This is a genomic window from Pseudomonas sp. BGI-2, from assembly GCF_004310295.1.
Lineage (GTDB): Bacteria > Pseudomonadota > Gammaproteobacteria > Pseudomonadales > Pseudomonadaceae > Aquipseudomonas.
This window is the reverse complement of the sequence record NZ_SISB01000015.1, coordinates 1-56947: the sequence shown is the minus strand read 5'-3', so window position 1 is coordinate 56947 and position 56947 is coordinate 1. Positions and strand designations below refer to the sequence as shown.

The window sequence follows — 56947 nt, the reverse complement described above, 5'->3', positions numbered from 1 at the left end:
CAAACAAGGTTTCCCAGGCTTTGCGCTGGCCGGCGCCGCGATGGTAAATCCAGCTGCCCAGACGACTGATCAGCCGCGCCTCTTCCAGCAATGGCAAAAACAGCCCCGGCGGTACATCACCGACGCTCGGGTGCTGCCAGCGCAACAGCGCTTCAAAACCACGAATCTGCCCGCTGCTGATCGCCACCTGCGGCTGATACACGAGGGTGAAATCACGGTTTTCAATGGCCGTGCGCACGCTCTCTTCGAGCATCAGCCGCGAACGCGCCCGGCCATTCATATCGTGATCGTAGAAACGGTATTGCTGCCGGCCGGCACGTTTGGCTTCGTACATCGCAATGTCCGATGCACGTAGCAACCCGTCGAGATTCGCACCGCAATCCGGGTAAGCAGCGATGCCGATGCTGGCGCCCAACGCGATGTCCAGGCCATCAATCTGCTGACAGATCGACACCCGCTCAATGAGCTTCTCGGCAATCTTCGCCGCTTGCTCGGGGAACTCCAGGTCCAGCAGCGCCGTGAATTCGTCGCCGCCCATGCGCGCCAGAATGTCGAAGGGCCGCAGACAGGCTTTCAATTGCTCGGACACCCAGCGCAGCACCCGGTCGCCGGCATCGTGACCGAGGGAGTCGTTGACGCGTTTGAAGCCGTCGAGGTCCAGGTACAGCAACACCCAGGCGCCATCGGAGCGTTCGCCGCGCAGCAGCAGATTTTCAACCGTCTGGTAAAAGCCGCGGCGGTTGAGCAGCCCGGTCAGCGGATCCGTCACTGCCTGGAACTCCAGTTGCTGATGCAGATGACGCACCACCGACATGTCCAGCACCGTCACCACCATCGCATGCTGTTCGCTGGGCAATGGCGCGCACGACAGCGCCACCGGCACTTGTTGGCCGGGCGCCGTTCGCAGCAGCGCGTCGTGCAGGCGCAGAGTTTCGCCGCGTTTGTAGCCGGTATAAAAATCGGAGTCCGCCCAGACCGGGATATGCGGCTTTTGCAGGAAATCCAGAAACTCCCTGCCTTGCAGGTCTTGAACCGTGGCATTGAGCAACCGCGACATCGCCGGGTTGGCGAAGCGGATCAGACCGTCCTCACCCACCACCAGGATGCCTTCGGCGGTATTGTCCAGCACCGAGGCATTAAACGCGCGAGCGACCTCCAGATCGTGGCTCAGGCGCTGCAACGCACGGCGATTGCGCTGATGCTCGAGCAACGCCTGAACCTTGGGCTTGAGAATTTGCGGGTCGAACGGCTTGAACAGGTAATCCACGGCACCACTGGCGTAGCCCTTGATCACAGCGTCCTGGGACTGTTCGTTGGCGGTGAGGAAAATAATCGGCGTGAGGCGGGTTCGCTGACTGCCGCGCATCAAGCGCGCGACTTCAAAACCGTCCATGCCCGGCATCTGTACATCCAGCAGCACCAGGTCGACATCGTGTTCGAGTAAAAGACTGAGCGCTTCAAAACCGGAAGCCGCGGTAATCACCTGCCAATCCTGGCGCTGGAGCAACGCGCGCATGCTGATCAGGTTTTCAGGGTAATCATCGACGATTAAAAGGATCGAGCTGCCTTCAGCTGGCGTGGGTTGCGCGCATTCCATGCTGCTTCTCTTATTCGGGGCGTCAGGCCGGTTTCTCGTAAAAACCGGACAAATACTGAGACTTCACTCTAGACCGGGATCCGCAAAAGCAGAAGCTATCAGCGCGCCATCATTTAACCATCACGTACATTTGCCGACTAACGGTCGCTTCTACAGCCCCCTGAAACCGGGAAAGATGGCCTTTTAACAGGATTTTGACGCCATCCGTTTGTCATTTACACATTAACAAATTGAACTTCTGCGCTTATAAAGATTGCCCCCAAGGCGCGTGCCAGAGCTTCTGGCACGCGCGTGCAGTAAAAAATTCGTGGAAGCTTTTGTCTATGATCGATCTCGCAACCTGGAACCTGAGCGTTCCTGTCGGCAATCCGCCGTACACCGTTGACACGCCAAAACTGGTGAACGGCTTCAAGGATCAATACTTCCACTCCAACACCGGCACACTGTTTTTCTGGGCACCGGTCACCGGCTCCAAAACTGAAAACGCAAAATACCCCCGCACCGAACTGCGCGAAACCTACAGCAACGGCACCCTGAAAAACTGGCTCTACCCGGACGCTGACAACTCCCTGCGCGCCACCCTCGCGGTCAACCAGGTACCGAGCTCAGGCAAAATCGTCATCGGCCAGATCCACGCCTATGAAAGCCAGAAACCCATGGTGAAACTCGAGTATCAATACAAAACCAGCACGCAGTCGGGCAATATCGTCGCCAAGGTTCGTATGCGCCCTGATGACGACGAAGGTCGGATCATCACCATCGCCACCGGGGTGAAACTCGACCGGGAGTTTTCCTACCTCATCCACCTGAGCCCGGGCGGAGCGCTGGGCATCAGTGCGGCGGGCTACCAGTGGGACACCGACATCAGCGCGACCTGGCGCGACAAGCCGCTGTACTTCAAGGCCGGGGTGTACGTGCAAGACCACACCGGGTACACCAGCGAAGGCGGGAAAGTGACGTTCAGCACGCTGGATATTGATCACGATAAGTAGCGAGAGCACGCCCGATCGTTCCCACGCTCCCGCGTGGTAACGCATCCCGGGACGCTCCGCGTCCCAACCCTCCCAAGAACACAACATCCCCTGTAGCAGCTGTCGAGCCTGCGAGGCTGCGTCCGAGGACAAAGTCCTCGCAAGCCCGATGAACCTGGTCTACCTGAATAAATGCGTTGTCTGATTTACGACTGCTGCGCAGCCGAACGCAGCCTCGCAAGCTCGACAGCTGCTACAAACCAGTCATCTAAGCGTCTGAAAAACTCGTAGGACGCCTCTGACCGTGGCGAAGGAGCTTGCTCCCGCTGGACGGCGAAGCATCTCAAAATCCTGCCATCAATTTCTGATGACTCCCCACAGCGCCCTGTTTTACTGCGGTCGCGCCGTAAACCACAACCACCCCACCTACCTAAAAAGCAAGGCGGCGTCCTACAGGTCGGTTGCGGGAGCATGAATTGCTGCCTAAAGTTGGCCTGTCGCTGACACCGTTGGCGATAGGGTTTCGCAGCCCTAACGATACGTGTAGTAACCTAGCGCCTCGAAAAGACGGGCGCCTCAGCACTCGTCCTCCTTTTTTATGGTGGCTGTGTGTGGGAGACCTTCGGGTCTGCCGGGTTCCTCGTATCCTCGGTCTGCGAACCCGCACACAGCTACCACCCAATTCGTTTCGCAGCGAACGGCAGTAGCTCTTCTTTTAGATTCGAGGAGCTTTACTTATGTCAATGAACAACCCGCCCCGCCGCTTCACCCCCATGTCCCAACTCGCCACCGACCACCCCGTCCTGCTCATCGACAGCGACGCCCCGCTACGCGAACTTCACAACTGCGTCAGCGAACGCCTCAACGCCGTCCTCAAATACCTGAACCTCATGGCCTGCACCAGCCTGCCGGACTATGCGGAACACGACATCAACACCGTCACCAACATCGCCCGAATCATGGTTCAGGACATTGCCGATGTATTCGGGGTGATTGAACAGCGTGGGTTTGATACACCTAAAACCAAGTAGCCGATTTTCAAGCAATAAAAACCCGCATTTATGCGGGTTTTTATGGAACGAAGGTGGAACAAAGGGGCGGATTATTGGGACTTGAGACCGGTTAATGGGCAATCCCTTTTATTTCCTTTTTTTCACAATCGAAGCACCAACTGGAGTGTCGAGTTCGGCTGAATATTGTAATCCGACAATGTACGTCCGTCTTCAAGTTGCTTACCGGAAAAAATTCAAACGCTGCTGGCCCGGCGGAATGCCTTCTTTATCTTGATAATGGGCCTTTATATTTTCGATAGAATCGGACCGCTCAACCTCCAACGTTACCGTCTTGACTACATTTGTTGCGGAGCCTTGGACTTGCTGAACTATAATTTGCATACACCCTCTCTTAAAAATAATCAGGAAACAAATCGAACAAATAAAATTTGGAACGACTTGATTAATTCGTCTCTTTTTTTTGGATTGCGAAGCTAAACAATAGCCAGCAGCCCGCATTAAATCACCTGTAATAAATGACAGTTATTCATACAGTTTCGAAATAACAGATATCGCCAAACATACCATTGCACAGACCAAGAGAACGCATCTACTTTGAGACCAAACGACCAAATAAACCTACTCCACTTTCACCAACTTTAATCGTGCTCGCTTATAGCAAAACCATATTAAAAACTGTCAACTCTTACAGGTGACCCCACCTACTCATCAAGCTAATCTGGCCTACGCAACACATGAAATAGAATCGGACACACAAACAACTTCAGCCACCCTATAACTTCTGAAGGTATCTGCCATGCGCAAGCATACAAAAATCATCATTTTCTTTATTAGTATATTTATCTCAATAGCCGGTGCAGGCGTCACCTTAGCCGGGCAGTGCGACGATGATTGGTATCAGAGTTCGGCAAGCAAATACTGCTCCTTGAAGACGCAACCAATACCGACCGCACCTCCTAGCGACCGTTACAGTGATTTTAACTGCGACATTCATGTCTCCTGCCTCTCTGGCGGAACACATCCAGAACAAGAAAATAGTTGGAACACCAGGGAAGTAAATAACAGAACAGAAATAACCAGATCGTCCCCTTTCAACTTCGTCAATTGCAATGGAGTTTTGAGAACCGGCGCCTGTCCTTAATACGCAATACAACCAGGAGAAAAATCGAAAAATAAAGCCACTCGTGTCAAAATCGCAACAAAGCGCCTTTCAACAATATCTGGAGAATAAAAATATGGCCGGCCCCAACGGAGAGTTTTGCGACAATGCTAAAGGTGTCTGTATAGAAATCACATACGCCAATGAAAGCACTGGAAAAATGAAGGGAATACTAAAGGAAAACGGGTATCACTACACAGTGAATGGTTGGTACCAGCACGTCAACCCTAGTCTTACCCGTATAGAGTTCACAACTGAGAACTCGGGAGTAAAGGACACTTGGCTCGGAAACGCAGGTAGACCATGCACTGAAATTTGGGCCATAAGATCATATAAAATCGAAGACGGCTCTTCAGCAGCCGAGGAATACACGCTCACAAAAAAATAAACGTTTTTAGCGAAGGAAAATTTCTTGCCATGCTTCTTTCAGCCAATAAAAAAACCCGCATCACTGCGGGTTTTTTATAAACGAGAAAGGCTTAGTTAACCTTAGCGTTCAACTCACCCTTCAAATACCGCTGATACATCGCTTCCAACGAGATCGGCTTAATCTTCGAAGCATTACCCGCAGTACCGAAAGCTTCGTAGCGAGCAATACAAACATCCCGCATCGCCGTCACTGTCGCACCAAAGAACTTACGCGGATCAAACTCGCTAGGATTGGTCGCCATCAACCGACGCATCGCACCCGTCGAAGCCAAACGCAAGTCAGTATCAATGTTGACCTTACGCACACCGTACTTGATGCCTTCCACAATCTCTTCAACCGGCACGCCGTAGGTTTCTTTGATGTCGCCGCCGTACTGGTTGATGATCGCCAGCCACTCTTGCGGAACCGAAGACGAACCGTGCATTACCAGGTGGGTGTTCGGAATGCGTTTGTGGATTTCTTTGATGCGGTCGATGGCCAGCACGTCGCCGGTAGGTGGCTTGGTGAACTTGTAGGCGCCGTGGCTGGTGCCGATGGCGATGGCCAGGGCGTCGACCTGGGTGCGTTTGACGAAGTCAGCGGCTTCTTCCGGGTCGGTCAGCATTTGGCTGTGGTCCAGAACGCCTTCAGCGCCGATGCCGTCTTCTTCACCGGCCATGCCGGTTTCCAGCGAACCCAGGCAGCCCAGCTCGCCTTCTACCGAGACGCCACAGGCGTGAGCCAGGGCCACGGTTTGTTGGGTGACACGGACGTTGTAGTCGTAGTCGGTCGGGGTCTTGCCGTCTTCGCCCAGGGAGCCGTCCATCATGACCGAGCTGAAGCCCAGTTGGATGGAGCGCTGGCAGACGTCAGGGCTGGTGCCGTGGTCCTGGTGCATGCACACCGGGATGTGCGGGAATTCTTCGATGGCGGCCAGGATCAGGTGACGCAGGAACGGTGCGCCGGCGTATTTGCGAGCACCGGCCGAGGCCTGGACGATCACCGGGGAGTCAGTCTTGTCAGCGGCTTCCATGATGGCGCGCATCTGCTCAAGGTTGTTGACGTTGAAGGCTGGAACGCCGTAGCCGAACTCGGCTGCGTGGTCCAGCATCTGGCGCATGCTGATAAGTGCCATTGTGTGTGTCTCTCCCGGTTTGGGTCGTTAATCGTGCCAGCCTGCCGTAGCGGCGGCGGCTATTCAAGTTATTGCAGATCGGGGGTTGGCCCGGGCTGCGAATTCGGGTGTTGCATCGATCTCTGTAGGAGCGAAGCTTGCTCGCGAAAGCGGTTTAACGGGCAACACATGTGTTGAATGTGATGACGTCTTCGCGAGCAAGCTTCGCTCCTACAGGTTTCGCTAAAACCTTCAATTACTGCGCTTTACAACCGCGGCCAATCAAATCATTGGTGGCGACCCAGTAAACCAGGCCTTCCTCACCTTTTACGTGAAACGCCAGCATGTCGTTGCTGTACAGCGAACCTTCGGCGCCCGGTTCAAGCTTCAGGCGATAGACCTGATCGGCCCCGCCGAGGCGCACGTCGACTTCCTTGCGGCTGTCGTCGGTGTAGCGCCAGAGCACTTTGGCCTGGCTGTCGCAGGTCCAGGTGGTCCAGTTGTCCGTGGATTCGGCAGGCTTGAACAGGTTGAAATTCGAGCAACCGGCCAGCAATGCCAACGCCATAACGGCGATAAAACCTTTCATCCATGTTCCTCGACTGACGGCGTACGCCGCCAACCCTGAGTAATGTGTCAGACCCGTCAAGGGCAACCATGTTCCTTGGCCGGGGTCTGCGTCTCGTATTTCTCCAGGCCATCAGGCCCGGAACGCTTGTTGATCACCGGGTTGGTTTCCGCTTGCCAGTCGGCCTGGTAACAGCCTTTTTCCACTGACTGCGGCGCAGGTTCCGGCTTGGCTTTCGGGTTACTCCCGCAAGCCACCAGCATACCCGCAGCGATCAACAGCGCTAACGGCTTGACCATAAGAACACTCCTTTGCGTGGTCAAATGGACGACCTCAGGCCTTGGCCCGGCTTTCCAGGACTTCAACGGCTGGCAAAACCTTGCCTTCCACGAACTCAAGGAACGCGCCGCCGCCGGTAGAAATGTAGGAGATCTGATCGGCAACGCCATATTTATCGATGGCCGCCAGGGTGTCGCCGCCGCCAGCGATCGAAAACGCCGAGCTGTCCGCGATGGCCTGGGCCAGGACTTTGGTGCCGTTACCGAACTGGTCGAATTCAAACACGCCCACCGGGCCGTTCCACAGGATGGTCTTGGACGACTTCAGCAGCTCGGCGAAATTCGCCGCGGTCTGTGGGCCGATGTCCAGAATCATGTCGTCTGCGGCCACATCAGCGATCAGCTTGACGGTAGCGGTGGCGCTTTCAGCGAATTCCTTGGCAACGACGACGTCGACCGGCAGCGGTACGCTGACCTTGGCGGCGATGGCGCGAGCGGTGTCCAGCAGATCCGGCTCGTACAGGGACTTGCCGACCGGGTGACCGGCAGCGGCCAGGAAGGTGTTGGCAATGCCGCCGCCGACGATCAGCTGGTTGCAGATCTGGCTCAGGCTGTTGAGCACGTCGAGTTTGGTCGACACCTTGGAGCCGGCAACGATGGCAGCCATCGGCTGGGCCGGGGCGCCGAGGGCTTTGCCCAGTGCGTCCAGCTCAGCAGCCAGCAGCGGACCAGCGGCAGCGACTTTGGCGAACTTGGCCACGCCGTGGGTCGAACCCTCGGCGCGGTGAGCGGTGCCGAAGGCGTCCATCACGAACACGTCGCACAGGGCGGCGTATTGCTGGGCCAGTTCGTCAGCGTTCTTTTTCTCGCCTTTGTTGAAGCGTACGTTTTCAAACAGAACGATGTCGCCGGCTTTCACGTCGACGCCGCCCAGGTAATCGGCAACCAGCGGCACTTCGCGGCCCAGGGCCTTGCTCAGGTAGTCAGCGACTGGCTTGAGGCTGTTCTCGGCCGAGAATTCGCCTTCGGTCGGACGGCCAAGGTGCGAGCAGACCATCACGGCCGCGCCTTTTTCCAGGGCCAGCTTGATGGTCGGCAGCGAAGCCAGGATTCGCGCATCGCTGGTGACTACACCGTCCTTGACTGGGACGTTGAGGTCTTCGCGGATCAGTACGCGCTTACCTTGCAGATCGAGGTCGGTCATCTTCAACACGGTCATGGGTCGCATTTCCTACTGTTTTGGAGAGCAGTGTTTTGGAGAGCCAGCTGATTGCAGATAGTGTTCCGCAACATCCAGCATTCGGTTGGCAAAACCCCATTCGTTGTCGAACCAGGCCAGGATGTTCACCAGCCGTGGGCCGGAAACTCGGGTCTGACTGGCATCGACGATGGCCGAATGTGGGTCATGATTGAAATCACAACTGGCGTGAGGCAACTCGGTGTAGGCCAGAAGGCCTTTGAGCGGGCCAGTGGTGGCGGCCTCGCGCAAAATCCGATTGACCTCGGTGGCGTCGGTGTCGCTGACGGTCTGCATCGTAATGTCGAGGCAAGACACGTTAACCGTCGGCACCCGCACGGCTTTGGCCTGAATTCGCCCGGCAAGTTCCGGCAACAGGCGTTCGATACCACGCGCCAGACCAGTGGACACCGGAATCACTGACTGGAACGCCGAACGCGTGCGGCGCAGGTCTTCGTGATGATAGGCATCGATGACCGGCTGATCGTTCATTGCCGAGTGGATGGTGGTGATCGACACGTATTCCAGACCAATGGCCTGATCCAGCAGGCGCAACAGCGGCACGCCGCAGTTGGTGGTGCAGGACGCATTGGACACCAGCAGCTCGTCGCCGGTCAGGCAATCCTGGTTCACGCCGTAGACGATGGTGGCGTCGACATCCGCCTCGCTGGCCATCGGCTGGGAAAACAACACACGCGGCGCACCGGCATCAAGGAACCGCTGGCCATCGGCACGCGAGTGGTAAGCGCCGGAGCACTCCAGCACCAGATCGACGCCCAGGGACGCCCAATCGATGCCTTCGGGGGTGGCACTGCGCAGGACCTTCACGCAGTCACCATTAATATGCAGACAATCGCCGTCGACCTTCACTTCACCGGGAAAACGCCCGTGCGTGGAGTCGAAGCGTGTCAGGTATTCGATGCTGGCCATGTCAGCCAGATCGTTGATCGCGACAATTTCAAACCCTGCCTTGTCGCCTCGCTCAAACAACGCACGCAAGACGCAACGACCAATCCGGCCGTAGCCGTTGAGTGCAACTTTGTAAGGACGCGGTTGAGGCATTGGGTTCTCGATTACCGTGGTGAATCCGTTATTGCAGCGTTGCCTGGACCAACGCCTTCGCGAGCAAGCCCGCTCCCACATGAGAATGCGATCTCATGTGGGAGCGGGCTTGCTCGCGAAAGCGGCAGTCCAGACGACACATTTTCTGGATCAGTCTTCCAGCAGCTCTTCAGCCTGACCCAGGATGTTTTCCAGGGTGAAACCGAACTCTTCGAACAAGGCTGGCGCAGGCGCCGACTCGCCGAAGGTGGTCATGCCGATCACGCGACCTTCCAGGCCCACGTACTTGTACCAGTAGTCCGCGTGAGCGGCTTCGATAGCGATACGGGCGCTGACCTGCAACGGCAGAACTGCCTGCTTGTAGCCGGCGTCTTGCGCATCGAACACGCTGGTGCACGGCATCGAAACAACGCGCACTTTGCGACCTTGCTCGGTCAGCTTGTCGTAAGCCTGAACCGCCAGGCCAACTTCGGAACCGGTGGAGATCAGGATCAGCTCAGGCTCGCCTGCGCAGTCCTTCAACACGTAACCGCCACGGGCGATGTCGGCGATCTGCAGCGCGCTGCGTTCCTGATGTTGCAGGTTCTGACGCGAGAAGATCAGCGCCGAAGGGCCGTCCTTGCGCTCGATGGCCTCTTTCCAGCAAACGGCCGATTCAACGGCATCGGCTGGACGCCAGGTGTCGAGGTTCGGCGTGCTGCGCAGGCTGGTCAGTTGCTCGATCGGCTGGTGAGTCGGGCCGTCTTCGCCCAGACCGATGGAGTCGTGGGTGTAGACGAACACCACGCGCTTCTTCATCAGCGAAGCCATGCGCACGGCGTTGCGCGCGTATTCCATGAACATCAGGAAGGTCGCGCCGTAAGGCACCAGACCGCCGTGCAGAGCCACGCCGTTCATGATCGCGCTCATGCCGAATTCGCGAACGCCGTAGTACATGTAGTTGCCGCTGGCGTCTTCAGCCGAAACACCTTTGCAACCTTTCCACAGGGTCAGGTTGGAACCGGCCAGGTCAGCGGAGCCGCCCAGCAGTTCAGGCAACAGCGGGCCGTAGGCATTCAGTGCGTTCTGGCTGGCTTTACGGCTGGCGATGGTTTCGCCTTTGGCGGCGACTTCAGCAATATAAGCAGAGGCTTTTTCAGCGAAGTCTTCCGGCAGGTCGCCGCTCAAGCGACGGACCAGTTCGTTGGCCAGCTCAGGGAACGCAGCGGAATAGGCAGCGAAACGCTGATCCCATTCGGCTTCGGCCGCGCGACCGGTTTCCTTGGCGTCCCACTCGGCATAGATGTCGGCCGGGATTTCGAACGGACCGTGGTTCCATTTCAGCGCAGCACGGGTCAGAGCGATTTCCGCGTCACCCAGTGGGGCGCCGTGGCAGTCTTCCTTGCCTTGCTTGTTCGGCGAACCGAAACCGATGGTGGTCTTGCAGCAGATCAGGGTTGGCTGATCGCTTTTGCGCGCGGTTTCGATCGCAGTCTTGATCTCTTCCGGATCGTGACCGTCGACGTTGCGGATCACCTGCCAGTTGTAAGCTTCGAAACGCTTCGGGGTGTCGTCGGTGAACCAGCCTTCGACTTCGCCGTCGATGGAGATGCCGTTGTCATCGTAGAAGGCGATCAGTTTGCCCAGGCCCAAAGTACCGGCCAGGGAGCCGACTTCGTGGGAAATGCCTTCCATCATGCAGCCATCACCCAGGAACACGTAGGTGTGGTGGTCGACAACGTTGTGGCCAGGACGGTTGAACTGCGCCGCCAGGACTTTTTCAGCCAGGGCGAAACCTACGGCGTTGGCCAAGCCTTGGCCCAATGGACCGGTGGTGGTTTCAACGCCCGGGGTGTAGCCGAATTCCGGGTGGCCCGGGGTACGGCTGTGCAGTTGGCGGAAGCTTTTCAGGTCATCGATCGACAGGTCGTAGCCGGTCAGGTGCAGCAGCGAGTAGATCAACATCGAGCCGTGACCGTTGGACAGCACGAAGCGGTCACGGTCGGCGAACGATGGATTGCTCGGGTTGTGCTTCAGGTAGTCACGCCAAAGTACTTCGGCGATATCCGCCATACCCATAGGGGCACCGGGATGGCCGCTGTTGGCTTTTTGCACGGCATCCATGCTGAGGGCACGAATGGCGTTGGCACGCTCACGACGGCTGGGCATCGCTGTTCTCCTGCGGGTTCTGAATCAAGAGTGAATAAAACGAAACGGAAAAAAGGCGAGCATTTTCCCTCACCGACACGCCTCGGGGCAATGACAGATAGTCATCTGAAGGCGTTTTTCCAGTGGATAAAGTCGCATTCGCCTGGTGAAACCTTTCCGCTGACGATTTGTAGAGTGACCCTTTCCATGAGAAGTGCCATCTATCGAGCAATATCAAAACTTTTTGATATTGCTCTTGCAGTGATTTCTGCCCGTCACTAGACTGCTGGCCTTATGAATTTACGCGTGCCTTCCATTCAACATGACGATTGCGATGAGCTGGCGGCCCTGTGCAAGGCCGGCGGCGATCCTCTGCGGCTGAATGTATTGCGCGCACTGGCCAACGATTCGTTTGGCGTACTGGAACTGGCGCAGATCTTCGGGATGGGTCAGTCGGGCATGAGTCACCACCTCAAGGTATTGGCCCAGGCCGACCTGGTGGCGACTCGCCGTGAAGGCAACGCGATTTTCTACCGTCGCGCCCTGCCCCACACCGACCTGCTGGGCGGCAAGCTGCACGCAGCCTTGCTCGAAGAAGTGGACAACCTGACCCTGCCGGCCGATGTGCAGTCGCGGATCGCTCAGGTCCATGGGCAACGAGCCGCCGCCAGCCAGGACTTTTTCTCACGGGTGGCGGAAAAGTTTCGCGCCCAGCAGGACTTGATCGCCGGCCTGCCGCAATACCGCGAAAGCGTGGTGGCATTGCTCGACAAGCTGAGTTTCAGTGAAGGCGCCACGGCCATAGAAGTCGGCCCCGGCGACGGTGAATTTCTGCCGGAACTGGCGCGCCGCTTCACCCAGGTCACGGCGCTGGACAACAGCTCGGCGATGCTCGAACTGGCGCGTCAGGTCTGCGAACGCGAGACGCTGGCTAACGTCAGCCTGCAACTGGCCGATGCATTGAATGGTGTGAGCCTCAAGGCCGATTGCGTTGTATTGAACATGGTGCTGCACCATTTTGCCGCACCGGCCGAAGCGCTCAAGCACATGGCCGATTTACTGCAACCGAGCGGTAGCCTGCTTGTGACAGAGTTATGTAGCCATAACCAGAGTTGGGCCAGGGAGGCCTGCGGTGATCTTTGGTTGGGGTTTGAACAGGACGATTTGGCCCGTTGGGCCACCGCTGCGGGACTCGCTCCCGGGGAAAGCCTCTATGTAGGCTTACGTAATGGTTTCCAGATCCAGGTTCGCCACTTTCAGCGACCGACTGGCGACACTCACCATCGGTAAATTCAGGAAAAAATCGAGATGAGCGAATACTCCCTCTTCACCTCCGAGTCCGTGTCCGAAGGGCATCCGGACAAAATCGCCGACCAGATTTCCGATGCGGTGCTAGACGCCATCATTGCTGAAGACAAATTCGCCCGTGTAGCGGTCGAGACGCTGGTTAAAACCGGCGTGGCAATCATCGCGGGTGAAGTCACCACGTCGGCCTGGGTCGATCTGGAAGAGATCGTGCGTAACGTCATTCTGGACATCGGCTACAACAGCTCCGATGTCGGCTTCGACGGCGCCACTTGCGGCGTGATGAACATCATCGGCAAGCAGTCCCCTGACATCAACCAGGGTGTCGACCGTGCCAAGCCTGAAGATCAAGGCGCCGGCGACCAGGGCCTGATGTTCGGTTATGCCAGCAACGAAACCGACGTGCTGATGCCAGCGCCGATCACCTTCTCGCACCAGTTGGTTCAGCGTCAGGCCGAAGCCCGTAAATCCGGCCTGCTGCCTTGGCTGCGCCCGGACGCCAAGTCGCAAGTGACTTGCCGTTACGAAGGCGGCAAGGTTGTCGGTATCGACGCCGTTGTACTGTCGACCCAGCACAACCCTGACGTGTCCTACAAAGACCTGCGCGAAGGCGTGATGGAGCTGATCGTCAAGCACGTACTGCCTGCCGAACTGCTGAGCAAAGACACCCAATTCCACATCAACCCGACCGGCCAGTTCATCATCGGCGGCCCGGTGGGCGACTGCGGTCTGACCGGTCGCAAGATCATCGTCGACAGCTACGGCGGCATGGCTCGTCACGGCGGCGGCGCGTTCTCCGGTAAAGATCCATCGAAGGTTGACCGCTCGGCTGCCTACGCGGGTCGTTACGTGGCCAAAAACATCGTCGCTGCCGGCCTGGCCGAGCGTTGCGAGATTCAGGTTTCCTACGCGATCGGTGTTGCCCAGCCGACTTCGATCTCGCTGAACACCTTCGGCACCGGCAAAATCAGCGACGACAAGATCGTCAAACTGGTTCGCGAAGTGTTCGACCTGCGTCCATACGCGATCACCACTATGCTCGACCTGCTGCACCCGATGTACCAGGAAACTGCTGCGTACGGCCACTTCGGTCGCACCCCGGCCACCAAGACTGTGGGCGAAGATACTTTCACCACCTTCACCTGGGAAAAGACCGACCGCGCCGACGACCTGCGTACTGCAGCCGGCCTGTAAGACTTTCCTGGCGGTACCAAAAGCCCCGCACGGTTCGCCGTGCGGGGCTTTTTATTGTCTTGCGCTTTACACCGAGTCGCCCCCTTCGCGAGCAAGCCCGCTCCCACACTGGATCTTCAGTGAAGACAAATTTTGTGTAGACACAGATCCCATGTGGGAGCGGGCTTGCTCGCGAAGAGGCCAGCCCAGGCACCACTAGAAACACCAGGCAAAACACCCACTCTTCCCCCCAGAAAAAACTGACTAACCTTCAAGCATCTCCCTGAGCAAGGACGCTCACGATGCTTCTGCGCCTGTTTTCCGCTTTGTTCCTGACCTTGTTTTGCCTGAGCTCAATTGCCAACGACTGCCCCGACTGGTCACCCGCCCGCGCCCTGGACGAAATCACGGCCCTGCAACAACAAATAGATTTCTGGGACGACAACTACCACCGCAATGGACGCTCACTGGTCGCCGACGAAATCTATGATCAATCCCGCGCGCGATTGAGCGAATGGCGTGAGTGTTTTGACTTGAGTCTTGCGCCCGAACCCTTGCGCACCGCGGGCGGCAAGATTGCCCACCCCATCGCCCACACGGGCCTGGAAAAACTGCGTGACGGTCGTGCGGTCGAGCATTGGCTGCGCGAGCGTAATGACCTCTGGATACAACCCAAGGTCGACGGCGTGGCCGTGACATTGATCTATCGCAACGGCGCACTGCATCAGGCAATCAGTCGAGGTGACGGGGTAAACGGCCAGGACTGGACCGCTTCGGCCCGACTGATCGAAGCCATCCCCCGACAACTGCCGCAACCCTTGGATTTACTGGTGCAAGGCGAACTCTATTGGCGCCTGACCGATCATGTGCAAGCCAAGGCAGGCAGCCTCAACGCCCGCTCCACGGTGGCTGGATTGATGGCTCGCAAAGAGCTGAACGCCGAACAGGCCGGTGGAATCGGGTTGTTTGTCTGGGATTGGCCGCAAGGTCCGGCAAGCCTGCCCGCCCGGGCGGCGGCTCTCGATGAAATGGGCTTCCCGAGTACTGCGCCTTACAGTCAGCCCATCAAGGTTTTTGCCGACGCTGAACAATGGCGCGATCACTGGTATCGCACACCCTTGCCCTTTGCCAGCGATGGCGTTGTTTTGCGTCAGAGCCAGCGTCCACCGGCCGAGCGCTGGCAGGCGCGGCCGTCCTTCTGGAGCGTTGCCTGGAAGTATCCGTTCGCCCAGGCACTGGCCGAAGTACGCAAGGTTCACTTCAAAATCGGGCGGACGGGCCGGATTACACCGGTGCTGGACCTGACGCCCGTGACGCTTGATGACCGACAGATCAAACGCGTGAGCGTCAACTCTCTGCGACGTTGGGAGGAACTGGATATCCGCCCCGGGGATCAGGTGTCCATCAGCCTGGCGGGACTGACCATTCCAAGGCTCGACGGCGTCGTGCTGCGCAGTACCGAACGCGCTGAATTCGACGTGCCATTGGCAGCAGACTTTCATCAGTTGAGTTGCTGGCAACCGACATCAGGATGCAAGAGCCAATTCCTCGCGCGCCTGACCTGGCTCAGCAGCAAGCAGGGACTGGCCTTGCCCCATCTCGGCCCTGGCACCTGGGAGAAACTTTTCGAAACAGGCCGCCTAAACAGCCTGCTGGATTGGTTGACCCTCGATGCTCAAGAGCTTGCTAACATTGATGGCTTCGGTGAGCGCAGCACGGCTCGCCTTTTAAACAGTTTCAACATCGCCCGGCAACGCCCGTTTGCTCACTGGCTCAAAGCCTTGGGGTTGCCGCCGACCGGCCAGGCACGGCTTGCCGATTCATGGCAGGAACTGGCGGATCGAAACACCGAACAATGGCAGGCAGAAGCAGGTATCGGCCCGGGACGCGCGGCGCAATTGAGCGCATTTTTCCGCGACCCGCACGTCCTGGCACTGAGTCAAACATTACGCATGGCCGGGATTGACGGTTTTTAAACGCCGACGACACACGGCAACCCGGGAACCCAAAGGGGCCGACAGGCTCAAACGCCCATCGCCACATCGACCCGATTGTCTTTGCACATGGAGCTTTTATGAAATTTCTTTCACCGCTCGCCTTGTTGACCCTTTGCAGCGTGATGGCCGCTCCCCTGATGGCCGCCGAAAAAGCCCCTGAACTGACCGGCTGCGCCGCGAAGAAACAGGGGATCATCAATCAGATCGAACTGGCCAAATCCCACGGCAACGCCGATCAGCAGGCCGGCCTCGAAACGGCCCTGAGCGAAGTCACCGCCCATTGCACCGATGCCTCGCTGAAGAAGGAACGGGAAAACAAGGTGCTCGACGCCAAGCATGAAGTCAGCAAGCATCAGGCCGACCTGGACAAAGCCATGAAGAAAGGCGATCCGGAGAAGATCGACAAGCGCAAAAACAAACTCGCTGAGTCCCGCAAGGAATTGCAGGACGCACTCGACGAACTGGATAAATAAGCCCCTGAGCTAAGCGAGGGAGCTTTTGTGGCGAAGGGGCTTGCCCCCGTTCGGCTGCGCAGCCGTCGTCATCGTGCAACTCGAGTCTTCAGTTTTATCGAACCGCCGGGTTTTGGGGCCGCTTCGCAGCCCAACGGGGCGATGCGGCGTTCCGACAAGCCCCCTCGCCACAGGAATGCGTTGCCAATCAATGATCCCGAAACTCTTTATGGCAGGCACTACACGCGTCTTCGACTTTCTGCACTGCCGGGCTCAGGTTACTGGCCTTGTAAGGCTGAACCTTGCTGGCAATCACCAAATCACCGGTGGCGGCTTCAAGGGTGCGGACCATTTCCTGGAAACGTGCCTGCTGCTGCCACACATTGTCCTTGGCGCTGGTGTGATCTTCTTCGCGCACCTGCGGAAAATGTTTCCACGGCTCACGGGACAAGGCGTCGAGCTTCACAGCGCCTTCCTCGAATTTCGGACCGTCGAACGGGATACGACCACGCAACATACCGCCCAGATCTTCGCCGGTCTTGAGCATCTGTTTGAAGATCGCCTTGCGCTGGCCCAACGGCGAATTCGGGTCGACTCCACCGCACGCAGACAACGTCAGGCAGGCCAGCAATACAACAGAAAGTCTTTTAAGAGTCATGGGGGCTTCAGGTCACGGGAAACGGCGGCCAGTATCCTCGCGTCATCGGCAAAGACCAATAGCCCTATTATCAATACGGGTTGTTTGAGCGCATGGAGCACTCAGGCAACCGGCAAAGGAATTACTCCATGAACAGCCGTTTCAAGGCATGGCGACACCACCTCGTGTGGACTCTTCCAATGGTGGCCGTGCTCGCTGGCTGCACCGGCGGCGATAAGAACACCCCTAAAACCCACGCGTTGGCGACCTACTCCAGCGCCACTTGGGAAGCGCTGCCGGCAGTGTCCGACAGCGATCTGGTCGCCGGCTTCGGCTCGTGGCGCAGCGCCTGCACCCGACTCAAGGCCGACCCGGTCTGGGGTTCGACCTGTGCGGCCTCCGCCAATGTGCCGCAAACCGCCAACGACATCCGCGGCTTCCTCAAGCAGAACCTCGACGTCTACGGCCTGCGCGCCGCCAATGACAATCCCAACGGTTTGATCACCGGCTATTACGAACCGGTCTACCCCGGCAGCCTGACCCAGACCGAAGTGGCGAGCATTCCGGTATACGGCGTGCCCGAGGACATGATCATTGTCTCTCTGGACAGCATCTATCCGGAACTCAAGGGCAAACGCCTGCGCGGACGACTCGAAGGTCGCGTACTCAAGCCTTACGACGATGCGGCAACGATTGAGACCAAAGGGGTCAAGGCGCCGGTGGTGGCCTGGTTGACCGACCCGATGAACCTGCAATTCCTGCAAATCCAGGGTTCGGGCCGCATCCAGCTCGACGACGGCCGTCAACTGCGCATCGCGTATGCCGACCAGAATGGCCATCCGTATCGGCCGATCGGGCGCTGGCTGGTGGAGCAAGGCGAGCTGAAGAAAGAAGACGTGACCATGGGCGCCATCAGCACCTGGGCCAAGGCCAATCCGTCGCGCATTCCGGAACTGCTGGGCAGCAACCCGAGTTATGTGTTCTTCACCCGTAACCCGGACAGCAACGAAGGCCCACGCGGCTCGCTGAACGTTCCGCTGACGGCCGGTTACAGCGCGGCAGTGGATCGCAAAGTGATTCCGCTGGGCAGTCTGTTGTGGTTATCGACGACTAAGCCGGACGGCACCGCTCTCGTACGGCCGGTGGCAGCGCAAGACACGGGCGGCGCGATTGCCGGCGAAGTGCGTGCGGATTTGTTCTGGGGCACTGGCGAGGCGGCCGGGCAATTGGCCGGGGATATGAAACAGCAGGGGCAGATCTGGATGCTATGGCCTAAAGGCGCGGCGTTGCCGCAAGTGCCTCAAGTTGCCGATGCGGTTAAAGCCAAACCCTGAAATCTGCACTGGCAGTCAGATAGCTTTCGCGGGCAAGCCTCGCTCCTACAGGGATGACCGTCGAACACACATTGTGTGTTCGCCGCAGATCCCCGTAGGAGCGAGGCTTGCCCGCGAAGAGGCCAGAGTAAACACCGCAAATCCGTCAGACTGAAACCACAAAGAAACTGACAATCAACCCCATCCCCACAAACCACACCAACGACCGCAAAATATGCCAGTCCGCCAGGTAACAAATGATGTAGAGCAGCCGACTGGTGATAAACAAAACCGACAGCACATTGATCGTCACTAGCTCGGCATTGCCGGCCAGATGCGCAACGATCACCGCCGCCGCGAACGCCGGGGTCACTTCAAAACTGTTCAGTTGCGCCGCATGTGCGCGTCTACCCAAACCATTCAGCGACTCGAGAAAGTCACGGGGATCATGGTTGTCTTTCAGCCTGTACCCGCCAACGGCCTTGGCGATGCCCGTGCAGATATACGGCAGGAAGATCGCGATCAAAATGCACCACAGAGCAACCGTCATAAAGCAGTCCTTTCTTCAGTTTTAGAATGTTGAGCAGCCGTCAGAACTTCATCACCAAAATACCGACCAGCACCAGCCCACAGGCTAAGAGCCTTGGCCTGCCGAAAGGTTCTTTCAGGTACCGCATACCGAACAGCACCACCAGGATCACGCTGATCTCGCGCAACGCCGCCGCTTCTGCAATCGACCCAAGCTGCATGGCCCACAGCACCAAAGCGTAGCTGAACAACACGCAGAACCCGACCGCCAGCCCCAGTCGCCACTGTTCACGCCAGAACAGTCACTCGGTGATTCCGGCGGCGATTACCCTGGTGCTGTGGGGGATTTTCGCGTTTGCCCTGTGCCCGATTTTGCAATTGCTGATCATCGATCAGGCGCATGAAGCCCCCAACCTCGGCTCGACGCTGAACCAGAGCGCCTTTAACCTCGGCAACGCGGCGGGGGCGTGGATCGGCGGGCTGGTGGTTGCCAGCGGTGCCGATCTGGCGGACCTGCCATGGACCGGCGCGCTGGTCATTGGCCTGACAGTGCTGACCGCGCTGTTCTACATCTATCTGCAACGTCGCGGGGTGGCTGCGGTCAATGTGTCCGGCTGAACAATTGCTTCGCCCATGACATCGCTTTCGCGGGCAAGCCTCGCTCCTACAAGGAATCGCGCAAATCCTGTAGGAGCGAGGCTTGCCCGCGAAGAAACTGACTCGGTGCAACTGCCTGAAACCCCATTTCTCACCTGCCATTCAAGGACCCCGGATGCTCGAACTTGTCGCTGCCTTTATCTGCCTCACCACACTCCTCACCTATGTCAATTTCCGCTTCATCGGCCTGCCCCCGACCATCGGGGTCATGGTCACTGCGCTGATGTTTTCCCTGCTGCTGCAAGGCCTGAGCTTCCTCGGCTACCCCGGCCTCGAAGAACGCATTCAGCAGCTGATCGGCCAGATCGACTTCGGCGATCTGCTGATGAACTGGATGCTGTCCTTTCTGCTGTTCGCCGGCGCCTTGCACGTCAACCTGAATGACTTGCGCAGTTACCGCTGGCCCATCGGCTTATTGGCGACGTTCGGCGTTTTGATCGCCACCGCGGTGATCGGCAGCCTCGCCTATTACATTTTTGCCCTGTTCGGCTGGCACGTGAGCTTCCTCTATTGCCTGCTGTTCGGCGCGCTGATTTCCCCCACCGACCCGATCGCGGTCCTCGGCGTGCTACGGACCGCCAATGCCTCCCAGCCGTTGAAAACCACCATCGTCGGCGAGTCGCTGTTCAACGACGGCACGGCCGTGGTGGTCTTCACCGTGTTGCTGGGCATCGCGCAACTCGGCGAAACCCCGACTGTCGACGCCACGGCCATGCTGTTCGCCCACGAAGCGATTGGCGGCGTGCTGTTTGGAGGGCTGATCGGCTATCTGGTGTACCTGATGATCAAGAGCATCGAGCAGCATCAGATCGAGGTCACGCTGACCCTGGCGCTGGTGATCGGCGGCTCGGCCATGGCGTCGGAGCTGCATGTTTCCGCACCGATCGCGATGGTCGTTGCCGGTCTGATCATCGGCAACCTGGGCCGCAACCTGGCGATGAACGACATGACGCGCAAGTACCTGGACGGTTTCTGGGAACTGCTCGATGACATGCTCAACGCCCTGCTGTTCGCCCTGATCGGCATGGAGTTGTTGTTGCTGCCGTTCAACTGGTTACACGTGCTCGCGGCGAGTTTGCTGGCAGTGGCGATTCTGCTCTCGCGCCTGCTGACAGTGGCGCCGGCCATCGTGCTGCTGCGGCGTTGGCGCACGGTCCCGCGCGGGACGATCCGGATTCTGACCTGGGGTGGTTTGCGCGGTGGTGTTTCGGTGGCGCTGGCGTTGGCCCTGCCGCTGGGCCCGGAGCGTGACTTGCTGCTGAGCATCACCTACATCGTGGTGCTGTCGTCGATCCTGTTGCAGGGTTTGAGTATCGGAAAACTGGTCAAGCACGTGACCCGGGATGAGCCTGCGCCAACGGCACAGGCTGAGCATCACTGATTACTTTTTGCTCTTCTGCGGATCGGGCTCCATGTCCTGATCCGCAGTCTTCTTCGGCGGCCCGCTCTCGCTGCGGATCTGCGCATGGCTGATCAGCGCAAAGATGAAGCTGCCACCGATGATGTTCCCAGCCAGCGTCGGCCCGGCGAACACCAGCCAGAAATCCTTCCACGGCAATTCGCCGGCAAACACCAGGTACGAGACCTCGGCCGAACCGACCACGATGTGGGTGAAATCCCCCAGCGCCATGAGGTAGGTGATGAGGATGATGATCCACATCTTGGCGCTCTCCATCGACGGGATCATCCAGACCATGGTCGCAATCATCCAGCCCGACACGATGCCTTTGGCGAACATCTGGCTGGCGTCGTTTTCCATGATCTTGCGCCCGATATCGAGGAAAGCCAGGTCGGTCTTGCTGTCGAAAATCGGTAGATTCAGCATCACGTAGGCCACCAGCAGCGTGCCGCAGAGATTGCCCACCAGCACCACCGACCACAGGCGCAGCAACCGGCCGAAATTGTTCAGTGTGGGTTTGGTCATGATCGGCAGCACGGCCGTCAGGGTGTTCTCGGTGAACAACTGCTGACGGGCGAGGATCACCGCGAGAAAGCCTGCGCAGTAGCCGAAACTGGCGATGACTTTGAAGCCCTCTCCGTCCGGCAGTCGGGAATTGAGCAGTCCCATGGCCATCAGCGACAGGCCCATGGTCAGGCCGGCGGCCAGCGCCGACCACCACAAGGCGGCGACACTGCGCTCGAGTTCCTGATCGCCCTGGGTACGGATGATTTCGTGCAGCACCGCCGCCCGCGGTGGCTGGTTCTTGTCGACCTCGTGCCGTTCTTCCGGCGACAGGTTTGGGGTCTTGCCTTCTTTCTTGGCGTCCATAAAGCTCCGGAACCGGTGGTGTGTCATGTAGGTACGACACGCGCGGTTCGGAGCTGTTCACTGACCGTCCAAACGAAACCGGCTCTGTAGGAGCGAGCGATGCGGCGTTCCGACTTGCCCGCGAAGGGTTCGGTGGTGACGCAAATGACGCCTTCGCGAGCAAGCTTCGCTCCTACGGGGCTCGCATTACTCGCTGGCGACGTCATCCTTGAATTGGTCTTTGACGTACTTGATCTCAGTCTGGCCATGCGGCGCCGGCAAACCGTCTTCACCCAAATTCACGAAGACAATCTTCTCCACCGTCAGGATGCTTTTACGGGTGATCTTGTTGCGCACTTCGCACTTCAGGGTGATGGAAGTGCGACCGAACTCGGTGGCGGTGATGCCCAGTTCGATGATGTCGCCCTGGCGTGAGGCACTGACAAAATTGATTTCGGAAATGTACTTGGTGACCACACGCTGATTGCCCAACTGGACGATGGCGTAGATCGCCGCTTCTTCGTCGAGCCAGCGCAACAGGCTGCCGCCGAACAGCGTGCCGTTGGGGTTGAGGTCTTCGGGTTTTACCCATTTGCGGGTGTGGAAATTCATATTCACTCCTGAGCGTCTTGCCGAATGATGGGGGGCATCATGGCAGAGCCCGACCCAGGGCTCTATCACGCATCGACTATGGCCTCGATTACCGTTCAGACATTGACCAACAGAAACGCTTTGGAAGTATCGCTGACGCGGCTATAATCGCCACCGTTTCAAAACGGTAACGTTCCATTGCTACCGTTTTCCCGCCACCTGTCCGAGGGGCGCTGCAGCAGGTTCGACCTGTCAGGCTCGGATGGGGCGTTGCTTGACCGTTATCGGTCAGACACTAAACGCACAACGGCGCCCATTCGCATACATTACGAATGGAGGCTCATCATGAGCGCTGTTATCACGCCTGCAGATTTTAACGATTACAAAGTGGCCGACATGTCCCTGGCTGCCTGGGGCCGTCGCGAAACCATCATCGCCGAATCCGAAATGCCAGCCCTGATGGGTCTGCGCCGCAAGTACGCCGGTGAGCAGCCACTCAAAGGCGCCAAGATTCTCGGCTGCATCCACATGACCATTCAGACTGCTGTGCTGATCGAAACCCTGGTTGCCCTGGGTGCCGAAGTACGCTGGTCGTCCTGCAACATTTTCTCGACTCAAGACCAGGCCGCTGCTGCTATCGCCGCTGCCGGCATCGCGGTTTACGCCTGGAAAGGCGAAACCGAAGAAGAGTACGAGTGGTGCCTGGAGCAAACCATCCTCAAGGATGGCGCGCCTTGGGATGCCAACATGATCCTCGACGACGGCGGCGACCTGACCGAGCTGCTGCACAAGAAATACCCGGCGATCCTGGACCGCGTCCACGGCGTCACCGAAGAAACCACCACGGGCGTTCACCGCCTGCTGGACATGCTGGCCAAGGGCGAGCTGAAAATCCCGGCCATCAACGTCAACGACTCGGTGACCAAGAGCAAGAACGACAACAAGTACGGCTGCCGTCACAGCCTGAACGATGCGATCAAGCGCGGCACCGACCACCTGCTGTCCGGCAAGCAAGCGCTGGTCATCGGTTACGGCGACGTGGGCAAGGGCTCCGCTCAGTCCCTGCGTCAGGAAGGCATGATCGTTAAAGTCTCCGAAGTCGACCCGATCTGCGCCATGCAAGCCTGCATGGACGGTTACGAGCTGGTTTCGCCGTTCATCGACGGTATCAACAACGGTACTGAAGCAAGCATCGACAAAGCGCTGCTGGGCAAGATCGACCTGATCGTGACCACCACCGGCAACGTCAATGTTTGCGACGCGAACATGCTCAAAGCCCTGAAGAAGCGCGCTGTTGTCTGCAACATCGGCCACTTCGACAACGAAATCGACACTGCTTTCATGCGCAAGAACTGGGCATGGGAAGAAGTGAAGCCACAGGTTCACAAGATCCACCGTACCGGCGCTGGCGCATTCGATGCCCAGAACGACGACTACCTGATCCTGCTGGCCGAAGGCCGTCTGGTTAACCTGGGTAACGCAACCGGCCACCCAAGCCGCATCATGGACGGTTCGTTCGCCAACCAGGTTCTGGCGCAGATCTTCCTGTTCGGCCAGAAGTACGCCGACCTGTCGCCAGCCCAAAAAGCCGAGCGCCTGACGGTTGAAGTACTGCCGAAGAAGCTCGACGAAGAAGTGGCCCTGGAAATGGTCCGCGGTTTCGGCGGCGTTGTGACTCAACTGACCAAGACCCAGGCCGACTACATCGGCGTGACCGTCGAAGGTCCGTTCAAGCCGCACGCTTACCGCTACTGATTGGACCTGCTGTCCGCTCCCCATGGGAGCGGACTTATGCAGTATCCACGCTCCCCTGTAGAAGCGAAGCTTGCTCGCGAACGCATCACCGCGTTGCTCCTGAAGCACCGCGTCGTTGCTTTCGCGAGCAAGCTTCGCTCCTACAGATAAGCGCGGCGACTGCAAGGCTTACGCGTTTTCAAGGGTATTCCCATGTCCCAAGACCGTCGCTACAGCTTCGAGTTCTTCCCTACGAAGACCGACGCTGGGCATGAAAAACTGCTCGCTACTGCTCGTCAGCTGGCTACGTACAACCCCGATTTCTTCTCCTGCACCTACGGCGCTGGCGGTTCGACCCGTGATCGCACGCTCAACACCGTGTTGCAGCTCGAAAGCGAAGTCAAAGTCCCGGCCGCACCGCATTTGTCCTGCGTTGGCGACAGCAAGGACGACCTGCGCGGTCTGCTGACTCAATACAAGGCTGCCGGCATCAAGCGCATCGTTGCCCTGCGCGGTGACCTGCCTTCAGGTATGGGCATGGCCAGCGGCGAATTGCGCCACGCCAACGACCTGGTTCAATTCATTCGTGAAGAAACCGGCGATCATTTCCACATCGAAGTCGCTGCTTATCCAGAGATGCATCCGCAAGCGCGCAATTTCGAAGACGATCTGAACAACTTCGTGCGCAAGGCCAACGCTGGCGCCAACAGTGCGATCACCCAGTACTTCTTCAACGCTGACAGCTACTTCTACTTCGTCGAGCGTGTACGGGCGATGGGCGTGAACATCCCGATCGTGCCGGGGATCATGCCGATCACCAACTACAGCAAGCTCGCGCGTTTCTCCGACGCTTGCGGTGCGGAAATCCCGCGCTGGATCCGCAAACAGCTGGAAGCCTACGGCGACGACACCCAGAGCATTCAAGGCTTTGGTGAGCAAGTCATCACCGAAATGTGCGAACGGCTGCTGCAAGGTGGCGCACCGGGGCTGCACTTCTACACACTGAATCAAGCTGAAGCGAGCCTGGCGGTTTGGAACAACCTGAAGCTGCCACGCTAGAAGCAAGATCAAAAGATCGCAGCCTCGTTTCACTCGACAGCTCCTACAGGGGATTGCGTACTCTGTATGAGCTGCGAGTGAAACGAGGCTGCGATCTTTTGCATTCAGCGCACTTTTATTGTGCAGCAACACACGGAGATAGAGCTTGTGGATCCGGTTTCTGGCTCTTTGTGAATTCTCGTCGTAATCTCAAGCCATGCCTTTGATCGCCCAGTTACTGACCGTGTTTCTTTTCACTTGCCTGAGCTTCGCCGCCCGGGGCGAGAAGCTGCGCATTGTCACCGAGCCGTGGGCGCCTTATGTCTATGAGCAAGACGGCAAATCCCTGGGCCTGGATTACGAAACCACGGACATCGTCTTCAAACGCCTGGGGATCGAAGTGGACTGGCAGTTCCTGCCGTGGAAACGCTGCCTGTCGATGCTTGAAACGGGCCAGGCGGATGGCGCGCTGGACATCTTTCACAGCGATGAACGCGACGCAACGCTCCTGTATCCCGCCGAACCGCTGTCGGAAGTCGAATTCGTGATGTTCTACGCCAATGAGCGGCCCCATCCGTTTCGCACCCTGGACGACCTGAAAGGCCTGACCGTCGGCACCTCCCCGGGCTATCTCTACAGCAAGGATTTCAGCGAATCGGCCCTGTTCACCCGGGAGCCGGCGCCGACCCATGAAGCCAACTTCGGCAAACTGGTGCGCGGGCGGATCGACCTGCTGATCACCGACCGCCGGGTGGGTCAGCACTTGCTCGACGAATTGGGCATCCGCGACAAGATTACCGAGAACCCGACCGTCATCAGCCACCAGAGCCAGTTCCTGGCGGTGCGCCGCAACGCGGGCATGGACTTGTTGGTGCAGCGCTTCGGCGCCGAGCTCAAACGCTTCAAGCGCGAGCCTGCGTACGCAGAACTGAGCGCCCGTTATGGTGCCGAGCCGGCAGCCGAGGTGAAAACCACCCGAGCCACCGCCGCCAGCGGAAAAACCGTTGAGCAGCAGGAAAGCGGCGCGCAGTGATTGCTCTGTTATACTCCGGCCTTCCCGCCAGGCTCACGCCCGGACGCTCGGACTTGTTCAAGGCATCTCGACACCGCTACAGCGCAGCTTTTCAGCCCGCGCGAGCACTCCAGACGAGCTTTCAAGGCCCAGCAGGACCGGACGGGATTGCGTTCTTCTTAAACGCCATTCGCGCCAGGCAAGACTCCCATTGGGCCAAGCCCTAACTAAAACAGGATTACTCATGTCCTTTGCTTCCCTCGGTCTCTCCGAGGCTTTAGTCCGCGCCATCGAGGCAGCGGGCTATACCGAGCCTACTCCGGTGCAACAGCGGGCCATTCCCGCCGTGTTGCAAGGTCGCGACCTGATGGTCGCGGCTCAGACAGGTACTGGTAAAACCGGCGGCTTCGCCCTTCCGATTCTGGAGCGGTTGTTCCCCAACGGTCACCCGGACAAATCCCAGCGTCACGGCCCGCGCCAACCGCGCGTACTGGTCCTGACCCCTACCCGCGAACTCGCCGCTCAAGTTCACGAAAGCTTCAAGGTTTATGCCCGTGACCTGAAGTTCGTCAGCGCCTGCATCTTCGGCGGCGTCGGCATGAACCCACAGGTTCAGGCCATGTCCCGTGGTGTTGACGTGCTGGTGGCCTGCCCTGGCCGCCTGCTTGACCTCGCCGGCCAAGGCAGCGTCGATTTGTCCCACGTGGAAATCCTCGTGCTGGACGAAGCCGACCGCATGCTCGACATGGGCTTCGTCCATGACGTGAAAAAGGTCCTCGCCCGTCTGCCGAGCAAACGCCAGAACCTGCTGTTCTCGGCGACGTTCTCCAAAGACATCACCGACCTCGCCGGCAAGCTGCTGCACAACCCGGAACGCATCGAAGTCACGCCGCCGAACACCACGGTCGAGCGTATCGAACAGCGCGTATTCCGCCTGGCCGCCAGCCACAAGCGTTCGTTGCTGGCGCACTTGATCACCGCTGGCGCCTGGGAACAGGTTCTGGTGTTCACCCGCACCAAGCACGGTGCCAACCGTCTGGCCGAGTACCTGGACAAACACGGCCTCGCCGCCGTCGCGATCCACGGCAACAAGAGCCAGAACGCCCGCACCAAAGCCCTGGCCGACTTCAAGGCCGGTGAAGTGCGCATCCTGGTCGCCACCGACATCGCCGCTCGCGGCCTCGACATCGACCAGTTGCCACACGTGGTCAACTTCGAACTGCCGAACGTCGACGAAGATTACGTGCACCGTATCGGCCGTACCGGCCGGGCCGGTCGTTCAGGCGAGGCGATCTCGCTGGTCGCTCCGGACGAAGAAAAGCTGCTGAAAAGCATCGAACGCATGACCAAGCAGAAAATTGCCGACGGCAACCTGATGGGCTTCGACTCCAGCGCTGTAGAAGCCGAGAAGCCAGAAGTCCGCGAGCGTCCGGATGTGCGTAACCCGCGCAACCCACGTGGCCCGCGCGGCGACGGTCCGAACGGCACCGGCGGCGGTGGCGGTCGTAAAGACAAGGGCAAGGACAAGGGCGGCAAGGAAAAACCTGCAGCCACTGGCCGTGGTGATCGCCCAGCGCGTGAACACAAGCCACGCGAAGGCACCCCGGCTCGCGAGCAACAGCGCCCGGCTCCTCGCGCCGCAGCTGCTGACCGTGCTCCGGATGAGTTCCTGGACGACGACGTCGATAACTTCGGTAACCGCGTCGACTACGTGCCTCAAGCCAAACCGGCTCAGGGCCGTGGCCGCCGTCCGGGTGCTCCGGCGCAAGGTTCGGCTGCTGGCGCTGGCGCCGGCGCAGGTGCTCCGCGCACCGGCGGCAAGCCTCAGGGTCGCCAAAGTGGTCCGCGCAGCAGCGACGGCGCCACCACCGGCACGCCGCCGGCCAAGCGCAGCGGTCCACGCAACGGCGCTCCACGTGACGGCCAGGCCCGTCGCGAAGAGCCGCGCAACCGTCGCCCGGCCCGCACCGACGATCAGCCGCGCTCAGAACCGGCCGTGCAAAATCCGCGCGGTCCGGCACCGAAGATCATCCATAAAGAGTCGAAGACCGATCGGTTCCCGACGCCAGAGCAACTGGATCAACTGCCAGGCCGTCCACGCGGTGAGAAGCCAGCGTTGCTGACCCGCAATCGCTGATTTAACGCAGTAACAAAAAATGCCCCTGATCTCACGATCCGGGGCATTTTTTTATGCAGCACCGATTAACTGTAGGAGCGAGGCTTGCCCGCGAAGGGGTCGACTCAGCTATGTGATGTGGCCACTGACGCCTTCGCGGGCAAGCCTCGCTCCTACAGGGTTTTAGGGTGCCGCGCAGATATCGCAGGCAATAAAAAACGCCCCTGATCGCAAGATCGGGGGCGTTTTTGTGTCAGGCTCGAATGTTACTTCGCTTTCACACCTTCAAACGAAACGTACAGCTCGACCGCATCGGACGCTGGGCCCAGGTCTTTCTGCTTGCCGAAGTCGGAACGCTTGATGCTGGTAGTGCCTTCGAAGCCGGCACGGTAGCCGCCCCATGGATCCTTGCCTTCGCCCAGGAACGTGGCCTTGACCACAACTGGCTTGGTCACGCCAAGGATGGTCAGGTCGCCGGTCACGTCGGCAGTGTCTTTGCCAGCGGCGTTTTTGCCGGTGGATTTGACGCTGGTGGAGACGAACTTGGCTTTAGAGCCGTTCAGGAAGTCTTTGCTGGCGATGTGTTTGTCGCGCTCGGCATGGTTGGTGAACACGCTGGCGGTGTTCACGTTGAACTCGATCTTGCTGTCTTCCGGCTTGGTAGCGTCGAAGCTGAACGTGCCGTCGATATCCTTGAAGGTACCGGTGATGAAGCTGTAGCCCAAGTGGCTGATCTTGAAGTCAACGAAGGCGTGCTGGCCTTCCTTGTCGACGACGTAGTCAGCCGCCATCACGTTAGCGGACAGCAGAGCCGAACCGATTGCCAGAGCAGCGAGTGTTTTTTTCAACATGCTTTCTATTCCTTTGGAGTCGAGGTTGAACTTCAGGCTTTGCGGCCCAGCATTCGAGTGAGGGTCGCATCACGATCGATAAAGTGGTGCTTCAATGCTGCCAACGCATGGAGACCGGAAAAAATTACCAGCGCCCACGCCAGATACAGATGAATTACACCGGCGGTGTCTGCCTGGTCCGGTAGTCCGGAAACCAGCGCAGGAACTTCAAACAGGCCAAACACCGAAATCCCGACACCGTCTGCGGTGGAAATCAGGTATCCGGCAATCATCACAGCGAACAGGCCGAGGTACAGGAACGAATGACCGAACCTGGCGCCAAGACGCGTCATGCGGCTATACGTTTCCAGTGTCGGCGGTGGCGGGCTGACAACACGCCACAACACCCGCAGGACCATGACGGCCAACAACACCAGGCCAATGCTCTTGTGCAATTCCGGCGCGTCTTTGCGCCAGGTGCTGTAGTAGTCGAGACCAACCATCCACCAGCCCAGCGCAAACAAACCAACGACCGCCAGCGCCACGCCCCAATGCATGAAGATGCTGACCCAACCGTAGCGGGAAGAAGAGTTACGTAGCTGCATTGCCCAAATCCTGTGAGAACTGCGACCAAGACTATCGAGTTATCTATCGATTTAAAGCGGAAAATTTCGCTTTGAAATATCGAGAAATACGATCAAGAGCTTGAAATAGGTGAGTTAAGGAAAGATTAAAGACCCCTGCGTAAAAAAAATGAAGTCCAACTAAAGAACACCTCCGTCATGAGGTTTATTCGATTCTTGATATTGGTTTTCTTCGGGAACATAAAAAAACGCGGCATTTCTGCCGCGTTTCTTTAATCCCAACGCTTACTGCGCTTTGGTATCCGTTGCCGGGGTCGCGGCGGGCTTGGCCGCTGGCTTCTTGGCCGGTTCAGCTTTCTTTACCGGGGCTTTTGCCGGAGCCTTTTTGGCCTCGGTTTTGGCAGCAGGCTTTTTCGCCGGAGCCTTTTTGGTCGGTTCGGCTTTCACCGGTGCCACTGGTTTCGGTGCTTCGACCGGCGCTGGCGCAGGGGTCGGGGCTGGCGTTGGAGCCGGTGCAGGAGCAACCGGAGCCACTGGCTCTGGCGCCTTGACCGGTTCCGGTTTGTCGTCAGAACCACCAAACAGGCTAGTGAAGAAGTTACCTTTCTTCGCCGCCACCGCGCCGGCCGCCACAGCGGTCGCTGCCGGAACAACCTTCGCCGGTTCAAACGACTTGCCCGCCGCCAGGTCTTCAACCTGACTGGCCGCGCGCTGACCGGTGCGCAATGCGCCTTCCAGCGTGCCCGGGTACAAGGTGTCGGTGTGTTCGCCAGCGAACGCTACGCGCTGCAGCGGACGCTCCCACAGGCGCCAGTACTTGCTGATCTGGCCCGGGCCGAAGGCCAGGTAAGCGCCACCCATCGACGGGTCGGTGCTGTAGCGGCGGATTTCATAACCGGTGAACGAACCGCGTGCCTGTGGATAAAACGCGTGCAGGCGAATCAGCACCTGGTCGACCATCTGCTTGTCGCCGAACGCCTGCATCACGCGCGCGTTGTCGCCGGACAGGTTGATCACCACGTTGGCGCCGCCCTTCAGCGCCGGCTCGACCCACAACATGCCCAGACCAGTGTTGCTGTAGATCTCGCCGGACATGCGCGCCTTGCTTTCCCACACTGGCGTCTTGAACTTCAGCATGATCTGGTCGCGCCAGCCGTAGTTGGTGCCTTTGATGGCGCCGAGGTGCTGGGCATCCAGCGCCGGGGTCATCACGATTTTGTTCAGTGCACGCAACGGCACCGCTACCACGACGTAGTCCGCCTGATAGCCAACGCTGCCGACTTTGACGGTCACGCCGTCCTTGTCTTGGGTGATGGACGACACCGGGGAACTGGTCTTGATGGTTTTCAGCTGTTTGACGAAGGCCTGGGCCAGCACCGGGCTACCGCCGAGCAGACGCGAGGCACGCAGGTCACGGTCGGAGACGCCACGGTAAACACGGCTCTGCTGTGCGAAATACAGCAGCGACAGGCGCGAAGGTTCGTCGTAACGGGTACGAATCTGCTGGTTCACCAACTGGCGTGCAGTGGCTGGCAGGCTCAAACGGTCGAGCCAGTTGGAGACGTTGATCTGATCCAGAGCGTGCAGCGTATTGTTGGCCGCCGGGTTCTGTGGATCTTCGATCGAGCGCGCCAGATCATCCACGGTTTTTTCGTAGCGCTTGAGCGCTTCGGCGGTGGCCGGCTCCTTGGTTGCCAAGTCGGCAGCGGTGTAATACACGCCATCGATCAAGTAGCTCGGAGTCCGCACGAATTCAGGGGCTGGTGTGGTGCTCAGCTTGAAGGTCGATACGTATTTGTTCAGCACCGGTTGGGTCTTGTCGTTGCCGATCCACTCGCTGGTGGCCATGCCGGAGCGACCGCCCAGGTTCGGCTTGGCTTCCAGCAGAGTCACCTGCCAGCCTTTGTTCTGCAGTTCGTAAGCCGCAGTGAGGCCCGAGAGCCCGCCGCCGATCACGATCGCCGTTTTATCCTTGGCCAGCGCAGACACGCTGAACAGCCCCAACATCACCAGCGCACAGGCGCGCAGCCAACCAGCAGACATTCAGCGAACTCCGGAAATACACGAGGAAATAGCGGTTTTACGAGTCAGACGACTCAAAGAACCGCGAAGAATACGTCAGCCATCAAAACGCCGCCAGCAACGTCTATCGACCTATACAAAGTAGCTCAATCGACACAATAGGTTGTCCCCGTGCGATGCATTGCATAGGCTTGCGCGATTGTTTGCCCGCGAAACCAGCGAGCCGCCTCGAGGAGACTGAACATGGGCCTGAATAATCAGTGGATGCAACGCGATCTCGCGGTGTTGTGGCATCCCTGCACCCAGATGAAAGACCACGAACAGCTGCCGCTGATCCCGATCAAGCGCGGTGAAGGCGTGTGGCTGGAAGACTTCGAAGGCAAACGCTACCTCGACGCCGTCAGCTCCTGGTGGGTCAACGTGTTTGGCCACGCCAACCCGCGCATCAACCAGCGCATCAAGGATCAGGTCGATCAGCTGGAACACGTGATCCTCGCCGGTTTCAGCCATCAGCCGGTGATCGAGTTGTCCGAGCGCCTGGTAAAGATGACGCCGGAAGGCCTGACCCGGTGCTTCTACGCCGATAACGGTTCGTCCTGCATCGAAGTCGCGCTGAAAATGAGCTTTCACTACTGGCTCAACCGCGGCCAGCCGAACAAAAAGCGCTTCGTCACCCTGACCAACAGCTACCACGGCGAAACCATGGCGGCGATGTCGGTGGGCGACGTGCCGCTGTTTACCGAAACCTACAAGGCGTTGCTGCTGGACACCATCAAGGTGCCGAGCCCCGATTGCTACCTGCGCCCCGATGGCATGAGCTGGGAAGAACACTCGCGCAACCTGTTCGCCGCCATGGAACAGACCCTGGCCGAGAACCACGACACCGTCGCGGCAGTGATCGTCGAGCCGCTGATCCAGGGCGCAGGCGGCATGCGCATGTATCACCCGGTGTATCTCAAGTTGCTGCGCGAAGCCTGCGACCGTTATGGCGTACATCTTATTCACGACGAAATCGCCGTCGGCTTCGGCCGCACCGGCACGATGTTCGCCTGTGAACAGGCCGGCATCCGCCCGGACTTCCTCTGCCTGTCCAAGGCCCTGACTGGCGGCTACCTGCCGCTGGCGGCGTGCGTGACGACCGAAGACGTCTACAGCGCTTTCTATGACGACTACCCGACCCTGCGCGCCTTCCTGCATTCGCACAGTTACACCGGCAATCCGCTGGCGTGCGCGGCGGCATTGGCGACGCTGGATATCTTCGAAGAAGACAACGTCATCGAGAACAACAAGGCGCTGGCTCAGCGCATGGCCAGCGCCACCGCACACCTGGCTGATCACCCGAACGTGTCGGAAGTGCGCCAAACCGGCATGGTGCTGGCCATCGAGATGGTCAAGGACAAGGCGACGAAAGAAGCTTACCCATGGCAGGAACGTCGCGGCTTGAAGGTGTTCCAGCATGCGTTGGAGCGCGGTGCTTTACTTCGACCGTTGGGCAGCGTGGTGTACTTCCTGCCGCCGTACGTGATTACGCCGGAGCAGATCGACTTTCTGGCTGAAGTGGCCAGTGAAGGCATCGACATCGCGACCCGTGATGGCGTCAGCGTGTCGGTGCCGAAGGACTTCCACCCCGGCTTCCGCGATCCGGGCTAAAGACCGACACAGTTCCCTGTGGTGGGAAGATTTATCTGTGGTGAGGGGATTTATCGAAACGTCGCACCGCCCCGTAGGGTCGCGAAGCGGCCCCAAATCCGGTAACCACGATTTATCAGTTAAACCGCATTAGCCGGATTGACGACTGCTTCGCAGCCGAACGGGGATAAATCCCCTCGCCACAAAAGCCAGATCGACCCCCATTACAATGCCGAACATCAGATTCAGTAGAGACCCAGCATGAGACTGTCCCGCTTCTTCATCGACGCCCCCCTGAGCATCGGCCAACACGAGTTGCCAGAAGCCCAGGCCCATTACATCAGCCGCGTACTGCGCATGGCCGAGGGTGATGCGCTGCAACTGTTCGACGGCTCGGGCCATGAGTTTCGCGCCACGCTGGTGGAGGTCGGCAAGAAGCGCGTCGTCGTGCAGATCGATGAAAGCTTCGCCGGGCAGGTCGAATCGACGCTTGCGATCCATCTCGGCCAGGGCTTGTCCCGTGGCGAGCGCATGGATTGGGCGATTCAGAAAGCCACTGAACTGGGCGTCACCGAAATCACCCCGATTTTCAGCGACCGCTGTGAAGTCCGCCTGAAGGACGAACGCGCCGACAAACGCCTGATGCACTGGCGCCAGGTTGCGATCAGCGCGTGCGAGCAATGCGGGCGTTCGCGGGTGCCGGTGATTCATCCGCCGCTGTTGTTGGCGGACTGGTTGAAGCAGACCGAGGCTGAATTGAAACTGGTGCTGCATCCTGTGGCTGAGCCCTTGGTGAGTCATGAGAAGCCTGGGACGTTGGCGTTTCTGATCGGGCCTGAGGGTGGGCTGTCGGATGCTGAAGTGGATCAGGCCAAGAGTGCCGGTTTTCATGCCGCTCGCCTCGGGCCTCGGGTGTTGCGGACAGAGACCGCGCCAGTGGTTGCACTGGCGGTGGCCCAGCAGCTTTGGGGTGACTTCTAGTCAGCCTTCGCGAGCAAGCCCGCTCCCACAGGAGATTTGTGGTAATTCACAAATCTTCAGCAACATACCGATTTAATGTGGGAGCGGGCTTGCTCGCGAATGGCCGCGACGCGGTTTAAAGGACATAAAACAAAATCGCGACAAAGTGCAGCAAACTCCCCGCAATCACGAACAAATGCCAGATCCCGTGCGCATGCCGCAACCGATGATCCAGGGCAAAAAAGACAATCCCGACGGTGTACAACACCCCGCCCGACGCCAGCCAGGCGAACCCTGTACTGCCCAGCGCCGCGAGCAACGGCTTGACCGCCACCAACACAATCCAGCCCATCACCGCATAAATCACGATCGACAGAATCCGCGCTTCCGACCGCGGCTTGATCTCTTGCAGGATGCCGATCAGCGCCAGCCCCCAGACAATCCCGAACAACGTCCAGCCCCAGGGCCCGCGCAACGTCACCAGGCAAAACGGCGTGTAACTGCCGGCGATCAGCAGGTAGATCGAAAAGTGATCGACTTTCTGCATGATCGCTTTCTTGCGCCCGCGCACGCTGTGGTAAACGGTCGATGCGCTGTAAAGCACCATCAAGGTAAATCCGTAAATCGCCACGCTGACGATCTTCCACGGGCTGCCGTCCATGCTGGCAATCACCACCATCCACACCACCCCGACCGTCGCTGCCACCGCCCCGACCAGATGCGTCCAGGCGTTCAATCTTTCCCCGTGATACATGTATTGCTCACCTCAAAATTCGTTACAACATCGCGCAAGGCTCAGCCCTTGAGATTAAAAGCGCAATGTTTCAGATCACAATTTCCCTCATACGTGCACAATCGAGCCATTCGAGTAAGAGTCCACGCCATGCTGATCGACGAAGAGTTGACCCTGAAAAAACTCGAGGTGTTCCTCGCCTTCATGCGCACCGGCAACCTGGCCCGGGCCGCCGCCGAATCGCAAACCAGCAACGTCAGCGTGCACCGGGCGATTCACTCTCTGGAAAGCGCCCTGCGCTGCCCGTGTTCAAACACGAAGGCCGCAACCTGACACCGTTGGAAAGTGCTTATGTGCTGGAAGAACGGGCGCAGAAGCTGTTTCAGGACGTGGTCGAAACCGTGCGTCTGACCCGTGAAGCGGCCGGATTCTCGGCTGAACGCTTCAAGCTCGGCTCGTTGTATTCGCTGACGGTGAAGACCGTGCGGCAGTTGATCATGGGCCTGAAAATCCGCCGCAGCGAACTCAACATCGACCTGATCCTCGGCTCGAATTTCGACCTGCTGTACAAGCTCAAGAACATGGAAGTCGACGCGATCCTGGTGTCCTTGGACGACAGCGTCAACAACCCGGACTGCAAGCAGATTCCGCTGTTTTCCGATGACATCTTCCTGGCCACGCCGGCGGATTCGAAGTTTGCCCAGCGGGCGGAAGTTGACCTGGCCGAAGTGCGCGAAGAAACGTTCATCACCCTGACGTGGTTCAGGGACTGGACGTTGTGTTTCTCGTAGATCCCGCGGATCGCCATCATCGCCATCAACACGTGCACAGGCTTGATGTGGCGTGGGTCGCGGGTGAACAGCGGTTCGATGTAGAACGGCTGGTCGGCCACCACCACGAAGTCGACCCCGGACGCGGGGATGTCGACGCGCAGCAGGTCGCTGACATCGTCCACCAGTTGATTGACCTGGACGATGACGATGCCGTCGCTGAACGCGGCCGGTTCGATCAATGCGGGTGTGTCTTCGGTGCTCGGGCCGGTATAGATGTTGTCGGCGCGGTCGGCCATGAAACCGGCCGAGAGCACGACGCTGGGAATCAGGTCGACCACCAGCCGCGCATAGAGCTCGATGTAAGTGTGGATCGCACCGATTTCCAGCAGGCCATCTTCCAGTAACTGGCTGATGCGCAGGCTCTGGGTGCCGGCGAAGGAGAAGTCGAGCTTGCGGACGATCAGGTCCAGGTGCTCAGAACGGCCGACGCTGGGCATGATCATGTGCATGTCATGCAGCTTGGCGGGATCGGCCTTGGCCAGGGTGTGGGAGAGGAAATCCGCCTGCTTCTGGTTATTGCCCTCCAGCACCACGCGGTCGCCGGGCAGAATCAACGCTTCCAGCGCGGCGACGATGTTGTCGGTGGGCAACACCACACCATCGGCCAGGCTGCGCACCAGTTCGAGACGCCGCTGCTTTTCGCTGCGCCGCCGCGTCCATCGCGAGTCGGGGGATATTGTTGTTGTCATGACCACTCCACGGGTTCGCTGTCGTGGGAGTCACCTTAGGAGTGTTGGGTGGGGGCATCAATCAAGCAGAGTGGTGGATTGTTACGGTCAGGGTAATGGTTAGCGTAGAGTTGCGGTGACTGTACCGACCCCTTCGCGAGCAAGCCCGCTCCCACATTGGTTCATTGGTGTACTCAGGTTGGGGTACGAATCAAATCAAATGTGGGAGCGGGCTTGCTCGCGAAGGGGCCAGAGCGATCACCGCTGTTTTCAATGAAGAATAATTACAGACCAGCCATCTGCTGCTGCACACGAACCAGCAACTGCTCAGCGCTTTCCAACAACTGCGCCAACAACGCCGGATCTTCGTCCATATAGCCTTCGTACTCCGCCAGGTTTCGTCGCTCATGGCACAGCGCGAATAACCGAACCTGCACTTTGCCAATATCAGCGGTATGAACCAGGCACTGAAACACCAGGTATCTCTTGTCTGAGCGGTAACCACACAAGCGAAGAGCCGTCAGAGCCAAGGCATGGGCGGCGTTGTAAGCCAGGTCAAAACGGCTTGCGAAGGAAAGCGAAGACGTTTGCGCATCTTTCAATCGATCCACAGCGGAACGCATCAGCCCTTCGCATTCCTTGCGGTCCGGCGGTTCGGCTTTCAATCCACCGCTACGTAACAGGTTCTCCAGATTCTCGTTGCTGCCCATCCTTGGACTCCAAAGGGTTTTCCCCCATCAGGTTGATCTTGTCCTGCTGCGCCACCCGCACCACAAAGCTGTTTTCAGCCACCAGTTTTGCAGCCCAGTCGTCGGGGGTGTAGAGCGTCGGGTTGAGGACGCGGCCCAGTTGTTCCTCCAGAGGCATGAGCCGCTCCATCACTTCACTGTAGTGAAGGCTTTCGCCGATCAGCATGAGATCAATGTCACTGGATGCGTTTGCCGAATCCTTGGCGATCGAACCGTACACAAATGCCCAGGTGATCTGTTCGGCAAAGGGTTGCAGCGCTTGGCGTAGGGGCTCGGCAATACCAAAAGTCTTGCGGACGATGCCTGACAGTTCGGCATAGATCGGGCATTGCGGATTGGCTTGATAGTGGGTCTGGTTGCCCTGACGGCTCAGGGTCAGCACACCGGCCTGCTGCAATCGATCCAACTCGCGCATGAGGCTACCTTTACCCACTTGAGCCCAGCGGGCGATCTCGTTAGCGTAAAAACTGCGGTCGGGTTTGCCGAACAACAAGCCCAGCACTTTTTGCTGAGTGGTCGTGAACAGGGCTTCGCTGAGGGAAAGGTTTTTCACAGTGGCAACCGATGAGTCCCAAAAAGGGAACGATAGGTCCCTTTTTGGGAATCTTCAACCTGTCGCGAGCCGAATGGGGATTTGTGTTTAAACATTTGTCCGCAGGAACGGTGAGAGGCTACGCCGTCTGGCGTCGCGGCCTACAGCAATGCCGGAAGCCGCTGACTGGTGCGCTTTGGTGTAGATCTTTATCGTTTATGGGTCGCTGCCAATTCAGCGACCGGGATTGGAACCCCGTGGTGTTAACGAGGCAAAAACGCCTTCCATAACGTATGCTTGCGCACCTTTAATGGGTGCACTCCGTTATGGCGGCTGTGCGCGGGAGACCTTAGAGTCTGTCGGGTTTTGTCCGTTTGCCCGGGTTCCAACCCGCGTACAGCTGCCACCCCTTCGATTGGAACCCGATGGAGCAGCTGAAACTCATTAAATGGAGCTTCACTATGTTCAAACCAACTCCCAATCCGCCGGAATCCGACACCGGTTCCGAAGCAACCCTCGAAGCCGAAAAACTCAAGGAAGCCGCCGACCGCGTCTTTTCCTACTACTTCCCACCCCATGAAAAACCGGGCAAGCGCCGCAAACATCACCTCTTCAGCGTCTCCCCCGATATCGATACCGAAGCCCTGCTGGCCAACGCCTCTGAAGACTTGCTGTCCATCAGCGCCATTGCGGCCGATCTGGCGGACGATGTTGAAGGATCACGCCGCTCGGTAGCCCTGGCGCTCAGTCGAATGGCCGATGGTGTGCAGTTGTTGGTGGAGCGGGCGCTGGATCACCATGAGTCGTTGCAGATGCAGCTGCGGGCTCAGGCCAAGGTTTAGCCGTCAGGTCATGATCGTTCCCACGCTCTGCGTGGGAATGCAGCCCGGGACGCTCTGCGTCCCTTCAACAGCCGAACGCGGAGCGTCCGAAGAGGCATTCCCACGCGGAGCGTGGGAACGATCAGTGGGCTAACCCTGCTGTAACAAGCAACTCCTCCAGCGCCAGCAAGTCAGGCACTTTGGCCACTTGCTCCCCCACCTGCACCGCCGCCTGTTCCAGCGAACACAGCGGCACATCCACATAACTCAACTGACTGTCGAGCTTGTACGACCGTGGAATCCCCTGCACCAGTAGCGCAATGAACTTCAGCTCCGGGCGCCCACCAAGGGCATTGAGAATCACGATCCGCGCCCGCTCGCCGATGACGATTTTACTGCCGCACGCCGACTCGAAACTCAGCAATGGAATCTGCCGATCCCGCCACTTCACCAACCCCAGATACCACGGTGGCGTGTCCAGATCGAACGCCCCCGGTTGATAGTCGATCAACTCCGCCACCGCCACGTTGGGCAGAATCAGATTGCGGTCAGCCAACGGCAACAGCAGGCCGGTCAGATTGTTGGTGCGCTGGTAAAAATGGGGATCAAGCATGGGTTTTGCTCCACAGGGCGATGCTGTCGAGCAGCACCGATTCCTGGTACGGCTTGCCGAGGTAGTCGTTGACGCCGATGGCCATGGCGCGGTCGCGGTGTTTCTGGCCGGTGCGGGAGGTGATCATGATGATCGGCAAGTGCTGCAAACGTTCGTCACTGCGCACTTGGGTCGCCACTTCGAAACCGTCCATGCGCGGCATTTCGATGTCCAGCAGCATCAGGTCGGGCATGTGTTCTTCGAGCAGCAGCATGGCGTCGACCCCGTCCTTGGCGGTCAGCACGTTCATGCCGTGGCGTTCCAGCAGACGGCTGGTGACCTTGCGGACGGTGACCGAATCGTCGACCACCAACACCAGCAGCGGTTTATGCGGCTCGACCTCCGCGTCCTGGGTCTGCGTGCGCTGCGGCACCTGCGCCTGCATGGCGCGGATTGGCGCCAGCAAGTCGAGAATCAGCACCACCCGGCCATCGCCAAGAATCGTCGCCCCGGACAGCCCCTGCACCGACGCAAACTGCGGGCCGAGGCTTTTGACCACGATCTCCCGAGTGCCGGCCATGGAGTCAACCTGCACGGCGATATGCCGCTCGTTGCATTGCACCAGCAATACCGGCAGCGGCAGGCTCTGGCCCAACAGTTTCGGGCGGGTGCTGGTTTTCAGCAGCTCGCCGAGGTAGCACAGTTCGTAACGCTGTCCGGCGTATTCGTAGGTCGGCGGATCGAGCCGGTAATGCCCTTCAAGTTCGTTGGGCAACACGCGAACGATGCCATCGATGGTGTTCAGCGGGATCGCGTATTGATCCTCCAGGCATTGCACCATCAGCGCGCGGTTGACCGACACGGTAAACGGCAGGCGAATGCGGAAGTGCACGCCCTGCCCCGGTGTCGAGTCGATGACCATGGTGCCACCGAGCTGCCGGACTTCTTCGTGAACCACGTCCATGCCCACGCCACGCCCGGAGATCTGGGTGATTTTCTCGGCGGTGGAGAACCCCGGTTGCAGGATGAATTGCAGCACTTCGCGGTCGCTGATATCGGCGTCAGGGGCCAGCAAGCCGCGCTTGATCGCCTTGCGCCGTACAGCGTCCAGCGGCACGCCCGCGCCGTCGTCGCGGATGTCGAAAATGATGTCGCCGCCCTCGCGGGACAGGTCGAGCGTGATCCGACCCTGAGCCGGTTTGCCCGCCGCGATACGCACCTCGGCCGATTCCAGACCGTGGTCCACGGCGTTGCGCAGCATGTGCTCCAGCGGTGCCGCCATGCGTTCGAGCACGTTGCGATCCATCTCGCCTTCGGCGTTGCCGACCACAAACTCGACGTCTTTGCCCAGCTCACTGGAGACCTGGCGGACGATGCGTTTCAAGCGCGGCAGCATTCGTTCGAAAGGCACCATGCGCGTACGCATCAAGCCTTCCTGCAACTCGGTGTTGATCCGGCCCTGCTGTTGCAGCAGGTTTTCCGCGTCCTGATTGCGGCGGTCGAGGGTTTCCTTGAGGTCGAGCAGGTCGGAGGCGGATTCGAACAGCGCCCGCGACAACTGCTGCAACTGCGAGTGACGGTCCATTTCCAGCGGATCGAATTCTTCGTAGCCCAGACGTTCGGCTTCGACTTGCTGGCGGCTGAGAATCCGTCCCTGGGTTTCGGTATCGAGTCGCCGCAATTGATCGCGCATGCGTTCGATGGTGGTTTCCATCTCGCTCAGGGCCACCCGCGCATCGTTGACCTGTTGCTCGATACGGCCACGGAAGATCGACGTTTCACCGGCCAGATTGACCAGATCATCGAGCAGCTCTGCCGAGACCTTGACCATGTCGGCGCCCGCTTCGGCTTGCGGCACGGGCGTGTCCGGTTTCGGCGCGGTGGGCAGCACCACTGGCGTATCGAGAACGGCGGGATGACTGAAGTTCTTGATCGCGTCGATCAACCGATCGGCCGGCGGCAAGGGCTGACCGGCGCGGGTGGCATCGAGCATTTGTGCCAGTCGGTCGTGACTGCTTTGCAGCAGCGCGAACAGCGCGGGAGTCGGTTGCAGCACGCCTGCGGAGAGGCCTTCGTAGAGAAATTCCAGCTCATGGGCGAGGTCGCCGATGGGGGCAATTTCCACCATCCGCGCGCCACCCTTGAGCGTGTGCAAGTCGCGCAACAGGGTTTCCACTTCCTGGCGGTTCGACGGCTCGGCTTGCCAGCGCACGAGGGCCGCGCCGGAGTTTTCGATGATGTCGAAACCTTCCTCAAGGAAGATGTCCAGCAATTCGGGATCATGCCCCGGCGAGTCATTGGCCGGCGCGGGTTCCGCCACTTCGGCGGTGTTGGCGTTGCCCTGACGGAACTCGCGAATCGCCTCGATCAGCTCGTTCGGGGCACCCAGGACGTGCTGGTTTTGAAGCTGTTCAAGCAGCACCGCGAGGCGGTCATGGCTCTGTTGCAGCAGCTGCGCCAAGGTTTCGCTGTGGCTGTAACGGCGGTCCACCAGGCCTTCGTAAAGACTTTCCAATTCATGGGCCAGGTCGCCGACCGGCTCGACCTCGGCCATCCGCGCACCACCCTTGAGGGTGTGCAAATCGCGCTGCAAGGACGACAGCGGCGCGGCGTTTTCCGGGTCGCTCAGCCAGCGCTGCAGGGCCTGGCCGGCGCTCTCAAGGATATCCACGGCTTCTTCGAGGAAGATCGAAACGATCTCATCGTCCAGCTCGACCTGGGTCGCGGTCTGTTCCAGTTCCGCGGTGGCGCTGCCCAGTTCCCGGATGCTCAGGGTACGGCTGCCGTCGCTGCGGATCAGGCCCATGGACGACGGATCCAGGCTTTCATCCAGCAAGCCGCGCAAGGCCCGGATGCGTTCCGGTTGCGGGCTGACTTCCTGGCCGGCGGCGAGTTCGTCGAGCATGTTGATCAGCGCTTCGTGGGCACTTTGCGCCTCGTGAAAAAACCGGTCGCTGACCGCCAGGCTGCTTTCTTCGACCGCGCCGTACAGGTCGAGCAACGCTTCGCAAAGTTCATCCACCGGGTGCAGATCGGCGAGGTGTGCGCCTTCGCCCAACGTGGTCAATTCGTCCAGCAACGCGCTGAGTTCCTGACGCTCGCCGGGGTGCTGCTGCCAGCGCTGCAACAGGCTTTCGGCGTCCAGCAGGATGTCCATGCCCTGGGCCAGGAAATTGTTGATCAGCTGCGGATCGCGCTTGGTCCGCAGCGCGGTGTTCGGCGCTTTCAAGAGCGCGTCCAGACGCTCGGCAAGCAGCGCCTTGGTGCGCTCAATCAACGAATGAGCGCCCGGAATTTCGGCCAGCGGATCACCCTTGAGTTGCCGCAACCCGAGGCGGAACAGACCTTCGGCTTCCAGCAGCAGTTCGACTTCGTCGAGGTCGAGGGCGATCAGGTGCGCCTTGTACTCACGGGCGAGTTGATCCAGCGGCGTCGCCAGCTCGGCGATTGGCAAGACGCCGGCCATCGAGGCGCTGCCTTTCAAGGTGTGCAACGCCCGTTGCAACTCGTCGCTGGCCTGCAGCGGCACATGCTCGGCGGCTTGATCGAGGAAGCGGTTGAGGCTGGCGAGATGGGTCTCGGCTTCCTTGCGGAAGATCTCCAGCAACAGCGGATCGAGTGCCGCGACGTCCTGAGTATCTTCATCGCTGGCAGGCGTATCGCCCTTGGCGAGGGCATGGGCGCGAGCGGCCAATTGGTCGACGTCGTTGCGCTGTCGCTGGGCATTGGCGGCGTATTCGGCCACCAGCTCCGGCAGCAGGTTCAGTGCATCGCCGAGCAATTGTTGCACCGCCGCCCCAGGCGCAACACTGTGTTCCAGCACCCGGTTGAGCAGGTTTTCCACCGCCCACGCCAGCTCGCCCAGCACCAGCGCACGGACCATCCGGCCACTGCCTTTCAAGGTGTGGAACGCCCGGCGCAGTTCACTCAAGGCGGGTACATCGCCGGGAGTGGCCGCCCAGCGCGGCAAATATTCCCGGAGGATATCCAGGACCTCATCAGTTTCTTCGAGGAAGACTTCCCGCAGTTCATCGTCCACCGGTTCTTCGCCGGCGGGCGGTGGCAGCAGGCTGCCCGGGGTGGTCAGGGCTGGCGGATTGACCGAAGACACTGGGCTGGCCAAAACATCGGCCAGCGACTGGACGGTATCCGGATCATCGAGTTCCTGAAGGCCCTGCATCACCTGGGCTTCACTCGGGCTGAGCACATCCTCAAGCATCGGCACATGCTGTTCGCTGGGGAAAAACCCGAGTGAGGCCAGGCTTTTTTCCGCCACGTCGAGCAATTGTTCGCCCGGTGCCTCGGGGTCGTCGCTGAGACGTTCCAGGTAGTACTCGATGCTGGTGATGACGTCAGCCAGGCTGTCCAGTTCCTGCCAGCCGGGCTGGTCCGGGTCCAGCAGCAGATGCTCGCGAATGAAGTGGTTGCAGGTTTCGATCAGGCTCGCCGCACGGTTTAACGGAATCATCGACAGCGCGCCGCGCACTTGGGTCAGCAACGCCGGCAATGCCTGCAAATGCCGGCGGTCCCAGTCGGCGTCGATGTAGTCGACGATCATGTCCTTGGCCTGTTGCAGGCAGATGCGCGCTTCCTTGATCACGATCTGATGGATCTGCGTCAGGTCGGTGGTCGGCAGGTGACTTTCTTCCTGGCTCTCCGGCTCAACGGTGCCGACCATGCCGGCCAGCGTCGCTTCGACGTAGAGCAAGGCCCCGGCGACGTCCATGAGAATGGCGTCGTTGGGTTCGCGCTGGCCCTGAGCAAGGCTCAGCACCACCGCCAGTTGATCGATGATGACTTTGCGCGGCTGGCCGAAACCCAGCACCGCCAGGGTGTCGGCGATTTGCCGCAGCGGCGCCAACAGGGTTTCGAGGTCTGAGGTGTGCTGGCGGTCACTGCGCACGAACAGATCGAGGCGCTCCTTGACCCGCACCAGCTCCTCACAGAGCGCGGCCAGCACCGAGCGCATGGCGTCACGGTCAGGACCGGCCAGGCGGACGCGTTCTTCGTCGACCATTGCGCTGTCAGGCAGCGCGTCGTCCAGTGAGTAACGATCTTTCATGGTCAGCATCTGCCCGGTGGGGTGTTCGGCCTTGGCAATGTAGAACAGCAAACTCTTGAGCAACTCCGGCGGTGCCGGCTGATTGATGCCGCGTATGCCCTGTTCGAGCAGGCGTTTGAGTTCTTTGTCGGCATCCTTGAACAGGCTGCGCAGCGCGGGGCTGTTGGCAATCGAGCCACCGCGCATGCCTTCGACCAGCGCCGAGGCAACTTGCCACAACGGGCTCAAGGGCGCGTTGCCGCACAGCCCTTCAAGGTGTGAAAAAACCTTGGTCAGATAACCGAGGTTAGTGTCGTCATCCTGCTCGCGCAGCAATCCGACCAAGGCCATTTGCAGCATCTGCCGCAACTTGCGCAGCACAGTGGGTAAATCTGCCGGTTCAAGCAATGCCAGCAACTCTTCGTCCAGCGCCGGCAGGTCGAGCAATTGCGGGCTGAACAGACTGGTTTCCGACAACAGGCTTTCGCCCCGGGCACTGCGCAAGTCGTTGATCAACGGCAGCACCACCAAGGGCAGGTCACGGCGCGCACCTTGCACCCGGTCGAGGTAGATCGGCAGTTGCCCGATGGCTTGCAGTAACAGGTGAAGCGCCTCGTCGCGATGGCTGACGCGGTTCTGCTGCAAGGCGGTGGCCAGTTGTTCCATTTCTTCGGCGAGCAGGGCCGCGCCGTAGAATTCGACCATCTGCAAGCTGCCGTGAACCTGATGGATGCACGCCAGGCAATCGCTCAGGGCGTGCGTCGCCTGAGGGTCATCAAGCAGGGTTTCGATTGCTTGATGAGCCACTTTCAGCGTTTCGGCAATCACGCCTTTGACCCACTCAAGGGCCACATAGTCGTGCCGATCACCCATAACCACTCCAAATCACTGCTCTACTCAAAAAAACGCAAACGCCTGCGGGCCTTCACACTTTATCCACAGCTTGCGCCTTGGCCGCCGGCAAGGTGAAACCGGACACCGATCGCCGTAGCTGACTGGCCATTTTCGCCAGGTTGCCGATGCTCTCGGCGGTGGCGGTGGAGCCCGATGACGTCTGCGTGGTGATCTGCTGGATCACATTCATCGTCAGGGAAATTTGACCGGCCGAAGACGTCTGCTGCTGCGCTGCGTTGGAAATGCTCTGGATCAGCGCCGCCAGGGTCTTCGATACCCCTTCGATTTCTTCCAGGGCCACTCCGGCATCCTGCGCCAGACGCGCGCCGCGCACCACTTCGGTGGTGGTTTGCTCCATGGAAATCACGGCTTCGTTGGTGTCGGTCTGAATCGCCCGCACCAGGGTTTCGATCTGCCGGGTGGCGGCGGACGAACGCTCGGCCAGCCGCTGCACTTCGTCAGCCACCACCGCAAAACCGCGCCCGGCGTCGCCGGCCATCGAGGCCTGAATCGCCGCGTTGAGCGCGAGGATGTTGGTCTGGTCGGCAATGTCATCGATCAGGCTGACAATGTCGCCGATTTCCTGCGAGGACTCACCCAGACGCTTGATCCGCTTGGCGGTGTCCTGAATCTGCTCGCGAATGTTGTCCATGCCGTGGATGGTGTTGTGCACCACCTCGTTGCCCTTGTTGGCGATCTCCACCGAACGCTCGGCCACCGCCGAGGACTCGGCAGCGTTCGCCGAGACCTGGTCGATGGACTGGGCCATGTCGTTGATCGCCGTGGAGGCTTCGCTGATCTGTTGCGCCTGATGCTCCGAAGCCTGGGCCAGGTGCATGGCGGTGGCCTGGGTTTCCTGCACGGCGGCGGCGACCTGGCCGGCGGTGAGGTTGATGGTTGCCACCAGGTCGCGCAGTTGATCGACGGAATAGTTGATCGAATCGGCGATGGTCCCGGTGAAGTCTTCGGTCACCGAGGCGGTCACGGTCAGGTCGCCGTCGGCCAGGTCTTCGATCTCGTCGAGCAGGCGCATGATCGCGTTCTGGTTACGCTCGTTCTTCTCGGCGGTTTCGCGCAGCTGGCGATTGGTTTCGCGAACCATCACCAGGCCGATGAGGATGATCGACATCAGCGCCAGCAGGCCCAGCACATAGCCGCCGATGGTGTCGGTGTCGCGTCCGCCGGCCAGGTTTTCGAACCCGGTGGCCAGGTGCGAGGCTTCGTCGAGCAAGGTTTGCGACAAGGTGAAAATGTTGCTCGCCGATTCGCGAACCTTGAACAGCTCCGGCGAGGTTTCGAGGATCTCATCAACAGAGCCGGAGACGAATTCGAACAGTTCGGAAATCTCGGTCAACCGGGCGCGAGCATCGCGGTCTTCGACCTGGCTGACCCGCAGCGACGCATTGCCCTGGAGCATGCCGTTGAGCACCTGACCGAATCGCGCGGCGTCACGACCGAAAGCGTCGGCGGCCTGCTGCGAGTTTTCATCGCCGGACAGCACAGTATTCACCGCGCCCAGAATGCGTTCGGCCAACAGCGACTGACGCTGGGCCATGGCGACCTGACCGGCCGGAGCACCGCGCTGCAAGAGGATTTCGACGACTTTTTCGTATTCGACCTGCAACTGCGGCACGGTTTCAGCCAGCGTCGCGGCGACCTGATGCAGCGACAGTACGGTCTGTTCGCTGGAGAGGATCGCGTCGGTGTTTTTCAGCAAGCGTTCCCAGTCGAGCTGCACGGCGCGCATTTCCGGGCGCACGGTGGACGGTGCCGGCGGCAGGCCGGTGGCCGGATCGCCTTTCTTCAGATAACCCCAACGCTGGGCGAAGTCGTTGCGTGCATCGCTCAGCAGCTTGAACGCGGCAGCCTTGCCGGCAGCGGCTTCGGTGGCGTTTTTGGCGATGCGTTGGGACAGCACGCGCAACTCGCCGGCGTGGCCGATGTACTGTTTGTCGTACGTGGCTTGAGTGTTGAGGTAAGCGAAGTTGGCGAACAGCAGCATGATGAAGATGATCAGCGCGATGAACAGCACGATGATCTGCGAGCGGCTGCGCGATCCTTCTGGCTTGCCTGTCTTTGTTTTTATCATCGGTCCTCGCCTGTACTGCCCAATTCAACGACGCTCTTGTAGGAGCGAGGCTTGCCCGCGAAGAACGAAAACGCGGTTTTTCTGTAACTCCGCGTCGCCTGCTTCGCGGGCAAGCCTCGCTCCTATAAAGTTGCATGTCGCCTTGATTACAACGCTACATGCATAAAGCTTTGCGACTGCGCCAACGTAAACGGACTGAACACCTGCCAGCTCTGCTCACGCTGAAACCGGCCTTTGACGAACGCTGAAATCGGCCCGTGCAGATCGGCCATCAATACCGGCTCCAGACTGTCCTGGGCAAAGTGCTGCAAGCCGAAGACTTCGTCGACCATCAACCCGGCAAACACTTCGCCGTGTTCCACCACCAACACCCGCCGCTGTTTACGCAGGGTCGACTGTTCATGACCGAAGAAGCCGCACAAATCCATGATCGGCAGCAATCGCCCGCGCAGGTTGGCCACACCCTTGACCCAGGGTTTGACACCCGGCAATTGGGTGAAACGCGGTTCGTGCAGGACTTCGCTGACTTCACCCATGGGCGCGACATACCAGTGCTCGCCCAGGCGAAAACCGATGCCGCTCCAGCGGTCCTGTCGGGTCGGCTGGGACGGCAAATCCGCCGCCAGCAGACGACAGCGCTGGTCGATCTGCAGCAGCAGTTCGAAAGCCGTCAGCGACTCGGTCATGGCCGGACGATCAACCGGCCAGCACGTTGTTCAGGGTTTTGATCAGGGTCTCTTCGTCGACCGGTTTGGTCAGGTAATCCTTCGCGCCCTGGCGCGTGCCCCAGACTTTGTCGGTTTCCTGATCCTTGGTGGTGATGATGATCACCGGGATGTGCCCGGTGTCCGGGTCTTTGGTCAACTGGCGGGTCGCCTGGAAACCGTTGAGGCCGGGCATGACGATGTCCATCAGCACGGCGTCAGGTTTTTCCTGGCGGGCCAAGGCCACGCCGTCAGCGCCGTTTTCGGCTTTCAACACTTCATGACCGTGCTTTTCCAGCATGCCGGTCAGTTTGTACATTTCGGTCGGCGAATCATCGACGATCAGAATACGTGCCATGGTCTTCCCCATTCTTGTCGACGCCGGGCCCGCTGGCCGAGCGTCACTGTGCGTGTCCTACTGCGGCAAAACGGCGGCGAAGCCCGGTACATGGGCCTGGATCGCGTTCAGCAGCTCTTCCTTGCTGAAAGGCTTGGTCAAAAACTGGTCGGAGCCGACGATGCGCCCCTTGGCCTTGTCGAACAGCCCGTCCTTGGACGACAGCATAATCACTGGCGTGGACTTGAACGCACTGTTGTTCTTGATCAACGCGCAGGTCTGATAGCCATCCAGGCGCGGCATCATGATGTCGACAAAGATGATGCCGGGGTGATTGTCGGCAATCTTCGCCAGGGCATCGAAACCGTCGATGGCCGTGATGACCTCACAACCCACGTTCTTCAACAGCGTTTCGGCGGTGCGACGAATCGTCTTCGAATCGTCGATCACCATGACCTTCAAGGCGCTGGAATGCTGGTCCATAAATGCTCTGCCGTCGCCTTTGCGAATCAAATTGTCCATTTCCGATAACCGGAGCCTCGAAACCCTTGATGTTTAAGGGCCAGAACGATATGGCAGCCTTTTTAGCACAGTCTCCAAATGCAATCTATCGGGCGACTGGCACGGTGGTTTTTCCTTGACCGGGAACACACTGAGCGCCACTCTGACGCCACTTTTTGATAGCTGTTAAGCCACCCCAAATTCGAGGAAAAACCCATGAGCGTTCGCGTCGGGATTGTCATGGATCCTATTGCCAGCATCTCCTATAAAAAGGATAGCTCGCTGGCCATGCTGCTGGCCGCACAGAAGCGCGGCTGGGAACTGTTCTATATGGAGCAGCGCGATTTGTATCAGGGTGAAGGCGAGGCCCGTGCGCGGATGCGTCCGCTGAAAGTCTTCGCCAACCCGGAAAAATGGTTTGAACTGGAAGCCGAGACCGACGCGCTGCTGAGCGATCTGGACGTGATCCTGATGCGCAAGGATCCGCCGTTCGACATGGAGTTCGTCTACTCCACTTACCTGCTGGAGCAAGCCGAGCGCGCTGGCGTGCTGGTGGTCAACAAGCCGCAAAGCCTGCGTGACTGCAACGAAAAGCTGTTCGCCACGCTGTTCCCGCAGTGCACGCCGCCGACCGTGGTCAGCCGCCGCGCCGACGTGCTGCGTGAATTCGCCGCCAAGCACGGCGACGTGATCCTCAAGCCGCTGGACGGCATGGGCGGCACCTCGATCTTCCGTCATCGCGCGGGCGATCCGAACCTGTCGGTGATTCTGGAAACCCTGACCGCGCTGGGCACCCAGCAGATCATGGGCCAGGCCTACCTGCCGGCGATCAAGGACGGCGACAAACGCATCCTGATGATCGACGGCGAGCCGGTGGATTACTGCCTGGCGCGGATTCCTGCCGCTGGCGAAACCCGTGGCAACCTCGCCGCTGGTGGTCGCGGCGAAGCTCGCCCGCTCAGCGACAAGGATCGCTGGATCGCTGCACAGGTCGGCCCGACCCTGCGCGAGAAAGGCCTGCTGTTCGTGGGCCTGGACGTGATTGGTGAGCACCTGACCGAAATCAACGTCACCAGCCCGACCTGCATTCGCGAGATTGATAACGCGTTCGGCACCGACATCGGTGGCCTGCTGATGGATGCCATCGATCAGAAGCTCAAGGCTCGTTGATATAGAACAGGAGGGTCTGTTGACGTTTGGTAGCGAGCCGCGTTGCTGGGCCAAACTGCGCGAGGCAAGGCGCGGGATGCCGCCAATGGTTGTTCCCTTGGCAAATCCTGCAACGCAGCCTCGCGCAGTTTGGCACGCAACCCGAAGGGACGGGGCCCACTGGATGCAGGGCTGCGTTACTCGGAACTTATTTGAAACAACCAAACCGCGTTCCTCGCGCCTTGCCCTGCATCCAGTGGGCCTCCGTCGCGGCCGCTACCAAACGTCAACAGACCCTCAGATGAATCCAACATTGCGTTATCATGCGCGGCCCGTGAAAAACGCGATGTTGGTTCTTTTGTCATGACTCTCCCGTCCGATCTGCCCGCTGAACTCGCCCATCGTGGCGTGCGCCCGGCCGATCGCCTCGGATTTACCCTGTTTCTCGCGGCGTTGATTCACCTGGCCTTGCTGTTGGGCGTCGGCTTTACGATGGTCGAACCCCAGCAGATCAGCAAAACCCTGGAAATCACCCTCGCCACCTTCAAAAGCGAAAAGAAGCCTGCGAAAGCTGATTTCCTTGCCCAGGAAAATCAGGAAGGCAGCGGCACCCTGGATAAAAAGGCGATTCCCAAGACCACCGAGGTCGCGCCGTTTCAGGACAACAAAGTGCAAAAAGTCACGCCACCGCCGGCCGCCAAGCCGCAAGTGCAGGAAGCGCCGCCCAAGGCTGCCGTGACCACCGTGGCGCCGAAGCCGAAAAAAGCCCCGGCGAAGAACGAAGAGGTCAAGCCACTCACCAAACCTGCCGTGGCGGCGCCGACGTTCGACACCGAGCAGCTGTCCAGCGACATCGCCAGCCTGGAAGCGGAACTGGCCAACGAACAACAGCTGTACGCCAAGCGCCCGCGCATCCACCGACTGAGCGCCGCGTCGACCATGCGCGACAAGGGCGCCTGGTATAAGGACGAGTGGCGCAAGAAGGTCGAGCGCATCGGCAACCTGAATTACCCCGACGAAGCGCGTCGCAAGCAGATCTACGGCAATTTGCGCCTGATGGTCTCGATCAACCGCGACGGCTCGCTGTATGAAGTGCTGGTGCTCGAGTCATCCGGGCAACCGCTGCTGGATCAGGCCGCCCAGCGCATCGTGCGGCTGGCGGCACCGTTTTCGCCGTTTACCGGGGATTTGTCGGATATAGACCGACTGGAAATCATCCGCACGTGGAAATTCGCGCGCGGCGACCGGTTGTCCAGTAATTGACCGATTGATTTGTATTGACTGAGCCGACGCCTTCGCGGGCAAGCCTCGCTCCTACAGATTTTGTATGTTTCGCGAAAATGGCGCATGACCTGTAGGAGCGAGGCTTGCCCGCGAAGAGGCCCTCAAGCAAACCCAAATCAAAAAGACACCCGCGCAGGTATTTCCTGTGCATCCCCAGCTTGTCAGTTCGCCCCTCCAACGCCACACTAGCGCTCATGAAGAACGTCAGCCCCAGCTACCTCAAGCATCACTTCCTGATCGCCATGCCTCACATGGCCGACCCGAACTTTGCGCACACCTTGACCTACATCGTCGAGCACACGGCCAATGGTGCCATGGGGCTGGTGGTCAACCGGCCGCAAGACCTGAATCTGGCCGATATCCTCGAGCAATTGCGCCCCGACATCGAACCGCCCGTGCTCTGCCAGCATGTGCCGATCTTTATCGGCGGCCCGGTGCAGACCGATCGCGGTTTTGTCCTGCACCCTTCGGGCAAGACCTTTCAGGCAACCGTTGATCTGGAAGGCGACCTTTCCTTGTCCACCTCCCAAGACGTGCTGTTCGCCATCGCTGACGGCGTTGGCCCGGCCAAAAGCGTGATCGCCCTCGGTTACGCCGGCTGGGAAGCCGGGCAGCTCGAAGCCGAACTGGCTCAGAATGCCTGGCTGACCTGCCCGTTCGAAGCCGACATCCTGTTCAACACCAGCAGCGAGTTGCGCCTGGAAGCGGCGGCCAAGCTCCTCGGGGTCAATCTCAGCCTGCTCACCAGCCAGGCGGGGCACGCCTGATGGCCCTGCGCCTTATTTTGGGTTTCGACTACGGCACCAAACAGATCGGCGTTGCGGTCGGCCAGGTGATTACCGGCCAGGCCCGCGAGCTGTGTACCTTGAAAGCGCAAAACGGCGTTCCCGACTGGAATCAGGTCGAAGCCCTCATTAAAGAGTGGAAGCCTGATGCTGTGGTCGTCGGCCTGCCGCTGAACATGGACGGCACGCCGAGCGACATGTGCCTGCGCGCGGAGAAATTCGCCCGCCGCCTCAATGGCCGCTACAACCTGCCCTTCTATACCCACGACGAGCGCCTGACCACCTTCGAAGCCAAGGGTGAACGGCGTGATCGCGGCGGACAAAAGGGCAGCTACCGCGACAACCCGGTCGATGCCATCGCCGCCGCCCTGCTGCTGCAAGGCTGGCTCGACGAAAACACCGCACTGTTCGAATCCTGAAGAGCCGTAACAAGCGACTCTCTATAGCGACAACCCGAGCCACCTCCAGCACCACCCGGCTCGGGCCCAAGAAGGAGCAACCATGAGCCTGCCCAATCCCGCCGAACTGATCAGCCAGATGGCGATCCGTCTCAAGGCACATCTGGAACACCGTGGCATCAGCGAACCGCGCTACATCGGCATTCGTACCGGCGGTGTCTGGGTCGCCCAGGCGTTGCTCGAAGAACTGGGCAGCGATTCGCCGCTCGGCACTCTGGACGTGTCCTTCTACCGCGATGACTTCAGCCAGAACGGCCTGCACCCGCAAGTGCGCCCATCCGCGCTGCCGTTCGAGATCGAAGGCCAGGACCTGGTGCTTATCGACGACGTACTGATGAGCGGCCGCACCATTCGCGCCGCGATGAATGAACTGTTCGACTACGGCCGCCCGGCCAGCGTGACGCTGGTGTGCCTGCTGGACCTGGACGCCGGCGAGCTGCCGATCCGCCCGAATGTAGTCGGTGCGACGCTGGCGCTTGCAGCCCACGAGCGGGTGAAACTGTCCGGCCCGGAACTCAAGCTCGAACTGCAAGACCTCGCCCTTTAATTCGCCCTATTGAGAGTCCCCCTCGCGATGACGCCTCTAGAAACCAAGCGCCCGCTGCAGCTCAATGATCAGGGCCAGCTGCGCCACTTCCTCTCGCTCGACGGTTTGCGCCGCGAGCTGCTGACGGAAATCCTCGACACCGCCGACTCGTTCCTCGAAGTCGGCGCCCGGGCGGTGAAAAAAGTCCCGTTGCTGCGCGGCAAGACCGTGTGCAACGTGTTCTTCGAGAACTCCACCCGCACCCGCACCACCTTCGAACTGGCGGCCCAGCGGTTGTCGGCGGACGTGATCACGCTGAACGTGTCCACCTCGTCGGCAAGCAAGGGTGAAACCCTGCTCGACACCCTGCGCAACCTTGAAGCCATGGCCGCTGACATGTTCGTCGTGCGTCACGGTGATTCCGGCGCGGCGCACTTCATCGCCGAACATGTCTGCCCGCAAGTGGCGATCATCAACGGCGGCGACGGCCGTCACGCGCACCCGACCCAGGGAATGCTCGACATGCTGACGATTCGTCGGCACAAGGGCAGCTTCGAAAACCTCTCGGTGGCCATCGTCGGCGACATCCTGCATTCACGGGTGGCGCGCTCGAACATGCTGGCGCTGAAAACCCTCGGTTGCCCGGACATCCGCGTCATCGCACCGAAAACCCTGCTGCCGATCGGCATCGAGCAATACGGCGTGAAGGTTTACACCGACATGACCGAAGGCCTGAAAGACGTCGACGTGGTGATCATGCTGCGCCTGCAACGCGAGCGCATGACCGGCGGCCTGCTGCCGAGCGAGGGCGAGTTCTACCGCCTGTTCGGCCTGACTACTGCGCGCCTGGCCGGGGCCAAACCGGATTGCATCGTCATGCACCCGGGGCCGATCAACCGTGGAGTGGAGATTGAGTCGGCGGTGGCCGACGGCCCGCACTCGGTGATCCTCAACCAGGTTACCTACGGCATCGCGATTCGTATGGCCGTGTTGTCCATGGCCATGAGCGGGCAGACAGCCCAGCGCCAATTCGAGCAGGAGAACGCCCAGTGAAGCTCAGCATTCTCGGCGCCCGTGTTATCGATCCAGCCACTGGCCTGGATAAAGTCATCGACATTCATATTGAAGCCTGCAAAATCGTCGCCCTTGGCGCCGCGCCCGCCGGCTTTGTGCCCGTCGACACCCTCGACGCCAAAGGCCTGGTGGCCGCTCCTGGCCTGGTTGACCTGAACGTCGCCCTGCGTGAGCCGGGTTACAGCCGCAAAGGCTCTATCGTCAGTGAAACCCGCGCCGCCGCGGCCGGTGGCGTGACCAGCCTGTGCTGCCCGCCGAAAACCAAACCGGTACTGGACACCTCGGCCGTGGCCGAACTGATCCTCGACCGTGCCCGCGAAGCCGGCAACACCAAAGTCTTCCCGATTGGCGCCCTGAGCAAAGGCCTGGAAGGCGAACAGCTCGCCGAACTGGTCGCCTTGCGCGATGCCGGTTGCGTGGCCTTCGGCAACGGCCTCGACAGTTTCCGCAACACCCGCACGCTGTGCCGGGCGCTGGAATACGCCGCAACATTCGACCTGACGGTGATTTTCAACTCTCAGGACCACGACCTGGCCGAAGGTGGCCTGGCCCACGAAGGCCCGACCGCGAGTTTCCTCGGCTTGCCGGGCATTCCGGAAACCGCTGAAACCGTGGCCCTGGCCCGGGACCTGCTGCTGGTCGAGCAAAGTGGCGTGCGTGCGCACTTCAGCCAGCTCACCAGCGCTCGCGGCGTGGCCCTGATCGCTCAGGCTCAGGCCCGCGGCTTGCCGGTGACCGCCGATGTGGCGCTTTATCAACTGATCCTGACCGACGAAGCGCTGATCGACTTCAGCAGCCTCTATCACGTCCAGCCGCCGCTGCGCACCCGCGCCGACCGCGATGGCTTGCGTGCAGCGGTGAAGTCGGGCGTGATTTCGGCGATTTCCAGCCATCACCAGCCGCACGAACGGGACGCCAAACTGGCACCGTTTGGCGCAACCGAGCCGGGGATCAGCAGTGTTGAACTGTTGCTGCCATTGGCGATGACGCTGGTGGAGGATGGGTTGCTGGATCTGCCGACGCTGTTGGCACGACTCAGCACCGGACCTGCCGAGGCGTTGCGACTACCAGCGGGCAAGTTGGCCGTAGGTGGGCCGGCGGACATCGTGCTGTTTGATCCGGCGGCTTCGACCGTGGCCGGTGACACCTGGTTATCCAAAGGTGAGAACTGCCCGTTCATTGGGCATAGCCTGCCAGGCGTCGTGCGTTACACCCTGGTGGATGGGCGGATTAGCCACCAGGCTTAAGACCGAGTTGCCTGCAATCGCGAGCAGGCTCGCTCCCACATTTGATCTTTGGCGAGCACAGATATTGTGTTCACTGGAGATCCACTGTGGGAGCGAGCCTGCTCGCGATGGCTTACTGGAAGGTTCCTCTGTTCTGGGCGTTACGCACAGAAACCTGGTCATTCAGCGTCCAGAAGTCATACAAAACCCCCAGAAAGAACAACCCACCCGTCACCAGGTACAGCAACCCGCTGATCCACTTCCCTTGATACATCCGGTGTACGCCGAATACCCCGAGAAACGTCAGCAGAATCCACGCAACGTTGTACTCGATGGGTCCGGCGGTGAAACGCAGGTCCGCTTCACGGTCCATGGCCGGGATCAGGAACAGGTCGATCAGCCAGCCAATGCCGAGCAAACCGAAGGTGAAAAACCAGATCGTCCCGGTCACCGGCTTGCCGTAATAGAAGCGGTGAGCCCCGGTAAAACCAAAAATCCACAGCAGATAGCCGATCATTTTGCTGTGCGTGTCTTGCTGCGGGCCGGCCTGTTGATAGGTGTTCATGAAGGACCTCGATTCACACGATAGATAAATATTCTTGAATTCTTTGTGACTTTTTTACAGGTTGCCGACGTATGGCAAATGTTAACGTGGGTTCCGTCAAAGCCTTATACCACCTGACTTCTGTCAGACAATTGCGTCCATTTGCCGCTTATTTGGTTCCGTTGCCTCCAAGTTGAATCGACCAACGGCCTCGGAACGTCAAAAAAAGCTGTTATAAAGTTGCGCGCCAACCCATATGAGCCTTGCCTAATGCGTCCATTTTTCAAGACATGGCTAACCATTTGCCTTTTGATGCCACTGGCCGCCCACGCCACCAATCGTGAGCAACGTCTTCCAAACGTTAATGGTTACACCCAAAAATCCCATGTTTCTGCTCCTTCGAGCAAAAACAAGAAATCCGAAAAACGTGTTCCACAGCTGGTCAGCAAAAGCAGCCTTGTTCCGCCAATGGCGACCAAGGAAAGCAGCAACGTGCTGAGTCGCGCGGTCAATGTCCTCGGTACACCTTACCGTTGGGGCGGCAGCAGCCCAAGTAAAGGGTTCGATTGCAGCGGCCTGGTGAAATACGCGTTCAACGACGCCACGTTTGATCTGCCACGCACGTCCAATGCCATGGCCAGCGGTCATGGCGAGAAAGTCGATCGCAACGATCTGAAGCCAGGCGACCTGATCTTCTTCAACATCAAGAGCCGTCGAGTCAATCACGTTGCCATCTACCTGGGCAACGACCGATTCATCCACGCACCACGTCGTGGCAAGTCGGTGACCATTGACACCCTGAAGAAACCGTACTGGGAAAGCCACTACGTGGTTGCCAAGCGGGTTCTGCCGAAAGAGAAGAACACCATTCAGGTGGTTCAGCGCTGATTTGAAGTCCCCTTCGCGGGCAAGCCTCGCTCCTTGTATGTTGACCCTGATTCCAACGAGAGAGGTTACGCTTAAGGATTCATACAACAGCAAGTGCGTTTCTGGGGGAGGCCGATCGCTCCTGAAGGCAGGATTTGCTCCTGACCTTGTCTGTAGAG

The 56947-nt window shown here is 59.5% G+C and carries 50 protein-coding genes, 4 pseudogenes and 1 riboswitch (1 of these 55 cut by a window edge); of the genes and pseudogenes, 26 read left to right on the top strand and 28 right to left on the bottom strand.

Annotated elements, in window-relative coordinates; translation table 11 throughout:
• Positions 1-1597, bottom strand: partial view of a bifunctional diguanylate cyclase/phosphodiesterase gene (locus EYC95_RS12405; protein ID WP_131060614.1) — the 5' portion only. 527 nt of this gene lie to the left of the window's left edge; the window shows 1597 of its 2124 coding nt (coding positions 1-1597); it begins with the start codon at positions 1595-1597; its stop codon lies beyond the left edge, outside the window.
• Between the two features lie 323 nt (positions 1598-1920).
• On the opposite strand from EYC95_RS12405, the gene EYC95_RS12400 reads away from it, so the two are divergent.
• Positions 1921-2589 carry a polysaccharide lyase family 7 protein gene (locus EYC95_RS12400; protein ID WP_131060613.1) on the top strand — a complete coding sequence of 223 codons (669 nt, stop codon included), beginning with the start codon at positions 1921-1923 and terminating at the stop codon, positions 2587-2589.
• Between the two features lie 716 nt (positions 2590-3305).
• Entirely contained in the window at positions 3306-3599 is a 294-nt protein-coding gene (locus EYC95_RS12395) for a fructose-bisphosphate aldolase (protein ID WP_131060612.1), read from the top strand.
• Positions 3600-3721: 122 nt separating this feature from the next.
• Here EYC95_RS12395 and EYC95_RS31045 read toward each other — a convergent pair whose 3' ends face one another.
• Together EYC95_RS31045 and EYC95_RS31040 are read right to left on the bottom strand one after the other, a co-directional pair.
• Positions 3722-3814, bottom strand: coding sequence for a ubiquitin-like protein (locus tag EYC95_RS31045; protein WP_218568845.1), 93 nt, complete (start codon positions 3812-3814; stop codon positions 3722-3724).
• Positions 3801-3962 (bottom strand): ubiquitin-like protein, encoded by a 162-nt coding sequence (locus tag EYC95_RS31040; protein ID WP_218568844.1) that lies wholly within the window; start codon positions 3960-3962, stop codon positions 3801-3803. Before EYC95_RS31040 ends, EYC95_RS31045 begins: the two co-directional genes overlap by 14 nt.
• Before the next feature lie 854 nt (positions 3963-4816).
• Between EYC95_RS31040 and EYC95_RS12385 the strand changes: the two genes are divergently transcribed.
• Positions 4817-5128, top strand: a complete 312-nt coding sequence (locus tag EYC95_RS12385; RefSeq protein WP_131060611.1) for a hypothetical protein — start codon at positions 4817-4819, stop codon at positions 5126-5128.
• A 91-nt stretch (positions 5129-5219) separates the two neighbouring features.
• Here the strand turns inward: EYC95_RS12385 and fba are convergent, their stop codons facing one another.
• From fba to tkt, 6 genes are all read right to left on the bottom strand, one after another.
• On the bottom strand, positions 5220-6284 hold the full coding sequence (gene fba / locus EYC95_RS12380; RefSeq protein WP_131060610.1) for a class II fructose-bisphosphate aldolase: 1065 nt from the start codon (positions 6282-6284) through the stop codon (positions 5220-5222).
• A gap of 235 nt (positions 6285-6519) precedes the next feature.
• Complete coding sequence (locus EYC95_RS12375) at positions 6520-6852, bottom strand: MliC family protein (protein ID WP_131060609.1); 333 nt, start codon at positions 6850-6852, stop codon at positions 6520-6522.
• 56 nt (positions 6853-6908) lie between these two features.
• Positions 6909-7130, bottom strand: coding sequence for a hypothetical protein (locus tag EYC95_RS12370; RefSeq protein ID WP_010466937.1), 222 nt, complete (start codon positions 7128-7130; stop codon positions 6909-6911).
• A 34-nt stretch (positions 7131-7164) separates the two neighbouring features.
• Positions 7165-8328: a phosphoglycerate kinase gene (locus EYC95_RS12365; protein ID WP_131060608.1), complete on the bottom strand. Its 1164-nt coding sequence runs from the start codon at positions 8326-8328 to the stop codon at positions 7165-7167.
• A 12-nt stretch (positions 8329-8340) separates the two neighbouring features.
• Positions 8341-9408: an erythrose-4-phosphate dehydrogenase gene (gene epd / locus EYC95_RS12360; RefSeq protein ID WP_131060607.1), complete on the bottom strand. Its 1068-nt coding sequence runs from the start codon at positions 9406-9408 to the stop codon at positions 8341-8343.
• A 150-nt stretch (positions 9409-9558) separates the two neighbouring features.
• Complete coding sequence (gene tkt, locus EYC95_RS12355; RefSeq protein WP_131060606.1) at positions 9559-11556, bottom strand: transketolase; 1998 nt, start codon at positions 11554-11556, stop codon at positions 9559-9561.
• A 273-nt stretch (positions 11557-11829) separates the two neighbouring features.
• Between tkt and EYC95_RS12350 the strand changes: the two genes are divergently transcribed.
• The 4 genes from EYC95_RS12350 to EYC95_RS12335 all read left to right on the top strand — a co-directional run bounded on the left by EYC95_RS12350 (position 11830) and on the right by EYC95_RS12335 (position 16483).
• On the top strand, positions 11830-12825 hold the full coding sequence (locus EYC95_RS12350) for a metalloregulator ArsR/SmtB family transcription factor (protein ID WP_131060605.1): 996 nt from the start codon (positions 11830-11832) through the stop codon (positions 12823-12825).
• Positions 12826-12843: 18 nt separating this feature from the next.
• The gene (gene metK / locus EYC95_RS12345; protein ID WP_131060604.1) at positions 12844-14034 is read left to right on the top strand and encodes a methionine adenosyltransferase; all 1191 of its coding nucleotides are present in this window, start codon (positions 12844-12846) and stop codon (positions 14032-14034) included.
• A gap of 281 nt (positions 14035-14315) precedes the next feature.
• Positions 14316-15989 carry an NAD-dependent DNA ligase LigB gene (gene ligB, locus EYC95_RS12340; RefSeq protein ID WP_131060603.1) on the top strand — a complete coding sequence of 558 codons (1674 nt, stop codon included), beginning with the start codon at positions 14316-14318 and terminating at the stop codon, positions 15987-15989.
• Between the two features lie 98 nt (positions 15990-16087).
• The gene (locus EYC95_RS12335) at positions 16088-16483 is read left to right on the top strand and encodes a DUF1090 domain-containing protein (RefSeq protein ID WP_131060602.1); all 396 of its coding nucleotides are present in this window, start codon (positions 16088-16090) and stop codon (positions 16481-16483) included.
• Positions 16484-16670: 187 nt separating this feature from the next.
• Here the strand turns inward: EYC95_RS12335 and EYC95_RS12330 are convergent, their stop codons facing one another.
• Positions 16671-17120, bottom strand: a complete 450-nt coding sequence (locus EYC95_RS12330) for a cytochrome c (RefSeq protein ID WP_131060601.1) — start codon at positions 17118-17120, stop codon at positions 16671-16673.
• Between the two features lie 128 nt (positions 17121-17248).
• On the opposite strand from EYC95_RS12330, the gene EYC95_RS12325 reads away from it, so the two are divergent.
• Positions 17249-18433, top strand: a complete 1185-nt coding sequence (locus EYC95_RS12325) for a murein transglycosylase A (RefSeq protein WP_131060600.1) — start codon at positions 17249-17251, stop codon at positions 18431-18433.
• A 145-nt stretch (positions 18434-18578) separates the two neighbouring features.
• Here EYC95_RS12325 and EYC95_RS12320 read toward each other — a convergent pair whose 3' ends face one another.
• Together EYC95_RS12320 and EYC95_RS12315 are read right to left on the bottom strand one after the other, a co-directional pair.
• Complete coding sequence (locus tag EYC95_RS12320; protein WP_131060599.1) at positions 18579-18962, bottom strand: MAPEG family protein; 384 nt, start codon at positions 18960-18962, stop codon at positions 18579-18581.
• A 40-nt stretch (positions 18963-19002) separates the two neighbouring features.
• Positions 19003-19239: pseudogene (locus EYC95_RS12315) on the bottom strand (EamA family transporter); the annotation flags it as partial.
• On the opposite strand from EYC95_RS12315, the pseudogene EYC95_RS12310 reads away from it, so the two are divergent.
• Both EYC95_RS12310 and EYC95_RS12305 read left to right on the top strand, forming a co-directional pair.
• Positions 19235-19558, top strand: a pseudogene (locus tag EYC95_RS12310) (MFS transporter); the annotation flags it as partial. The pseudogenes EYC95_RS12315 and EYC95_RS12310 sit on opposite strands and share 5 nt — an antisense overlap.
• Before the next feature lie 154 nt (positions 19559-19712).
• Complete coding sequence (locus tag EYC95_RS12305; protein ID WP_131060598.1) at positions 19713-20978, top strand: sodium:proton antiporter; 1266 nt, start codon at positions 19713-19715, stop codon at positions 20976-20978.
• On the opposite strand, the gene EYC95_RS12300 is transcribed toward EYC95_RS12305, so the two are convergent.
• Together EYC95_RS12300 and EYC95_RS12295 are read right to left on the bottom strand one after the other, a co-directional pair.
• A complete protein-coding gene (locus EYC95_RS12300) occupies positions 20979-21866 on the bottom strand; it encodes a formate/nitrite transporter family protein (RefSeq protein WP_131060597.1) in 888 nt (295 codons plus the stop codon).
• A gap of 186 nt (positions 21867-22052) precedes the next feature.
• Positions 22053-22457 (bottom strand): acyl-CoA thioesterase, encoded by a 405-nt coding sequence (locus EYC95_RS12295; protein WP_131060596.1) that lies wholly within the window; start codon positions 22455-22457, stop codon positions 22053-22055.
• Positions 22458-22655: 198 nt separating this feature from the next.
• A riboswitch (S-adenosyl-L-homocysteine riboswitch) is annotated at positions 22656-22758 on the top strand.
• A gap of 23 nt (positions 22759-22781) precedes the next feature.
• Between EYC95_RS12295 and ahcY the strand changes: the two genes are divergently transcribed.
• The 4 genes from ahcY (at position 22782) to EYC95_RS12275 (ending at position 28357) form a co-directional block, all read left to right on the top strand.
• The gene (ahcY, locus tag EYC95_RS12290) at positions 22782-24191 is read left to right on the top strand and encodes an adenosylhomocysteinase (protein WP_131060595.1); all 1410 of its coding nucleotides are present in this window, start codon (positions 22782-22784) and stop codon (positions 24189-24191) included.
• 192 nt (positions 24192-24383) lie between these two features.
• Positions 24384-25229 carry a methylenetetrahydrofolate reductase [NAD(P)H] gene (gene metF / locus EYC95_RS12285; protein ID WP_131060594.1) on the top strand — a complete coding sequence of 282 codons (846 nt, stop codon included), beginning with the start codon at positions 24384-24386 and terminating at the stop codon, positions 25227-25229.
• Between the two features lie 196 nt (positions 25230-25425).
• Complete coding sequence (locus EYC95_RS12280) at positions 25426-26241, top strand: ABC transporter substrate-binding protein (protein WP_131060593.1); 816 nt, start codon at positions 25426-25428, stop codon at positions 26239-26241.
• A gap of 223 nt (positions 26242-26464) precedes the next feature.
• Positions 26465-28357 carry a DEAD/DEAH box helicase gene (locus EYC95_RS12275; RefSeq protein WP_131060592.1) on the top strand — a complete coding sequence of 631 codons (1893 nt, stop codon included), beginning with the start codon at positions 26465-26467 and terminating at the stop codon, positions 28355-28357.
• A gap of 245 nt (positions 28358-28602) precedes the next feature.
• On the opposite strand, the gene EYC95_RS12270 is transcribed toward EYC95_RS12275, so the two are convergent.
• The 3 genes from EYC95_RS12270 to EYC95_RS12260 all read right to left on the bottom strand — a co-directional run bounded on the left by EYC95_RS12270 (position 28603) and on the right by EYC95_RS12260 (position 31793).
• Positions 28603-29187, bottom strand: a complete 585-nt coding sequence (locus tag EYC95_RS12270) for a YceI family protein (protein ID WP_131060591.1) — start codon at positions 29185-29187, stop codon at positions 28603-28605.
• A 32-nt stretch (positions 29188-29219) separates the two neighbouring features.
• A complete protein-coding gene (locus EYC95_RS12265) occupies positions 29220-29771 on the bottom strand; it encodes a cytochrome b (protein WP_131060590.1) in 552 nt (183 codons plus the stop codon).
• Between the two features lie 264 nt (positions 29772-30035).
• Positions 30036-31793, bottom strand: a complete 1758-nt coding sequence (locus EYC95_RS12260) for a flavin monoamine oxidase family protein (RefSeq protein WP_131060589.1) — start codon at positions 31791-31793, stop codon at positions 30036-30038.
• Between the two features lie 222 nt (positions 31794-32015).
• Here EYC95_RS12260 and EYC95_RS12255 point away from each other — a divergent pair, with 222 nt between their 5' ends.
• On the top strand, positions 32016-33422 hold the full coding sequence (locus tag EYC95_RS12255; protein WP_131060588.1) for an adenosylmethionine--8-amino-7-oxononanoate transaminase: 1407 nt from the start codon (positions 32016-32018) through the stop codon (positions 33420-33422).
• Positions 33423-33662: 240 nt separating this feature from the next.
• Positions 33663-34382, top strand: a complete 720-nt coding sequence (locus EYC95_RS12250; RefSeq protein ID WP_131060587.1) for a 16S rRNA (uracil(1498)-N(3))-methyltransferase — start codon at positions 33663-33665, stop codon at positions 34380-34382.
• A gap of 115 nt (positions 34383-34497) precedes the next feature.
• On the opposite strand, the gene EYC95_RS12245 is transcribed toward EYC95_RS12250, so the two are convergent.
• Complete coding sequence (locus tag EYC95_RS12245; protein WP_131060586.1) at positions 34498-35115, bottom strand: hemolysin III family protein; 618 nt, start codon at positions 35113-35115, stop codon at positions 34498-34500.
• 129 nt (positions 35116-35244) lie between these two features.
• Between EYC95_RS12245 and EYC95_RS12240 the strand changes: the two are divergent.
• Positions 35245-35852: pseudogene (locus EYC95_RS12240) on the top strand (LysR family transcriptional regulator); the annotation flags it as partial.
• Here EYC95_RS12240 and EYC95_RS12235 read toward each other — a convergent pair.
• From EYC95_RS12235 to EYC95_RS12225, 3 genes and pseudogenes are all read right to left on the bottom strand, one after another.
• Positions 35852-36616 (bottom strand): annotated as a pseudogene (locus EYC95_RS12235) (malonate decarboxylase subunit alpha); the annotation flags it as partial. The pseudogenes EYC95_RS12240 and EYC95_RS12235 overlap by 1 nt on opposite strands.
• A 263-nt stretch (positions 36617-36879) precedes the next feature.
• A complete protein-coding gene (locus tag EYC95_RS12230) occupies positions 36880-37305 on the bottom strand; it encodes a hypothetical protein (protein ID WP_131060585.1) in 426 nt (141 codons plus the stop codon).
• Positions 37268-37897: a nucleotidyltransferase domain-containing protein gene (locus tag EYC95_RS12225; protein WP_131060584.1), complete on the bottom strand. Its 630-nt coding sequence runs from the start codon at positions 37895-37897 to the stop codon at positions 37268-37270. The genes EYC95_RS12230 and EYC95_RS12225 overlap by 38 nt, the downstream gene beginning before the upstream one ends.
• A gap of 440 nt (positions 37898-38337) precedes the next feature.
• Here EYC95_RS12225 and EYC95_RS12220 point away from each other — a divergent pair, with 440 nt between their 5' ends.
• Complete coding sequence (locus EYC95_RS12220) at positions 38338-38718, top strand: DUF6124 family protein (RefSeq protein ID WP_131060583.1); 381 nt, start codon at positions 38338-38340, stop codon at positions 38716-38718.
• A gap of 121 nt (positions 38719-38839) precedes the next feature.
• On the opposite strand, the gene EYC95_RS12215 is transcribed toward EYC95_RS12220, so the two are convergent.
• The 6 genes from EYC95_RS12215 to pilG all read right to left on the bottom strand — a co-directional run bounded on the left by EYC95_RS12215 (position 38840) and on the right by pilG (position 48837).
• Positions 38840-39310 (bottom strand): chemotaxis protein CheW, encoded by a 471-nt coding sequence (locus EYC95_RS12215; RefSeq protein WP_131060582.1) that lies wholly within the window; start codon positions 39308-39310, stop codon positions 38840-38842.
• On the bottom strand, positions 39303-45203 hold the full coding sequence (locus EYC95_RS12210; protein WP_131060581.1) for an Hpt domain-containing protein: 5901 nt from the start codon (positions 45201-45203) through the stop codon (positions 39303-39305). Before EYC95_RS12210 ends, EYC95_RS12215 begins: the two co-directional genes overlap by 8 nt.
• Positions 45204-45255: 52 nt before the next feature.
• Positions 45256-47313, bottom strand: a complete 2058-nt coding sequence (locus tag EYC95_RS12205) for a methyl-accepting chemotaxis protein (protein WP_131060580.1) — start codon at positions 47311-47313, stop codon at positions 45256-45258.
• 146 nt (positions 47314-47459) lie between these two features.
• Positions 47460-47999 carry a chemotaxis protein CheW gene (locus tag EYC95_RS12195; RefSeq protein ID WP_131060579.1) on the bottom strand — a complete coding sequence of 180 codons (540 nt, stop codon included), beginning with the start codon at positions 47997-47999 and terminating at the stop codon, positions 47460-47462.
• Positions 48000-48009: 10 nt separating this feature from the next.
• Entirely contained in the window at positions 48010-48375 is a 366-nt protein-coding gene (gene pilH / locus EYC95_RS12190) for a twitching motility response regulator PilH (protein ID WP_027926574.1), read from the bottom strand.
• A 57-nt stretch (positions 48376-48432) separates the two neighbouring features.
• A complete protein-coding gene (pilG, locus tag EYC95_RS12185) occupies positions 48433-48837 on the bottom strand; it encodes a twitching motility response regulator PilG (RefSeq protein ID WP_027926573.1) in 405 nt (134 codons plus the stop codon).
• 234 nt (positions 48838-49071) lie between these two features.
• Here pilG and gshB point away from each other — a divergent pair, with 234 nt between their 5' ends.
• The 7 genes from gshB (at position 49072) to EYC95_RS12145 (ending at position 55378) form a co-directional block, all read left to right on the top strand.
• Entirely contained in the window at positions 49072-50025 is a 954-nt protein-coding gene (gene gshB, locus EYC95_RS12180; RefSeq protein ID WP_131060578.1) for a glutathione synthase, read from the top strand.
• A 342-nt stretch (positions 50026-50367) separates the two neighbouring features.
• Positions 50368-51267 (top strand): energy transducer TonB, encoded by a 900-nt coding sequence (locus tag EYC95_RS12175; RefSeq protein WP_131060577.1) that lies wholly within the window; start codon positions 50368-50370, stop codon positions 51265-51267.
• A 215-nt stretch (positions 51268-51482) separates the two neighbouring features.
• Positions 51483-52055, top strand: coding sequence for a YqgE/AlgH family protein (locus EYC95_RS12165; RefSeq protein ID WP_131060575.1), 573 nt, complete (start codon positions 51483-51485; stop codon positions 52053-52055).
• A complete protein-coding gene (gene ruvX, locus EYC95_RS12160) occupies positions 52055-52492 on the top strand; it encodes a Holliday junction resolvase RuvX (protein ID WP_003195067.1) in 438 nt (145 codons plus the stop codon). Before EYC95_RS12165 ends, ruvX begins: the two co-directional genes overlap by 1 nt.
• An 82-nt stretch (positions 52493-52574) precedes the next feature.
• Positions 52575-53078, top strand: a complete 504-nt coding sequence (pyrR, locus tag EYC95_RS12155; RefSeq protein ID WP_131060574.1) for a bifunctional pyr operon transcriptional regulator/uracil phosphoribosyltransferase PyrR — start codon at positions 52575-52577, stop codon at positions 53076-53078.
• A 27-nt stretch (positions 53079-53105) separates the two neighbouring features.
• Entirely contained in the window at positions 53106-54110 is a 1005-nt protein-coding gene (locus EYC95_RS12150) for an aspartate carbamoyltransferase catalytic subunit (protein ID WP_131060573.1), read from the top strand.
• The gene (locus tag EYC95_RS12145; RefSeq protein WP_131060572.1) at positions 54107-55378 is read left to right on the top strand and encodes a dihydroorotase; all 1272 of its coding nucleotides are present in this window, start codon (positions 54107-54109) and stop codon (positions 55376-55378) included. Before EYC95_RS12150 ends, EYC95_RS12145 begins: the two co-directional genes overlap by 4 nt.
• A 112-nt stretch (positions 55379-55490) precedes the next feature.
• Here EYC95_RS12145 and EYC95_RS12140 read toward each other — a convergent pair whose 3' ends face one another.
• Positions 55491-55922, bottom strand: coding sequence for a TM2 domain-containing protein (locus EYC95_RS12140; protein ID WP_131060571.1), 432 nt, complete (start codon positions 55920-55922; stop codon positions 55491-55493).
• A 249-nt stretch (positions 55923-56171) separates the two neighbouring features.
• Here EYC95_RS12140 and EYC95_RS12135 point away from each other — a divergent pair, with 249 nt between their 5' ends.
• Positions 56172-56789: a C40 family peptidase gene (locus EYC95_RS12135; protein ID WP_131060570.1), complete on the top strand. Its 618-nt coding sequence runs from the start codon at positions 56172-56174 to the stop codon at positions 56787-56789.
• The last annotated feature ends 158 nt before the right edge of the window (positions 56790-56947 follow it).

Excerpts from the sequence above, each read along its gene's own strand:
- EYC95_RS12325 (WP_131060600.1), top strand. The coding sequence starts at position 17,249 with ATGAACAGCCGTTTCAAGGCATGGCGACACCACCTCGTGTGGACTCTT.
- EYC95_RS12350 (WP_131060605.1), top strand. The coding sequence starts at position 11,830 with ATGAATTTACGCGTGCCTTCCATTCAACATGACGATTGCGATGAGCTG.
- EYC95_RS12230 (WP_131060585.1), bottom strand. The coding sequence starts at position 37,305 with ATGGGCAGCAACGAGAATCTGGAGAACCTGTTACGTAGCGGTGGATTG.
- EYC95_RS12165 (WP_131060575.1), top strand. The coding sequence starts at position 51,483 with ATGAAGAACGTCAGCCCCAGCTACCTCAAGCATCACTTCCTGATCGCC.
- metF (WP_131060594.1), top strand. The coding sequence starts at position 24,384 with ATGTCCCAAGACCGTCGCTACAGCTTCGAGTTCTTCCCTACGAAGACC.
- EYC95_RS12400 (WP_131060613.1), top strand. The coding sequence starts at position 1,921 with ATGATCGATCTCGCAACCTGGAACCTGAGCGTTCCTGTCGGCAATCCG.
- EYC95_RS12300 (WP_131060597.1), bottom strand. The coding sequence starts at position 21,866 with ATGGACGCCAAGAAAGAAGGCAAGACCCCAAACCTGTCGCCGGAAGAA.
- EYC95_RS12365 (WP_131060608.1), bottom strand. The coding sequence starts at position 8,328 with ATGACCGTGTTGAAGATGACCGACCTCGATCTGCAAGGTAAGCGCGTA.
- EYC95_RS12385 (WP_131060611.1), top strand. The coding sequence starts at position 4,817 with ATGGCCGGCCCCAACGGAGAGTTTTGCGACAATGCTAAAGGTGTCTGT.
- tkt (WP_131060606.1), bottom strand. The coding sequence starts at position 11,556 with ATGCCCAGCCGTCGTGAGCGTGCCAACGCCATTCGTGCCCTCAGCATG.
- fba (WP_131060610.1), bottom strand. The coding sequence starts at position 6,284 with ATGGCACTTATCAGCATGCGCCAGATGCTGGACCACGCAGCCGAGTTC.
- EYC95_RS12210 (WP_131060581.1), bottom strand. The coding sequence starts at position 45,203 with ATGGGTGATCGGCACGACTATGTGGCCCTTGAGTGGGTCAAAGGCGTG.
- EYC95_RS12140 (WP_131060571.1), bottom strand. The coding sequence starts at position 55,922 with ATGAACACCTATCAACAGGCCGGCCCGCAGCAAGACACGCACAGCAAA.
- pyrR (WP_131060574.1), top strand. The coding sequence starts at position 52,575 with ATGAGCCTGCCCAATCCCGCCGAACTGATCAGCCAGATGGCGATCCGT.
- EYC95_RS12375 (WP_131060609.1), bottom strand. The coding sequence starts at position 6,852 with ATGAAAGGTTTTATCGCCGTTATGGCGTTGGCATTGCTGGCCGGTTGC.
- pilG (WP_027926573.1), bottom strand. The coding sequence starts at position 48,837 with ATGGACCAGCATTCCAGCGCCTTGAAGGTCATGGTGATCGACGATTCG.
- EYC95_RS12250 (WP_131060587.1), top strand. The coding sequence starts at position 33,663 with ATGAGACTGTCCCGCTTCTTCATCGACGCCCCCCTGAGCATCGGCCAA.
- pilH (WP_027926574.1), bottom strand. The coding sequence starts at position 48,375 with ATGGCACGTATTCTGATCGTCGATGATTCGCCGACCGAAATGTACAAA.
- ahcY (WP_131060595.1), top strand. The coding sequence starts at position 22,782 with ATGAGCGCTGTTATCACGCCTGCAGATTTTAACGATTACAAAGTGGCC.
- EYC95_RS12265 (WP_131060590.1), bottom strand. The coding sequence starts at position 29,771 with ATGCAGCTACGTAACTCTTCTTCCCGCTACGGTTGGGTCAGCATCTTC.
- ruvX (WP_003195067.1), top strand. The coding sequence starts at position 52,055 with ATGGCCCTGCGCCTTATTTTGGGTTTCGACTACGGCACCAAACAGATC.
- EYC95_RS12245 (WP_131060586.1), bottom strand. The coding sequence starts at position 35,115 with ATGTATCACGGGGAAAGATTGAACGCCTGGACGCATCTGGTCGGGGCG.
- metK (WP_131060604.1), top strand. The coding sequence starts at position 12,844 with ATGAGCGAATACTCCCTCTTCACCTCCGAGTCCGTGTCCGAAGGGCAT.
- EYC95_RS12280 (WP_131060593.1), top strand. The coding sequence starts at position 25,426 with ATGCCTTTGATCGCCCAGTTACTGACCGTGTTTCTTTTCACTTGCCTG.
- EYC95_RS12270 (WP_131060591.1), bottom strand. The coding sequence starts at position 29,187 with ATGTTGAAAAAAACACTCGCTGCTCTGGCAATCGGTTCGGCTCTGCTG.
- EYC95_RS12370 (WP_010466937.1), bottom strand. The coding sequence starts at position 7,130 with ATGGTCAAGCCGTTAGCGCTGTTGATCGCTGCGGGTATGCTGGTGGCT.
- EYC95_RS12205 (WP_131060580.1), bottom strand. The coding sequence starts at position 47,313 with ATGATAAAAACAAAGACAGGCAAGCCAGAAGGATCGCGCAGCCGCTCG.
- EYC95_RS12295 (WP_131060596.1), bottom strand. The coding sequence starts at position 22,457 with ATGAATTTCCACACCCGCAAATGGGTAAAACCCGAAGACCTCAACCCC.
- EYC95_RS12330 (WP_131060601.1), bottom strand. The coding sequence starts at position 17,120 with ATGACTCTTAAAAGACTTTCTGTTGTATTGCTGGCCTGCCTGACGTTG.
- EYC95_RS12150 (WP_131060573.1), top strand. The coding sequence starts at position 53,106 with ATGACGCCTCTAGAAACCAAGCGCCCGCTGCAGCTCAATGATCAGGGC.
- epd (WP_131060607.1), bottom strand. The coding sequence starts at position 9,408 with ATGCCTCAACCGCGTCCTTACAAAGTTGCACTCAACGGCTACGGCCGG.
- gshB (WP_131060578.1), top strand. The coding sequence starts at position 49,072 with ATGAGCGTTCGCGTCGGGATTGTCATGGATCCTATTGCCAGCATCTCC.
- EYC95_RS12260 (WP_131060589.1), bottom strand. The coding sequence starts at position 31,793 with ATGTCTGCTGGTTGGCTGCGCGCCTGTGCGCTGGTGATGTTGGGGCTG.
- EYC95_RS12135 (WP_131060570.1), top strand. The coding sequence starts at position 56,172 with ATGCGTCCATTTTTCAAGACATGGCTAACCATTTGCCTTTTGATGCCA.
- EYC95_RS12255 (WP_131060588.1), top strand. The coding sequence starts at position 32,016 with ATGGGCCTGAATAATCAGTGGATGCAACGCGATCTCGCGGTGTTGTGG.
- EYC95_RS12220 (WP_131060583.1), top strand. The coding sequence starts at position 38,338 with ATGTTCAAACCAACTCCCAATCCGCCGGAATCCGACACCGGTTCCGAA.
- EYC95_RS12215 (WP_131060582.1), bottom strand. The coding sequence starts at position 39,310 with ATGCTTGATCCCCATTTTTACCAGCGCACCAACAATCTGACCGGCCTG.
- ligB (WP_131060603.1), top strand. The coding sequence starts at position 14,316 with ATGCTTCTGCGCCTGTTTTCCGCTTTGTTCCTGACCTTGTTTTGCCTG.
- EYC95_RS12320 (WP_131060599.1), bottom strand. The coding sequence starts at position 18,962 with ATGACGGTTGCTCTGTGGTGCATTTTGATCGCGATCTTCCTGCCGTAT.
- EYC95_RS12335 (WP_131060602.1), top strand. The coding sequence starts at position 16,088 with ATGAAATTTCTTTCACCGCTCGCCTTGTTGACCCTTTGCAGCGTGATG.
- EYC95_RS12175 (WP_131060577.1), top strand. The coding sequence starts at position 50,368 with ATGACTCTCCCGTCCGATCTGCCCGCTGAACTCGCCCATCGTGGCGTG.
- EYC95_RS12275 (WP_131060592.1), top strand. The coding sequence starts at position 26,465 with ATGTCCTTTGCTTCCCTCGGTCTCTCCGAGGCTTTAGTCCGCGCCATC.
- EYC95_RS12305 (WP_131060598.1), top strand. The coding sequence starts at position 19,713 with ATGCTCGAACTTGTCGCTGCCTTTATCTGCCTCACCACACTCCTCACC.
- EYC95_RS12195 (WP_131060579.1), bottom strand. The coding sequence starts at position 47,999 with ATGACCGAGTCGCTGACGGCTTTCGAACTGCTGCTGCAGATCGACCAG.
- EYC95_RS12395 (WP_131060612.1), top strand. The coding sequence starts at position 3,306 with ATGTCAATGAACAACCCGCCCCGCCGCTTCACCCCCATGTCCCAACTC.
- EYC95_RS31040 (WP_218568844.1), bottom strand. The coding sequence starts at position 3,962 with ATGCAAATTATAGTTCAGCAAGTCCAAGGCTCCGCAACAAATGTAGTC.